The 56,879-nt window shown below is 56.8% G+C and carries 52 protein-coding genes, 1 tRNA gene and 1 pseudogene (1 of these 54 running past the window's edge); 32 read left to right on the top strand and 22 right to left on the bottom strand.

Going from position 1 to position 56,879, the window contains the following annotated elements; all coding sequences use genetic code 11:
* The first annotated feature begins 563 nt into the window (after positions 1–563).
* The 4 genes from phnC (at position 564) to phnE (AC6CWS_RS22160) (ending at position 4,187) form a co-directional block, all read left to right on the top strand.
* The gene (gene phnC, locus AC6CWS_RS22145; RefSeq protein WP_065884019.1) at positions 564–1,406 is read left to right on the top strand and encodes a phosphonate ABC transporter ATP-binding protein; all 843 of its coding nucleotides are present in this window, start codon (positions 564–566) and stop codon (positions 1,404–1,406) included.
* Between the two features lie 22 nt (positions 1,407–1,428).
* Positions 1,429–2,367 carry a phosphonate ABC transporter substrate-binding protein gene (gene phnD / locus AC6CWS_RS22150; RefSeq protein ID WP_065884021.1) on the top strand — a complete coding sequence of 313 codons (939 nt, stop codon included), beginning with the start codon at positions 1,429–1,431 and terminating at the stop codon, positions 2,365–2,367.
* A 66-nt stretch (positions 2,368–2,433) separates the two neighbouring features.
* Complete coding sequence (gene phnE, locus AC6CWS_RS22155) at positions 2,434–3,306, top strand: phosphonate ABC transporter, permease protein PhnE (protein ID WP_065884023.1); 873 nt, start codon at positions 2,434–2,436, stop codon at positions 3,304–3,306.
* Positions 3,303–4,187, top strand: a complete 885-nt coding sequence (gene phnE, locus AC6CWS_RS22160; RefSeq protein WP_032453207.1) for a phosphonate ABC transporter, permease protein PhnE — start codon at positions 3,303–3,305, stop codon at positions 4,185–4,187. The genes phnE (AC6CWS_RS22155) and phnE (AC6CWS_RS22160) overlap by 4 nt, the downstream gene beginning before the upstream one ends.
* Positions 4,188–5,092: 905 nt before the next feature.
* Here the strand turns inward: phnE (AC6CWS_RS22160) and AC6CWS_RS22165 are convergent.
* Positions 5,093–5,758, bottom strand: a complete 666-nt coding sequence (locus tag AC6CWS_RS22165; protein ID WP_065884025.1) for an HAD family hydrolase — start codon at positions 5,756–5,758, stop codon at positions 5,093–5,095.
* A 95-nt stretch (positions 5,759–5,853) separates the two neighbouring features.
* Positions 5,854–6,723 (bottom strand): DMT family transporter, encoded by an 870-nt coding sequence (locus AC6CWS_RS22170; RefSeq protein ID WP_065884027.1) that lies wholly within the window; start codon positions 6,721–6,723, stop codon positions 5,854–5,856.
* Between the two features lie 411 nt (positions 6,724–7,134).
* On the opposite strand from AC6CWS_RS22170, the gene AC6CWS_RS22175 reads away from it, so the two are divergent.
* Entirely contained in the window at positions 7,135–7,701 is a 567-nt protein-coding gene (locus tag AC6CWS_RS22175; RefSeq protein WP_032428599.1) for a C40 family peptidase, read from the top strand.
* A 44-nt stretch (positions 7,702–7,745) separates the two neighbouring features.
* Here AC6CWS_RS22175 and phoE read toward each other — a convergent pair whose 3' ends face one another.
* Positions 7,746–8,798, bottom strand: a complete 1,053-nt coding sequence (phoE, locus tag AC6CWS_RS22180; RefSeq protein WP_023288537.1) for a phosphoporin PhoE — start codon at positions 8,796–8,798, stop codon at positions 7,746–7,748.
* A gap of 289 nt (positions 8,799–9,087) precedes the next feature.
* Between phoE and proB the strand changes: the two genes are divergently transcribed.
* From proB to AC6CWS_RS22195, 3 genes are all read left to right on the top strand, one after another.
* Positions 9,088–10,191, top strand: coding sequence for a glutamate 5-kinase (proB, locus tag AC6CWS_RS22185; protein WP_008805306.1), 1,104 nt, complete (start codon positions 9,088–9,090; stop codon positions 10,189–10,191).
* Between the two features lie 10 nt (positions 10,192–10,201).
* Positions 10,202–11,455 carry a glutamate-5-semialdehyde dehydrogenase gene (proA, locus tag AC6CWS_RS22190; RefSeq protein ID WP_004147253.1) on the top strand — a complete coding sequence of 418 codons (1,254 nt, stop codon included), beginning with the start codon at positions 10,202–10,204 and terminating at the stop codon, positions 11,453–11,455.
* A gap of 113 nt (positions 11,456–11,568) precedes the next feature.
* Positions 11,569–11,644: transfer RNA gene (locus tag AC6CWS_RS22195), tRNA-Thr, on the top strand.
* Positions 11,645–12,311: 667 nt separating this feature from the next.
* On the opposite strand, the gene AC6CWS_RS22200 is transcribed toward AC6CWS_RS22195, so the two are convergent.
* Positions 12,312–12,434 (bottom strand): hypothetical protein, encoded by a 123-nt coding sequence (locus AC6CWS_RS22200; protein WP_254915160.1) that lies wholly within the window; start codon positions 12,432–12,434, stop codon positions 12,312–12,314.
* A gap of 81 nt (positions 12,435–12,515) precedes the next feature.
* On the bottom strand, positions 12,516–12,704 hold the full coding sequence (locus AC6CWS_RS22205; protein WP_065884220.1) for a hypothetical protein: 189 nt from the start codon (positions 12,702–12,704) through the stop codon (positions 12,516–12,518).
* Positions 12,705–13,096: 392 nt separating this feature from the next.
* Here AC6CWS_RS22205 and AC6CWS_RS22210 point away from each other — a divergent pair, with 392 nt between their 5' ends.
* On the top strand, positions 13,097–13,999 hold the full coding sequence (locus AC6CWS_RS22210) for an abortive infection family protein (protein ID WP_074442719.1): 903 nt from the start codon (positions 13,097–13,099) through the stop codon (positions 13,997–13,999).
* Positions 14,000–14,122: 123 nt separating this feature from the next.
* Complete coding sequence (locus AC6CWS_RS22215; protein ID WP_080901343.1) at positions 14,123–14,674, top strand: hypothetical protein; 552 nt, start codon at positions 14,123–14,125, stop codon at positions 14,672–14,674.
* 354 nt (positions 14,675–15,028) lie between these two features.
* On the opposite strand, the gene AC6CWS_RS22220 is transcribed toward AC6CWS_RS22215, so the two are convergent.
* Positions 15,029–17,794 (bottom strand): winged helix-turn-helix domain-containing protein, encoded by a 2,766-nt coding sequence (locus AC6CWS_RS22220; RefSeq protein WP_065883930.1) that lies wholly within the window; start codon positions 17,792–17,794, stop codon positions 15,029–15,031.
* Positions 17,795–18,048: 254 nt separating this feature from the next.
* On the opposite strand from AC6CWS_RS22220, the gene AC6CWS_RS22225 reads away from it, so the two are divergent.
* The 12 genes and pseudogenes from AC6CWS_RS22225 to AC6CWS_RS22280 all read left to right on the top strand — a co-directional run bounded on the left by AC6CWS_RS22225 (position 18,049) and on the right by AC6CWS_RS22280 (position 30,817).
* Positions 18,049–19,008: a thiamine pyrophosphate-dependent dehydrogenase E1 component subunit alpha gene (locus tag AC6CWS_RS22225; RefSeq protein WP_002889884.1), complete on the top strand. Its 960-nt coding sequence runs from the start codon at positions 18,049–18,051 to the stop codon at positions 19,006–19,008.
* Positions 19,009–19,019: 11 nt separating this feature from the next.
* Positions 19,020–20,039: an alpha-ketoacid dehydrogenase subunit beta gene (locus AC6CWS_RS22230; protein ID WP_044521157.1), complete on the top strand. Its 1,020-nt coding sequence runs from the start codon at positions 19,020–19,022 to the stop codon at positions 20,037–20,039.
* A gap of 3 nt (positions 20,040–20,042) precedes the next feature.
* Positions 20,043–21,578, top strand: a complete 1,536-nt coding sequence (locus AC6CWS_RS22235; RefSeq protein WP_065883928.1) for a dihydrolipoamide acetyltransferase family protein — start codon at positions 20,043–20,045, stop codon at positions 21,576–21,578.
* Positions 21,568–22,965, top strand: a complete 1,398-nt coding sequence (lpdA, locus tag AC6CWS_RS22240) for a dihydrolipoyl dehydrogenase (RefSeq protein ID WP_065883926.1) — start codon at positions 21,568–21,570, stop codon at positions 22,963–22,965. Before AC6CWS_RS22235 ends, lpdA begins: the two co-directional genes overlap by 11 nt.
* 177 nt (positions 22,966–23,142) lie before the next feature.
* Positions 23,143–23,394 (top strand): zinc ribbon domain-containing protein, encoded by a 252-nt coding sequence (locus tag AC6CWS_RS22245; RefSeq protein ID WP_023288528.1) that lies wholly within the window; start codon positions 23,143–23,145, stop codon positions 23,392–23,394.
* A 515-nt stretch (positions 23,395–23,909) separates the two neighbouring features.
* On the top strand, positions 23,910–24,701 hold the full coding sequence (locus AC6CWS_RS22250) for a class I fructose-bisphosphate aldolase (RefSeq protein ID WP_002889868.1): 792 nt from the start codon (positions 23,910–23,912) through the stop codon (positions 24,699–24,701).
* Between the two features lie 14 nt (positions 24,702–24,715).
* Positions 24,716–25,267: a glycerol-3-phosphate responsive antiterminator gene (locus AC6CWS_RS22255; protein ID WP_002889866.1), complete on the top strand. Its 552-nt coding sequence runs from the start codon at positions 24,716–24,718 to the stop codon at positions 25,265–25,267.
* A gap of 20 nt (positions 25,268–25,287) precedes the next feature.
* On the top strand, positions 25,288–26,826 hold the full coding sequence (locus AC6CWS_RS22260) for an FGGY-family carbohydrate kinase (protein WP_498256439.1): 1,539 nt from the start codon (positions 25,288–25,290) through the stop codon (positions 26,824–26,826).
* Between the two features lie 11 nt (positions 26,827–26,837).
* Positions 26,838–27,599 carry an SDR family NAD(P)-dependent oxidoreductase gene (locus AC6CWS_RS22265; protein ID WP_023288524.1) on the top strand — a complete coding sequence of 254 codons (762 nt, stop codon included), beginning with the start codon at positions 26,838–26,840 and terminating at the stop codon, positions 27,597–27,599.
* 16 nt (positions 27,600–27,615) lie between these two features.
* Positions 27,616–28,611 (top strand): 2-hydroxyacid dehydrogenase, encoded by a 996-nt coding sequence (locus AC6CWS_RS22270; protein WP_065883923.1) that lies wholly within the window; start codon positions 27,616–27,618, stop codon positions 28,609–28,611.
* A gap of 88 nt (positions 28,612–28,699) precedes the next feature.
* Complete coding sequence (locus AC6CWS_RS22275; protein ID WP_023288522.1) at positions 28,700–29,962, top strand: PTS galactitol transporter subunit IIC; 1,263 nt, start codon at positions 28,700–28,702, stop codon at positions 29,960–29,962.
* Between the two features lie 217 nt (positions 29,963–30,179).
* Positions 30,180–30,817: pseudogene (locus AC6CWS_RS22280) on the top strand (glutathione S-transferase family protein).
* 40 nt (positions 30,818–30,857) lie between these two features.
* Here the strand turns inward: AC6CWS_RS22280 and AC6CWS_RS22285 are convergent.
* Both AC6CWS_RS22285 and AC6CWS_RS22290 read right to left on the bottom strand, forming a co-directional pair.
* Positions 30,858–31,607: an SAM-dependent methyltransferase gene (locus tag AC6CWS_RS22285; protein ID WP_050533125.1), complete on the bottom strand. Its 750-nt coding sequence runs from the start codon at positions 31,605–31,607 to the stop codon at positions 30,858–30,860.
* 57 nt (positions 31,608–31,664) lie between these two features.
* Positions 31,665–31,922, bottom strand: coding sequence for a YjhX family toxin (locus AC6CWS_RS22290; RefSeq protein WP_044521137.1), 258 nt, complete (start codon positions 31,920–31,922; stop codon positions 31,665–31,667).
* 465 nt (positions 31,923–32,387) lie between these two features.
* On the opposite strand from AC6CWS_RS22290, the gene glaH reads away from it, so the two are divergent.
* The 6 genes from glaH to csiR all read left to right on the top strand — a co-directional run bounded on the left by glaH (position 32,388) and on the right by csiR (position 39,703).
* Positions 32,388–33,365: a glutarate dioxygenase GlaH gene (gene glaH / locus AC6CWS_RS22295; protein WP_065883920.1), complete on the top strand. Its 978-nt coding sequence runs from the start codon at positions 32,388–32,390 to the stop codon at positions 33,363–33,365.
* A 27-nt stretch (positions 33,366–33,392) separates the two neighbouring features.
* Complete coding sequence (lhgD, locus tag AC6CWS_RS22300) at positions 33,393–34,661, top strand: L-2-hydroxyglutarate dehydrogenase (protein WP_048334105.1); 1,269 nt, start codon at positions 33,393–33,395, stop codon at positions 34,659–34,661.
* A gap of 23 nt (positions 34,662–34,684) precedes the next feature.
* A complete protein-coding gene (gabD, locus tag AC6CWS_RS22305; protein ID WP_065883918.1) occupies positions 34,685–36,133 on the top strand; it encodes an NADP-dependent succinate-semialdehyde dehydrogenase in 1,449 nt (482 codons plus the stop codon).
* Positions 36,134–36,145: 12 nt separating this feature from the next.
* Positions 36,146–37,429, top strand: a complete 1,284-nt coding sequence (gabT, locus tag AC6CWS_RS22310) for a 4-aminobutyrate--2-oxoglutarate transaminase (RefSeq protein ID WP_065883917.1) — start codon at positions 36,146–36,148, stop codon at positions 37,427–37,429.
* 135 nt (positions 37,430–37,564) lie between these two features.
* The gene (gabP, locus tag AC6CWS_RS22315) at positions 37,565–38,965 is read left to right on the top strand and encodes a GABA permease (RefSeq protein ID WP_065883935.1); all 1,401 of its coding nucleotides are present in this window, start codon (positions 37,565–37,567) and stop codon (positions 38,963–38,965) included.
* A gap of 45 nt (positions 38,966–39,010) precedes the next feature.
* The gene (csiR, locus tag AC6CWS_RS22320) at positions 39,011–39,703 is read left to right on the top strand and encodes a DNA-binding transcriptional regulator CsiR (protein ID WP_023288513.1); all 693 of its coding nucleotides are present in this window, start codon (positions 39,011–39,013) and stop codon (positions 39,701–39,703) included.
* A gap of 97 nt (positions 39,704–39,800) precedes the next feature.
* On the opposite strand, the gene crl is transcribed toward csiR, so the two are convergent.
* From crl to gpt, 3 genes are all read right to left on the bottom strand, one after another.
* Positions 39,801–40,199 carry a sigma factor-binding protein Crl gene (crl, locus tag AC6CWS_RS22325; protein ID WP_002889793.1) on the bottom strand — a complete coding sequence of 133 codons (399 nt, stop codon included), beginning with the start codon at positions 40,197–40,199 and terminating at the stop codon, positions 39,801–39,803.
* 57 nt (positions 40,200–40,256) lie between these two features.
* Positions 40,257–41,501: an esterase FrsA gene (frsA, locus tag AC6CWS_RS22330; protein ID WP_023288512.1), complete on the bottom strand. Its 1,245-nt coding sequence runs from the start codon at positions 41,499–41,501 to the stop codon at positions 40,257–40,259.
* Between the two features lie 105 nt (positions 41,502–41,606).
* The gene (gene gpt, locus AC6CWS_RS22335; RefSeq protein WP_002889733.1) at positions 41,607–42,065 is read right to left on the bottom strand and encodes a xanthine phosphoribosyltransferase; all 459 of its coding nucleotides are present in this window, start codon (positions 42,063–42,065) and stop codon (positions 41,607–41,609) included.
* Between the two features lie 257 nt (positions 42,066–42,322).
* On the opposite strand from gpt, the gene pepD reads away from it, so the two are divergent.
* Positions 42,323–43,780 carry a cytosol nonspecific dipeptidase gene (gene pepD, locus AC6CWS_RS22340; RefSeq protein WP_065883916.1) on the top strand — a complete coding sequence of 486 codons (1,458 nt, stop codon included), beginning with the start codon at positions 42,323–42,325 and terminating at the stop codon, positions 43,778–43,780.
* A gap of 45 nt (positions 43,781–43,825) precedes the next feature.
* On the opposite strand, the gene AC6CWS_RS22345 is transcribed toward pepD, so the two are convergent.
* Both AC6CWS_RS22345 and dinB read right to left on the bottom strand, forming a co-directional pair.
* Positions 43,826–44,272 carry a GNAT family N-acetyltransferase gene (locus AC6CWS_RS22345; protein WP_048296768.1) on the bottom strand — a complete coding sequence of 149 codons (447 nt, stop codon included), beginning with the start codon at positions 44,270–44,272 and terminating at the stop codon, positions 43,826–43,828.
* A gap of 2 nt (positions 44,273–44,274) precedes the next feature.
* Positions 44,275–45,330 (bottom strand): DNA polymerase IV, encoded by a 1,056-nt coding sequence (dinB, locus tag AC6CWS_RS22350; protein WP_048296767.1) that lies wholly within the window; start codon positions 45,328–45,330, stop codon positions 44,275–44,277.
* Positions 45,331–45,489: 159 nt separating this feature from the next.
* Between dinB and AC6CWS_RS22355 the strand changes: the two genes are divergently transcribed.
* Positions 45,490–46,350, top strand: coding sequence for a glycerophosphodiester phosphodiesterase family protein (locus AC6CWS_RS22355; protein WP_032453039.1), 861 nt, complete (start codon positions 45,490–45,492; stop codon positions 46,348–46,350).
* Positions 46,351–46,612: 262 nt separating this feature from the next.
* Here the strand turns inward: AC6CWS_RS22355 and nqrM are convergent, their stop codons facing one another.
* From nqrM to AC6CWS_RS22390, 7 genes are read right to left on the bottom strand one after another with little or no spacing between them, the layout of a single operon-like run.
* Complete coding sequence (gene nqrM, locus AC6CWS_RS22360; protein ID WP_004204638.1) at positions 46,613–46,828, bottom strand: (Na+)-NQR maturation NqrM; 216 nt, start codon at positions 46,826–46,828, stop codon at positions 46,613–46,615.
* Between the two features lie 2 nt (positions 46,829–46,830).
* Positions 46,831–48,054 carry an NADH:ubiquinone reductase (Na(+)-transporting) subunit F gene (gene nqrF, locus AC6CWS_RS22365; RefSeq protein WP_004204637.1) on the bottom strand — a complete coding sequence of 408 codons (1,224 nt, stop codon included), beginning with the start codon at positions 48,052–48,054 and terminating at the stop codon, positions 46,831–46,833.
* Positions 48,055–48,066: 12 nt separating this feature from the next.
* Positions 48,067–48,663 (bottom strand): NADH:ubiquinone reductase (Na(+)-transporting) subunit E, encoded by a 597-nt coding sequence (gene nqrE / locus AC6CWS_RS22370; protein WP_004177335.1) that lies wholly within the window; start codon positions 48,661–48,663, stop codon positions 48,067–48,069.
* Positions 48,664–48,669: 6 nt separating this feature from the next.
* Positions 48,670–49,308 carry an NADH:ubiquinone reductase (Na(+)-transporting) subunit D gene (locus tag AC6CWS_RS22375; protein ID WP_023288507.1) on the bottom strand — a complete coding sequence of 213 codons (639 nt, stop codon included), beginning with the start codon at positions 49,306–49,308 and terminating at the stop codon, positions 48,670–48,672.
* Positions 49,301–50,095: a Na(+)-translocating NADH-quinone reductase subunit C gene (locus tag AC6CWS_RS22380; protein ID WP_032453038.1), complete on the bottom strand. Its 795-nt coding sequence runs from the start codon at positions 50,093–50,095 to the stop codon at positions 49,301–49,303. Before AC6CWS_RS22380 ends, AC6CWS_RS22375 begins: the two co-directional genes overlap by 8 nt.
* Entirely contained in the window at positions 50,088–51,326 is a 1,239-nt protein-coding gene (locus AC6CWS_RS22385; RefSeq protein ID WP_023288505.1) for an NADH:ubiquinone reductase (Na(+)-transporting) subunit B, read from the bottom strand. Before AC6CWS_RS22385 ends, AC6CWS_RS22380 begins: the two co-directional genes overlap by 8 nt.
* Positions 51,327–51,329: 3 nt before the next feature.
* Positions 51,330–52,673, bottom strand: a complete 1,344-nt coding sequence (locus AC6CWS_RS22390; RefSeq protein ID WP_032453036.1) for a Na(+)-translocating NADH-quinone reductase subunit A — start codon at positions 52,671–52,673, stop codon at positions 51,330–51,332.
* Positions 52,674–53,084: 411 nt separating this feature from the next.
* Between AC6CWS_RS22390 and dpaA the strand changes: the two genes are divergently transcribed.
* Complete coding sequence (dpaA, locus tag AC6CWS_RS22395; RefSeq protein ID WP_023288503.1) at positions 53,085–53,825, top strand: peptidoglycan meso-diaminopimelic acid protein amidase; 741 nt, start codon at positions 53,085–53,087, stop codon at positions 53,823–53,825.
* On the opposite strand, the gene AC6CWS_RS22400 is transcribed toward dpaA, so the two are convergent.
* The gene (locus AC6CWS_RS22400; RefSeq protein ID WP_065883914.1) at positions 53,796–54,563 is read right to left on the bottom strand and encodes a class II glutamine amidotransferase; all 768 of its coding nucleotides are present in this window, start codon (positions 54,561–54,563) and stop codon (positions 53,796–53,798) included. The two genes, dpaA and AC6CWS_RS22400, sit on opposite strands and share 30 nt — an antisense overlap.
* Positions 54,564–54,637: 74 nt before the next feature.
* Positions 54,638–55,219, bottom strand: a complete 582-nt coding sequence (lpcA, locus tag AC6CWS_RS22405; RefSeq protein WP_004145825.1) for a D-sedoheptulose 7-phosphate isomerase — start codon at positions 55,217–55,219, stop codon at positions 54,638–54,640.
* 239 nt (positions 55,220–55,458) lie between these two features.
* Between lpcA and fadE the strand changes: the two genes are divergently transcribed.
* Positions 55,459–56,879 carry the 5' portion of an acyl-CoA dehydrogenase FadE gene (gene fadE, locus AC6CWS_RS22410; protein WP_065883912.1) on the top strand. It continues 1,024 nt past the right edge of the window, so 1,421 of the gene's 2,445 nt are visible here — the first part of the coding sequence; its start codon is at positions 55,459–55,461; the stop codon falls past the right edge of the window.

The following is a 56,879-nucleotide window of genomic DNA, read 5'->3' on the forward strand; positions in this document are numbered from 1 at the left end:
GCGCTGAACAAAATGACGAAAGCAGGTATGCCTGAAAGCGTGCGTATTGCCTGAAAACACAACCCGCTACGGGGGAGACTTACCCGAAATCTGATTTATTCAACAAAGCCAATGGAGGGTAGAGTGAAGCTGTCGAATAGACCAAGTTTATTAAAAAATAAAGAATATAAATCCAAAAACTAGCAATAACCAGGATGATTCACCAACACATAAGACTCATGAATAGATTAACCTGCCGCACAAAATAGTTATGTATATGTTAATACCTGCGGAATGTTGAATGCTAAACAAAGGCAGACGCATTATCTATTCGATATAACAGTTCTTATCAGCAAGATTAAACGAAGATTGACGAGGATTCTGGCCGTCAAGGGGCGCCTGTCTCCGCGTCCCCGAAAGCATAGCCGCTTTTCGGCGCTTCGCCAGCGCGCCACGCGCGCGCGGGTGGACCGCTCACCGCCGCCCTTTCCCGCCTGTTCACGGTTTGTTCGCAATACCGTCATCGAAATTTCACATAAAGACCTATTAATAGTGGCCAGTTAATGACGAACCTGGACACTCTTATGAACAGCTCTCTTGCCGCGGTGGCCGAAACTGATTTCCAGCCGTTCACCGATCTCAATGCCGGCCGGCAGCGGAAGGTCTTAAGCGTGCGCAACCTGAGTAAAGCCTACGAGGCTCAGCACAAGGTGCTGGACGGCATCAGCTTTGACCTGCACGCCGGTGAAATGGTCGGGGTTATTGGCCGTTCCGGCGCCGGTAAATCGACGCTCCTGCATGTTCTCAATGGCACCCACAGCGCCAGCGGCGGCGAAATTCTTAGCTACCCGGAAGTCGGTACCCCGCACGATGTCTCCCGGCTGAAAGGCCGCGCGCTCAACGCCTGGCGCAGCCACTGCGGGATGATCTTTCAGGACTTCTGCCTGGTGCCGCGCCTCGACGTACTCACCAACGTTCTGCTGGGCCGCCTCAGCCAGACTTCAACCCTGAAATCGCTGTTTAAAATCTTTCCCGCTGCCGACCGGGCACGCGCCATTGCGCTGCTTGAATGGATGAACATGCTGCCGCACGCGCTGCAGCGGGCGGAGAACCTCTCCGGCGGGCAGATGCAGCGGGTGGCGATCTGCCGGGCGCTGATGCAAAACCCCGGGATCTTGCTGGCCGACGAGCCTGTCGCCTCGCTGGATCCGAAAAACACTCAGCGCATCATGGATGTGCTGCGCGAGATTAGCGAGCAGGGCATCAGCGTGATGGTCAACCTGCATTCGGTGGAGCTGGTCAGGTCCTACTGCACCCGGGTTATCGGCGTCGCCAACGGACAGCTTATTTTTGACGATCACCCCGCCCGGCTGACGCAGGATGTACTGCAGCAGCTGTACGGCGATGACGTTAGCCAATTGCATTAATTTCACTCACACGGGCAAGATAATGAAAAAATATATGACTGGCGCAGTTCGTTTATCCGCAATGGTCGCGGGCATGATGATGGCATGGCAGGCAGCGGCGGCGCAGCCGAAAGAGCTGAATCTGGGCATTCTCGGCGGCCAGAACGCCACCCAGCAAATCGGCGATAACCAGTGCGTGAAGACCTTCCTCGATAAAGAGCTGAACGTGGATACCAAACTGCGTAACTCTTCCGACTATTCCGGGGTGATTCAGGGTCTGCTGGGGGGTAAAGTCGACGTGGTGCTGAGCATGTCCCCCTCCTCTTACGCCTCGGTTTATCTCAATAACCCAAAAGCGGTGGATATCGTCGGCATCGCCGTGGACGACAAAGATCAGTCTCGCGGCTATCACTCGGTGGTGATTGTCAAAGCCGACTCCCCGTATAAAACGCTGGACGATTTAAAAGGCAAAGCCTTTGGCTTCGCCGACCCGGATTCCACTTCCGGGTATCTGATCCCTAACCATGCGTTTAAAGAAAAATTTGGCGGCAACGCCGACAACAAATACAACAACACCTTCTCCAGCGTCACCTTCTCCGGTGGCCACGAGCAGGACATCCTCGGCGTGCTGAATGGCCAGTTCGCGGGAGCGGTGACCTGGGCCTCGATGGTTGGCGATTACAACACCGGCTACACCACGGGCGCGTTCAACCGCCTGATTCGCATGGATCATCCGGATCTGATGAAGCAGATCCGCATTATCTGGCAATCGCCGCTGATCCCGAACGGCCCGATCCTGGTGAGCAATGCGCTGCCGTCGGACTTTAAGGCGAAGGTCGTGGCGGCGGTGAAAAAACTGGATACTGAGGATCACGCCTGCTTTATCAAAGCGATGGGCGGTACGCAGCACATCGGCCCGGGCAGCGTGGCTGATTTCCAGCAGATTATCGATATGAAACGCGAGCTGGTGAGCGCGCGTTAATCCTGCCTCAACGCCGCCGGCTTGCCCTGAGGTGAGCGGCGGCGCTACGTTGAAGATCCCCGACGCATGAAGACGACCCACATCGAATTTGAACGCTATTACCAGCAGATACGCTCGCGGCAAAAACGCGATGCCGTCTGCTGGTCGCTGCTGTTGCTGGCGCTCTATTTTGCCGCCGGCAGCGCCGCGGAATTTAATCTGCTGACTATCTGGCACTCGCTGCCCCACTTCCTGGACTATATGGCAGAGACCATTCCGCCCCTGAGCGCCGGCAACCTGTTCGCCGACGTGCAGACCAAAGGGTCGCTGGCCTGGTGGGGCTATCGCCTGCCGATCCAGCTGCCGCTGATCTGGGAAACCCTGCAGCTGGCGCTGGCCTCAACCCTGGTGGCGGTCGCCATTGCCACGGTTTTCGCGTTTCTCGCCGCCAATAACGCCTGGTCCCCGGCGCCGGTGCGTTTTGCCATTCGCGTGCTGGTAACGTTTTTGCGCACCATGCCCGAGCTGGCGTGGGCGGTGATCTTTGTGATGGCGTTCGGCATCGGCGCGATCCCGGGCTTTCTGGCGCTCATGCTGCATACCGTCGGCAGTCTGACCAAACTGTTCTACGAGGCGGTGGAAAGCGCGCAAAACAAACCGGTACGCGGCCTGGCGGCCTGCGGCGCATCGCCGCTGCAAAAAATTCGCTTCGCCCTGTGGCCGCAGGTGAAACCGCTGTTTCTCTCCTACGGCTTTATGCGGCTTGAAATCAACTTCCGCTCGTCGACCATTCTCGGGCTGGTGGGCGCGGGCGGCATCGGCCAGGAGCTGATGACCAACATCAAGCTCGACCGCTACGATCAGGTGAGCATCACCCTGCTGCTGATCATTCTGGTGGTGTCGGCGCTGGACATACTGTCCGGTCGTCTGCGCCTGTGGGTACTGGAGGGTAAGAAATGAGCGTCTGGCACATGCAACCGGATATCGCCGCCAGCCGTCGGCAGCATAAACAGCTCTATCAGGTCCAGGGGCGCTACCTGCGCTACGTCGGGCTGGTGGCGCTGGCCTGCGTGCTCTATTACGTCTGGTTTTTTCTGCAGTTCGGCATCAGCGGCGAACAGCTGACCACCGGCCTGCAGCAGATTGGCCGCTATCTGGCGCGGATGTTCGTCTGGCACGACTTCTGGAACTGGCCGTTTGGCTATTACTTCACGCAAATCGGCATTACCCTGGCTATCGTCTTCGCCGGGACGCTCACCGCCACGGTGCTGGCGCTGCTGCTCTCCTTCTTCGCCGCCCGCAACATCATGCGCGGCGTGGTGCTGGGGACCCTCGCCCTGCTGATGCGCCGCCTGTTTGATGTGCTGCGCGGGATCGACATGGCTATCTGGGGGCTGATTTTCGTGCGCGCGGTAGGCCTCGGGCCGCTGGCCGGGGTGCTGGCGATCATCATGCAGGACACCGGTCTGCTGGGACGGCTGTACGCGGAAGGACACGAAGCCGTGGACCGCTCCCCCGGGCGCGGGCTGACCGCCGTGGGCGCGAACGGCCTGCAAAAGCATCGTTTTGGCATTTTTACCCAGTCGTTCCCGACCTTCCTCGCGCTGAGCCTGTACCAGATTGAATCCAACACCCGCTCCGCGGCGGTGCTGGGCTTCGTCGGCGCCGGCGGTATCGGGCTTATCTATGCCGAGAATATGCGCCTGTGGAACTGGGATGTGGTGATGTTTATCACGCTGCTGCTGGTGGCGGTGGTGATGATCATGGACACCCTCTCCGCCTGGCTGCGCCGTCGCTATATCGGCGGCGCCGTAGTGCCGCTGTATCAGGAGGAACGCTAGCGCGCCTTTGTGCCGGGTGGCGGCTGCGCCTTACCCGGCCTACTCGTCCGGCACTGACTGACTGTAGGCCCGGCAAGCAACTGCGCCGCCGGGCAATGACCGCCAGTACGAAGCCCCCTTTATGCCGGATGGCGGCTGCGCCTTACCCGGCCTGGAGGGTTCGTGCGACCTGTCGTTGATTCACCCACTTGTGCGACTGAAACTGCCGGTACTGGCGGCCTCAAAATCGCTGAGACGTTCCCGGAAGGCCGGGGCAGCCCGCATGGATGCGGGCTGAGGGCCGTGTTTTGCACGGACGCTGCCTCGGCCCGACCCGAAGCCTGCAGGGATAAGTCGAAGGCACCACGCAGTGGCGATTTTGCTGGCCGGAGCCCGGGGGTACAGGGGGCGGCGGCGACTGGCCGCCCCCTGTGCGCTCCCTGCGCCATAAGGGATATAACGCAGAAGACTAGCCGGGAGCGCAAACTACGCTGAAGCCACAGATAACATAAACAACCACACGGCAGTGCTTCCCCTCTCCAGGAAAGAGTCCAGCTGGCGTTCAGGCCTGCGCAAGCGCAGCGCCGCCGGGCGAGACGTCAGGCGCGGTACCCGTGATGTTGCCGGGTGGCGGCTGCGCCTTACCCGGCCTGGAGGATCCACTCACAGGCTCACACCCCGTAGGCCCGCGCAAGCGCAGCGCCGCCGGGCGAGACGTCAGGCGCGGTACCCGTGATGTTGCCGGGTGGCGGCTGCGCCTTACCCGGCCTACAAGTTCCTCTCACAGGCTCACCCCCCGTAGGCCCGCGCAAGCGCAGCGCCGCCGGGCAACGACCGCCGGCACGAAGCCGCCTTTATGCCGGATGGCGGCTCACGCCTTATCCGGCCGACAACGACTGAACCCGCAGAAACATTTATCCGCTCCGCTATTCCAGCCGCCAGCTCAGCACCGGCCAGCCATATCCGGCACCGGCCGCCTGCAGCTGCGGACAGGGATTGACCAGCCGCACACGATCCGCATGCAGGCACAGCGGCAGATCGTTAATGGAATCGGTGTAAAAAGTCACCTCGTCGTCATACTGCGGATGCGCCTTACGCCACTGCGCCAGACGCGCCACCTTTCCCTGCTGATAGCTGGGGATCCCGGCAATCGCCCCGCTGTAGCCGCCGTCGACCATCGCCACGTCAATGCCCAGCGCCTGCTCAATCTCCAGCGCGGCGGCCACCGCCTGCACCAGCAGGCTAACCGAGGCGGAGATAATCAGCATCTGCTCCCCCTCGGCCCGCAGACGACGAATGAGTTCCCACGCCTGCGGATAGACCCGGGGCAGGATCGCCTCACGCACGCAGCGGGCCACCAGCGCGTCTACGTCCGATTTCGGTATTCCGGCCAGCGGGGCCTGGATCAGGGCCACATAATCGGCGATATTCATCTCTCCCCGGTCATAATCCGCCATCAGCCGCGCCTCGCGGGCAAGATACCCCTTCTGCGTCGCCAGCCCTTCGCGAACCATAAACTGGCTCCAGATCGTACTGCTATCGCCCTGTATCAGGGTGTTATCGAGATCGAAAATCGTCAGCGTGTTGCCCATGGTACCTTCCCTTACTGGTCAAAATAAGCTGCCGGGAGCATGCGTAAAAAAGATGACAGGAAAATGAACCGGACGCCACCGCGCCCGGCTCGCCGTCAGCCGGCGCGGACCTTGCCGGTGCGGAACACCAGCACGATCCCGCCGACGATCGCCACCATACCGACCATCGCCGCCGCCGGCAGCCGATTGCCCAGCAGCAGATAATCCAGCAGCGCCGTGATCGCTGGCACCAGATAAAAGAGGCTGGTGACATTGACGATATTCCCCGCGCTCAGCAGACGGTACAGCAGCAGCTGAGCGACCACCGAAATCAGCAGCCCGAGAAACAGCACCGGAATAATCAACCCGGCGTTAACGGTAAACCGGAAGCCGCTGACCGGGGCGATCAACAGGCACAGCCCCAGACTAACGGCATACTGCAGCGGCAGGACATCCGCCGGCGACTGGCGGCTGCGCTTTTGCCACAGCGCGCCAAAGGTCATCAGCAGCAGAGCCGCCAGCGCAAACAGGATCCCTGTCATCGCCATCGGCGACATCGCCAGGCTGCGCCACACCAGCAGCACCAGCCCCGCCAGGGCAATCAGCAGCCCCAACAGCCGCCGCCCCTGCAGGCGGCGCTCCACCACGCAAAGCGTAAGGATGGGCTGGATCCCCATGATGGTGGCGATAAGCCCCGGCGTCACGCCGTTGGCCATCGCCTCGAAGTAACAGACCGAATAGCCGCCAATCAGCATCAGGCCGGTGGCCGCTGTCTGCAGGCGAGTGCCCGGCGCGGGCAGCCAGCGTCGACGGGCGATGGCCAGCGGCGCCAGCGCTGCCAGGGCAACCAGAAAACGAAAGACCAGCAGCGCCATCGGCGAGGCGTTGTCCAGTCCCCAGCGGGTGAAAATGGCCGCGCTGCCCCACAGCAGCACAAAGGTGGCCGTTGTCGCCTGCGAGGCGAGCAGAGAATAGCGAACGTGCATAGCATGCTCCCGAACGTCAAACACAAGGTATCAAGCGTCATACCGGCAGGTAAGCGCCTGGAAAGACGGCGTTAAGCGCCGAAAACAACCCGGTCTGGAGGGGGAGGCGGTGGGCAGAGCGTGGCGAAGCAATAATGAGGCGCAGACGTCATCCACCCCGCGTCGAAAGCGGCGCCGGGTAAAGTCTCGGTGGCGATGGCGTTATGCGTCATGGAATGCCTCGTGAGATGTTGATGACAGAATCCTGGCACAGACTGTTGCGAAGTGACAACTGCCCTTTATGGCTGATCCATCCCATCGTTGTTTATTTTTAATCGTAAATAAACGTAAAGGCGGCATCAGGTTATTTAGCCGTTCTTTTTAATCGGCTATAAAACAAAGCAGTCTGCTTGCTACTTCGAAAATAACGATATGAAGCCAAAACTGAAGCATGCTCTCTTGTTAATTCCTTTTTTGTTGTTGGCAGGATGCTCCTCCTCACCGAAACAGGCAAAACACACAAAATCTCATGCGGATATGACCATTGATAGCGGATCGGACGATCTGATCCCGGTGGTGGCGGCCCTGCATGACCAGATGCACACCTGGCAGGGAACCCCCTATGAATGGGGCGGGACTGAACAAAGCGGCGTCGACTGCTCGGGTTTCGTCTGGCGCACGCTGAAGGATCGCTTTAACCTGCCGATGGAGCGGATCACCACCCGCGAGCTGTTGCACATGGGCGTGCGGGTCAATAAGCGCGATTTACGTCCCGGCGATCTGGTTTTCTTCCGCACCCGGGCCGGCATGCACGTTGGCTTTTACGATACCGATCATAATTTCCTTCACGCTTCGAGCAGCCAGGGCGTGATGCGCTCTTCGCTGGACAACCCTTACTGGGAGTCGGCGTTCTATCAGGCGCGCCGTCTGCCGAAGGAGTATAACGCGCAGATCACCATGAACAGCGACACCCTGCATCTGGCGAAGAACCGCCGCTAAAAAAAAGCCGCAGCCAGGGCTGCGGCGGATAGTTCTGAAGTAGATCAGAACTGGTAGGTCATGCCCAGCGCGACGATGTCGTCATCGTTGATGCCGAGTTTGTTATCGCTTTTCAGCTGGTTGATTTTGTAATCCACGAAGGCGTTCATGTTTTTGTTGAAGTAGTAGGTCAGGCCCACGTCAATGTAGTTAACCAGATCTTCACTCCCCACCCCTTCAATATCCTTCCCTTTCGACAGCACATAGCCGAGGGACGGACGCAGACCGAAGTCGAACTGATACTGCGCCACCGCTTCAAAGTTCTGCGCTTTGTTGGCAAAGCCGCCACTGATCGGGGTCATCTTGCGGGTTTCAGAGTACATGGTCGCCAGATAGATGTTGTTGGCGTCATATTTCAGGCCGGTCGCCCAGGCTTCCGCTTTCGAACCCTGACCGCGAGCCAGCAGGTTCTGATCGTTGGTACGGTCGGAGCTGGTGTAGGCCGCGCTGACGGCGAAGTCGCTGCCGCCGAAGTCATAGCTTAACGAGGTGCCGACGCCGTCGCCGTTCTGTTTCTTCGCTTCACGACCTTCGTTTTTACCCTGGTACTGCAGGGTCATATCCAGGCCATCCACCAGACCGAAGAAGTCGGTGTTGCGGTAGGTCGCCAGGCCGCTGGCGCGCTTGGTCATAAAGTTATCGGTCTGAGCAGAGGAATCGCCGCCGAATTCCGGGAACATATCGGTCCAGGCTTCCACGTCGTACAGGGCGCCAAGGTTACGGCCGTAGTCGAAGGAGCCGTAGTTCTTCAGCTTCAGCCCGGCGAACGCCAGACGAGTCTTCTGGCTGGAGTCGCTCTCGGTTTTGTTACCGGAGAATTCAGATTCCCAACGGCCATAGCCGGTCAGGTCTTCGTTAATCTGCGTTTCGCCTTTAATACCGAAACGCACGTAGGTCTGATCGCCATCCTTGCTGTCATAGTCGCTGAAGTAATGCATGGCTTTGATCTTGCCGTACACATCCAGCTTGTTCGCGTTCTTATTATAAACTTCCGCTGCCTGCGTCGCCGTTGAAGCCACAAAGCCCATCATCATTAATGCCAGAGTACTCTTTTTCATTATTCAGTCCTGGTGATTTATTTATACGCGCTATTCAATTGCGGGCGCTCGCCCATCAAAAACAGGAGGTTTTTTAACGCCGGGAGATTAAATATTTATGACAAGGTGGAACTTTTTATAAAAAAGCGTATTTAAATGTATCTGACATATTTTTGTCATACTCCCTCTCCAGAATGCCCGATCCCGCGCAATAAAATGGCGCGCCCGCCGCCCCGGGTGTTGGCAAGCGGGCCGACTCCTGCTACAACATCAGCTCGATATCGATATTCCTTTTGAACGGCAGAGAATCATGAGTGAAAGCCAGACGCTGGTGGTAAAACTGGGCACCAGTGTTTTAACAGGCGGGTCCCGTCGCCTGAACCGCGCCCATATCGTCGAGCTCGTGCGCCAGTGCGCACAGCTGCACGCCATGGGACACCGTATTGTCATCGTGACCTCCGGGGCCATTGCCGCCGGGCGCGAGCACCTTGGTTACCCGGAACTGCCCGCCACCATCGCCTCCAAGCAGCTGCTGGCGGCGGTGGGACAAAGCCGTCTGATCCAGCTGTGGGAACAGCTGTTTTCTATCTATGGCATTCACGTTGGCCAGATGCTGCTGACTCGCGCCGACATGGAAGACAGAGAACGGTTCCTCAACGCCCGCGACACCCTGCGCGCCCTGCTGGATAACAGCATCGTCCCGGTCATTAACGAAAATGACGCCGTCGCCACCGCGGAAATCAAAGTGGGCGATAACGACAATCTCTCCGCGCTGGCCGCGATCCTCGCCGGGGCGGATAAGCTGCTGCTGTTAACCGACCAGCCTGGCCTGTTCACCGCCGACCCGCGCAGCAACCCACAGGCGGAGCTGATTAAAGACGTCTACGGCATCGACGACGCGCTGCGCGCCATCGCCGGCGACAGCGTCTCCGGACTCGGCACCGGCGGCATGGGCACCAAGCTGCAGGCCGCGGACGTCGCCTGCCGCGCGGGGATTGATACTATTATCGCCGCCGGCAACCGCCCGGACGTCATCGGCCACGCGATGGAAGGTCTGCCGGTAGGCACCTGCTTCCACGCGCAGGAGTCTCCGCTGGAGAACCGTAAGCGCTGGATCTTCGGCGCCCCGCCGGCCGGTGAACTGACCGTCGATGCGGGCGCGACCCAGGCGATCCTCGAACGAGGCAGCTCGCTGCTGCCAAAAGGCATCAAAATCGTCAGCGGCAACTTCTCCCGCGGCGAAGTGATCCGCATCCGCAATAGCGAAGGACGCGATATCGCGCACGGCGTCAGCCGCTACAACAGCGACGCGCTGCGCCTTATCGCCGGCCAGCACTCGCAGCAAATCGATGCCATTCTGGGCTATGAATACGGCCCGGTGGCCGTCCACCGCGATGATATGATCATCCGTTAAGGAGCTGAAAATGCTGGAACAAATGGGCATTGCCGCCAAAGCGGCCTCCTGGCAGCTGGCGTTACTCTCCAGCCGGGAAAAGAACCAGGTACTGGAAAAGATCGCCGATTATCTGGAAGCGCAGACCGACGATATTCTGCGCGCCAACGCGGAAGATTTAGCGGAAGCTCGCGCCAATGGCCTGAGTGAAGCGATGCTCGATCGCCTTGCGCTGACCCCGGCGCGTCTGAGCGGCATCGCCAGCGATGTGCGCCAGGTGTGCAATCTGGCCGACCCGGTCGGCCAGGTGATCGACGGCGGGCTGCTGGACAGCGGTCTGCGTATTGAACGTCGCCGCGTCCCGCTGGGGGTGATTGGCGTGATATATGAAGCGCGTCCCAACGTGACGGTCGACGTCGCCTCCCTGTGTCTGAAAACCGGTAACGCGGCGATCCTGCGCGGCGGGAAAGAGACCTGGCGCACCAACGCCGCCACGGTGAAGGTGATCCAGCAGGCGCTGCAGGAGTGCGGTCTGCCGGCCGCCGCGGTACAGGCTATCGAGAGCCCGGATCGCGCGCTGGTGGGGGAAATGCTGAAGATGGATAAATACATCGATATGCTGATCCCCCGCGGCGGCGCGGGCCTGCACAAGCTGTGCCGCGAGCAGTCAACGATCCCGGTGATCACCGGCGGGATTGGCGTGTGCCATATCTTCGTTGATGAAACCGCCGAGATCGCCCCTGCGCTGAAGATCATCGTCAACGCCAAGACCCAGCGGCCGAGCACCTGCAATACCGTGGAAACGCTGCTGGTACACCGCAACATCGCCGACACCTTCCTGCCGGCGTTAAGCAAGCAGATGGCCGAGAGCGGCGTCACCCTGCACGCCGCCCCCTCCGCCCTGCCCGCGCTGCAAAACGGCCCAGCGAAGGTCGAGCCGGTGAAAGCGGAGCAGTATGACGACGAGTATCTGTCGCTGGATCTGAACGTCAAAGTGGTGGCCGATATGGATGAGGCTATCGCCCATATCCGCGAGCATGGCACCCAGCACTCCGACGCCATCCTGACCCGCACCCTGCGTAACGCCAACCGCTTTATCAATGAAGTGGACTCTTCCGCGGTCTATGTGAACGCCTCCACCCGCTTCACCGACGGCGGCCAGTTCGGCCTCGGCGCGGAAGTGGCGGTCAGCACCCAGAAGCTGCACGCCCGCGGCCCGATGGGGCTGGAAGCGTTAACCACCTATAAGTGGATCGGTTTCGGCGACGATACCATTCGTGCGTAAATGAGAACGGGCGATGCAAAAATAGGCAGTTGATTCCACTGACTATTGACGCATCGCCCGCTAAGTTCTAACCTTTTGCCTCGTGATTCACGCTCGTGAACACCTCTTGCAGGGCCGATATAGCTCAGTTGGTAGAGCAGCGCATTCGTAATGCGAAGGTCGTAGGTTCGACTCCTATTATCGGCACCATCTTTTCTAATAAAATCATCTGGTTACCGTTGCATTGTTTTGCTTTTTTAACACGAATGTGCATTTTTGCGCGTTGTGCGTGTGGCAAAATTGTGGCATATACAGTGAAATTGTTTGTGGCTCAATGCAAAGGTATGCTAATAGCATGTGTTACCTTGTAGCCCCGCCTGTCTTGTCTTTTGGGCAATATTGCTACTTTGATGGCTTATGGTTACGGATGTTGTCAGGCCAGCTCACGGCCTGCACGGATGGGACGAAAGGATGTTCATACAAGAACATACATTAAAAATCATGAGAACCCTCATTATTCAATGCTATAGAAATAAAAAGGGTATCTAATATCTAGATTAGATGCCCTCTTTCATAACAGCCTTATCTTAGATTTAAGATCATATAATTTTATGGCGCAACAATCTTATTTTTTAAAATATCAAAAACAGCTGAATTAAATGTTCGCGTTGATTTTGCTACTGAATTGAATGTGCTTACTGCTTGTTCGATGTCACTTTGATTTTTTAATCCATTATTGATAGCTGAATTCAGATGTTCTACAAATGGAATCAATGTATCAATTACTGGCTTCCAATTTTAAATTGCTTTAGTTGGAGTGCATTTAACTCCAAAAGATATTCTAAATAAATTTGGAACTGAACGATCTAGAATAGTTTCAAGACAATAAGATTAAGTCATCTAAACCAAAACGCAATCCGAGAGCAAATAAGCCTAATGCATTATCATTATAATCAGATAAATCATCTAGTGCATCATAAGCGGCTTTCCATGTATTCATGATTATTCCTAGTTGAAGTTTATAAAAACACTGGTACAGCAAGACTACTTTTGAAAAAGGTCTTTATCAACAAATTCATGGTTAAGCAATAAAATCAATGGCTTGAAATTTAGCCTCTCCTGCTCCGTTCCTGCCACTGCTCCTGACCTTGTGTAGTAGCAGGAGCATCAGACCAGTCATGATTCTTGGGTAGCTGGCTTGGATCACGATCATTACTTTACACATTTTGTTTTTCCCTGCGTGAACCTTAACATTTCGATACATCGCCATCTTACACTTCTGCCTTCAGGCCTGTATTCATACGGCTTTCAGCGTGCTTTACACTTCCTTCATTCATCATAAAAACCCTCGTATTTCTTAGCATTAGCCGATAACTGGACACTTTTCCAGCTCGGGGCATTTTCTCATTTATATTTCAGAAACATATTGAATAATCATCTATCCATATGAATTTTAATGAAATTTATTTTTTATGGTAGCATTTGCAATCCTTGCAATGTGCCACAAATCAATGCTTGAGAGCTTGAAAAATGGTATCTAAATAACAGATTATTGGAGCTGTTCCTGAGTGCACTTTTCATACAGGGATGACGATGCGATTTCCTTCGCGCCAACGGCAACTATAGTACTTATCAATAGCTTCAAATGCCCTGGAGGCTGCCATGTTTGAGAAGTTATTCGAAGTATTTTCTAGACGAGAAAAAGCCAGCAGTATTGTTGAAGTTAAACCATTAACAGAAGAATTCAGAAATCGGGTGTTATTGCTTCTGCGTGATAAACTCCAATATGATTTCACTCCATTTCTTAGGGAACTTCATCAGCAAGCCGCTTATCTTTATGGCAAGTTCGGTCTATCAGGATCAACTGCTCATTCCTCACCAACAGATGATTTGGTTAATTTCTTCCTTACTTGTCCAGATGAGAATTGTTTGGATTTGATAGAGCTCATTTTCCGTTCAAATCTCCGTGGAGTCTCTTGGCCTGATAATCCACTTATACCCACTATTAATCAGTTTTTCAGTATTGATGCACTTCCTTATCACCTGACTAATTATTCTACAGAAGAATATGAAACCATGTTATATGGTTCACCGGCCACAGGTGTGCGCATTGTTGAGTATCCACAAATCATTCGTAAAGATAGTGAATTAGTGCATCAAAATGCGATGGAACCCGCGCTCCGTTTGCTTACAGCACCAATATTCAAAAATGCTAATGAAGAATACCTAAAGGCTTTGGAAGATCATAGGAAGGGAGATTATAGAGACTGCCTAACAAAATGTGGCAGCGCCTTCGAAAGTGTAATGAAAGTTCTTTGTGAGAAGAATTCTTTACCGTTCAAGCCGACAGATACAGCTTCAACCTTGCTAAGAACCTTGCTAGCTAATGGGCAATTGGATCAGTTTTGGGAACAACCATTGATGTTGATTGCAACTTTAAGAAATCGTTTAAGTTCATCACATGGTGCTGGAACTCAAGAAAAGAGAATACCGGAACATGTAGCTACGTACGCAGTCAACTCCACCGCCTCCGCCATGCTACTCTTATGTTCCGCTTTTAAATGACAGTAGAAACCAATAGTATGGTGAAAAGGTTAATTGATTCGCGCGCTGGTAATACTATATGACAGTCTCAGTAACTCGTTTTACTATGAAATTTTCCATTTGGTTAAAATATAAGGAAATAATATGCGCCATCCAATTGCTGCACCGTTAGCTGCGCCTGAAACAAAGGAATTTTGCCAAAAGATTGTTCCTGGCATCCAACCCGTATTACTGAACAACGATCCTTTTCCGGGAGCGGAAGAGATGGACTGTTTTTTTAATGTCGAACGGGCTATTGAACAGCATGGCGGCAAGGCCGTCTACGGTTGGGCTATCTGGCAGATAACAGGAGTTTATATTGAGGCAGAGTTCCACTGCATCTGGGAGAATGATGCAGGAGATATGCTAGATATCACCCCATACCCTTATAGGGTGGACAGCATTCTGTTTCTCCCTGATTACACAAGAATTTACACAGGTAAGCAGGTAGATAATATCCGTCAAGCTCTGGTTGATGACCCCGACGTGATCAGGTGGTTGTACCTTGCCAGGAAACGATTTGAAATCTTAAATACTGGCGACTTAGCGAACCAGCATGGACGTATTGAATTGCCATCAAAATTAGCCAAAGAGTACAGCAAAGTTATGGATGAGATAGACAGGCTAAACTCTCGACTAACACGCAGGTATTCATGACGAGAGTGTTGGCCACAATAGAGAGCTTACGAAGTTGATGAATTGAGGTAACTGTAACTTAGAGTGCGTACACTCAAGAATCTCTGATGTCGAGGGTAGCGAGTGACAACTTTTGTCAACTCAATCCCATCACTAGCTAACTGACTGGCTTACGTCGCGTTGATTGGTATTGTAAGTATCCCGCATAATCGAGCCATTCATATTTAGAAATCATCCGGCATAATCAATCTGCCAACGAAGGAGATCGCTATGCGTAAAGCCCGTCTATCCATGGCTCATAGCCCCGTTAAGAAAGTGGCTATAAGCAACGCCGTCTGTATAATATTTTGCGTCCAGCCCCCCCTGTTCAAACCATTAATCCAGTAATTTCATCTCCAGCGCCCGGCTCATCGCTTGAGTGCGGCTATTCACTTTAAGCTTCGCGTAGATGTTTTTGATGTGCCATTTGACCGTCTCGGCAGAAATAGCGAGGGAGCGAGCGATTTCTTTGTTCATCTGACCTTCAGCGATCAGTTGTAATATCTGCAACTCTCGCTCACTGAGCTCCCCAGGAATATCGGGGCTTCCACTATTAAACGGTGTTCCATCTGCAAGCGCGCGCTTGTCTACCCAAGGACCTTGCACTCCCCCTTCCTCTGTACAAGCCGAAGAGGATTCATTCATACCGATAAGCAAAGGTTGCAAGGTATCGCCAGCGTCAAGAAAGAGGCCCTTGAGGTGCTGTTGTTCGGCCAGCTGCAGCACTGGCTGAAATGTCGTGCGCGCAGCGGCAGTTTTGCCGCTGTTCCACAAGGCTAATGACCAGAGCGTACGCAGACGCGCTGCGGTTAACCTGTCCCCCCGGCTTTCCTGATCGGAGACCATCTCAGCCAGTAAAATGCAGGCTTGCGGCGCCTGGCCTCTGGCGAGAAGAAGCCGGCTGCGGCTAAGGGATGCAGACATAACGATGGCGCGTTGGCAGGGATGTTCGGCATCCATTCTGAAGCTGGCGGCCATTTGTTCAAGCTGCCGTTGCAGTTGCTCTGCGCCGGTGAAATTGCCGCGCTGCAGTCGCACCCTCACCTGCTCGGCTAACATCATGGCCTGGAGCCGTTGCCAGCCGCGAGACACCGCAAGGCGCTGCGCATGCTCCAGCAATCGCTCGGCCTCATAGGGCATATCGCTATCTAAGGCCTGACGCGCGAGATAGGTATAGCAACGACTCAGCGCGTCGGGTGGACTGAACCGGTCGATGAATTCGAGCCGGTCGGCTAACAGATGCTCGGGCGAGTCAGCCCTCTGACATTCATATGCTATCTCCGCCAGCAGCGGCGCCAGCGTCGCGCCACTGGTCGACTGGGTGCCGGTATAACATTCAGCCTGGCGCAACGTTTTCTCTGCGTACCACCCGGCTTTTCCCAGATCCCCCTGACAAAGATGGCACTGGGCAATGATAAACGCGCGATAAACCGAGACAAACAGATTATCTAAAGGACTTTCCGGAGAGGGCATATGCTGTTGAACCTCAAGCGCGTCGTGATAGCGCTGGTTAACAACATGGCAATAGCTGAGAATATTGCATATCAGACCATCAACCCAGGTGTCGCCGCAGGGCACTTCGGCCAGCAATGGCTGAACAATAGCCAGACTCTCCGGGATGTTTTCAGCAAAGGCTTCGCAAATTGCCCGCACAACGCGCAATTTACACCAGGTGCTGCGGGTTAAATCATCACGGTGATGAAGCACCATCTGATCGAGGTTATCAAGCAGCTGCCTCGACTCATCAAAGTGGAAATAATGCGCCAGTGCCCAGGCCAGGTTAATTTGCAGGTCAATGCGCGCAGGATCGGTGCTGGGCGGTAAATGATGCATCCATGAGATCAGGGTATCGATATCCCCTTCTTCCGCCAGTGACTGAGCGCTTGCGCCGTCCTGCCCGGGGCTATGCACCGGCTTGCCTGCGCTGAGCGCATGGCGTACCGCCTCAGACCACAGCTTCTGTTCGACGAACCAATGACTGGCTAATTCATGTAGCTGTTTGCGATCAATATCGTTGTTCTGCTGCAGCATGGTCCGAAGATTTTCCTGCAACAGAGGATGGTAGCGGAACCAGTAGCCTTGTTCGTCAAGGGCTGACAAAAAAAGGTTGCGTCGCTCAATCCATGCCAGCATCGCTTGACTGTCATCACGTCCAGTCACTGCATTGCATAGTTCGGCATTTAACCGACTGAGGAAGGACGTTTTCACCAGGAAATCAAGCACCTCTTCCGGCAGCGGGTCCAGGACCACCTCTTTAAGATAGCGGGCAATGGACCGTGTTCCTCCATGCATATTGCGCAACAGATGCTCGGGATCATGCTGTAATTCTGCGGACAATGAAGCGATCTTCATCCCTGCGATCCAGCCCTCAGTCACGGACTGCAGCCGCTGTGCATGGTGGTTGCTGAGGGGTAGCGCAACCGTGCGGCTAAAATAGTGTTTCGTTTCTTCGAGCGTGAATTGCAGGTCTCGATCATAGATCTCCACCAGTTGGTCCTGGGCCTGCAGCTGGCTCAGCGCAAGATTGGGGTGGAAACGGCTGCCAATGATCAGATGCAAGGCGGCAGGCGCATGCTTGAGTAAATACCCCAGCGCTTCATAGACCCCACGATCGTTAATCACGTGGAAGTCGTCGATAATCAGGTATATGTCATGCGGGCAGTAGTGTAGCTGGTTAATGAGCCCGGCCAGCAGCTGCTCGGAGCTGGAGAGCTTCTGTTCTTCCATATCACGCCAGAAATCGGCGTCCCAGTCAGCATAAAGTGGACGCAATGCTTGCAGCAGGTAAGGAATAAACTGCCATACGTCATCATCATCCTCATCGAGGCTCAGCCAGGCGATACGTTCCCCCTGGGCGACCATCTGCTGATGCCATTGCGCCAACAGCGTGGTTTTGCCAAATCCAGCGCCGGCGCAAACGACGCCCAGCCGGCACTGCTGAACGGGATTGAGAAGCTGAAGAAGCCGGGGGCGCTCCAGCAATTGTATCGAGGAGCGAGGCGGGACGAATTTGGTCAGGATTAGCGGCAAGCCTCGCGTCAGCCGCAATGGCCCGGAGACCAGTGATGGTGATTGGCGACTTTCAAAATCCGATGGCTTCATCCGTGGTTATCTACTCGCTTTGTTTTTTTTCAATTGTACGCCAGCCCCCGGGATGACATGGGGCCGCCAAACTTTATAGCTACACAAAATTTAGAAAGTTTGACCTCAAGCATGAAAACCCCCACCTACCCCCCCATGAAGGTGGCTTCGCACTCCCTTTAACCGCTCGTAGATTCATTGCATGGGTGTGGCCAGGGTTATCCGCCCTGTCTGTTGGCCCCGCCTGGGTGACCTTTATTGAGGAGAATTAAATCATGCTCAGCAAACAGGCGTTATTGCAGGCTTACCGCAAGATGCGGGAGATCAGGACCTTTGAAGAGCGGTTGCATCAGGAAAATACCAGCGGTGATATTCCCGGCTTCATTCACCTTTACACCGGTGAGGAGGCCATCGCGGTGGGGGTCTGCGAAAATTTAACGAGCGCAGATTTTATTGGTTCAACACACCGTGGACATGGCCACTGTATTGCTAAAGGGTGCGACATTCACGGCATGATGGCCGAAATATTCGGCAAGGACAGCGGGTTATGTCGCGGTAAGGGTGGGTCGATGCATATTGCCGATCTGTCGAAAGGAATGCTGGGAGCGAACGCTATCGTTGGGGGAGCCCCTCCCCTGGCCATCGGCGCCGCGCTAACGGCAAAGACGCTAAAAACCGGCAACGTCGGTGTCTCTTTTACGGGCGATGGGGGTTCTAATCAGGGCCTGGTCTTTGAAGCCATCAATATGGCCGTCGTGCTCCAGCTCCCAGCGGTCTTTATTTTCGAAAACAACGGTTACGGCGAAGGGACCGGTCATGACTACGCCGTGGGTGGGCGTGATATCGCCCGACGCGCCGCTGGCTTCGGCCTGCCGGCAGTGACCGTTGATGGCACCGATTTCTTTGCCGTTTATGAGGCCACTTCAGAGGCGGTCAAACGTGCGCGAGAAGGCGGTGGCCCAAGCGTCATTGAGGCCAAAGCCTTCCGCTGGCACGGTCATTTTGAGGGGGATCCCGCGCTATACCGCGCGGAAGGTGAAGTGCAACGCCTGCGTGAACAACATGATCCGCTGAAGATTTTCACCGCTAAGGTCAAACAGCATATCACCCAGGAAGAACTGGCGGCGATTGACGAGGAAGTAGAAGCCCTTGTCAACGATGCGGTATTGAAGGCCCGCGCCGCTGCCTATCCGGCTCCGGAAGACCTGCTGACAGACGTTTATGTCTCATACTGAGGGTGATAACTATGGCGATTAAAACCTATCGTGAAGCGGTCAAGGAAGCCCTGGCTCAGGAAATGGAACGCGATGAACGCGTGGTGCTCATCGGTGAAGATTTGCGTGGCGGTCATGGCGGAAATGCGCCCGAAGAGGCGAAGATAGAAGCCTTTGGCGGTGTGCTCGGCGTCACTAAAGGGCTGTGGACGCAGTTCGGCTCCGATCGGGTGATCGACACGCCCATTACCGAGTCGGCCATCATCGGAATGGCGGCCGGCGCCGCAGCGACGGGTCTGCGGCCGGTCGCGGAATTGATGTTCATGGATTTTTTTGGCGTGAGTCACGATGCGCTGTACAACCAGGCGGCTAAGTTCCGCTACATGTTTGGTGGCAAAGCCAGAGCCCCGCTGGTGATGCGAGGGATGATCGGCGCGGGGTTTTCCGCCGCGGCCCAGCATTCACAGTCACCCTATAATATCTTTGCCACCACGCCAGGGCTGAAGGTGGTGGTGCCCTCGACGCCTTATGACGTCAAAGGTCTGTTAATCCAGTCAATTCGCGACGACGACCCGGTGGTTTTCTGCGAGCATAAAATGCTGTACGACCTCAAGGGCGAGGTACCGGACGAGAGCTATACCATCCCGCTAGGTGTAGCCAACTATACCCGCGAAGGAGAAGACGTCACCATCATTGCGTTGTCGGCAATGGTGCATAAAGCCAATCAGGTGGCGGACAAACTGGCCAGAGAGGGGATCTCGGTCGAGGTGGTCGACCCGCGGACCATTTCGCCGCTGGATGAGGAAGGGATTCTGGAATCGGTGGCGTCCACGGGGCGGGTAGTGATTGTCGACGAATCCGCGGCACGCTTCGGTTTTGCGCATGATGTCGCGGCGCTGATCGCGTCCCAGGCATTCCATTTCCTCAAAGCGCCCGTTCTGCTGGTGACGCCGCCACACACGCCGGTCCCGTTCTCCCCTGCTCTCGAAAAACTCTGGATCCCTGGCGTAGAACGTATCGAAGCCGCCGTCCGTCAAGTGCTGGAGGATTAACCTATGAGCGAAATCAAGACGCTTGAAATGCCAAAGTGGGGGCTTTCCATGGAGGAAGGCTTGCTCGCTCGGTGGGCAATCCAGGAGGGTGACAGCTTCACCCCAGGGCAGGAAATCTGTGAGATTGAAACCAGTAAAATCGTCAATGTGCTGGAGGCCCCCTTTGCCGGTACGTTACGTCGGATACTCGCCCGAGAGGGTGAGACGCTTCAGGTAGGCGCCGTGCTGGCCCTGGCGGCTGACGCTTCGGTCAGCGATGCTGACCTGGACGAATTCGCTGCCACTCTGGCTACGGTGAAACCCGCAGCCCCTGGCACGGAGGCTGCCGCGCCGGACGTAGCGGCACAGGCAGGCGCTAAGCCACCTTCCGTTGTTTCGCCGCCATCCAACAGCCCCGAGCCCCCCGTTGGGCAGACCGACATCCCCGTCAGTCTGCAAGGCGTGACCGATGTGACTCAGGTTAATGCCACGCCCCATGCGTTACGACTCTCTGCCCGCTGGGGTGTCGACCTGAAAAAAGTCCGCGGCAGCGGGCGCGGGGATCGTATCTCTGTTTCTGATCTGGAAAGCGCGATCGTTGCCGCCGGCGGTCGCCTGGCCTCCCCGACGCCCCCCGTTCGTCGCAGCAAAGCGCCCCGCTCGCATGCCGATGACAGCCAGGTATCGGCCACCCCGCTGGCGCGCCGTCTGGCCGGCAAACTGGGTATCAACTTGCATGACTGCCGAAGCAGCGGTTCACGCGGCCGGGTGAGTCGCGATGATGTGCTGGCCGCGGCGTTGTTACTCGACGAGCACCCGCAGACCAGCCCGGTACAGGAGAGTACCCCGGTACCCTATGAAAGCATCCCCATGTCCGGTATGCGGCGGGCTATCGCCTCTCGCCTGCAAACGTCCAAGCAACAGTCTCCCCATTTCCGTTTGAGCGTCGATCTCGATCTGGAAAGACTGTTAGCGCTACGTCAGGAAATTAACCGCGAAGTACCCGGCGTCAAGATTTCGGTTAATGACCTGCTGGTGAAGGCCTGCGCCCTGGCGCTGGTGGCCGTGCCTGACGTCAACATCCAGTTTGATGAAGCGACACAAAGTATCCGCCGCTTTGCGGATGCCGACATTTCGGTGGCCGTTGCGCTGCCTGCCGGGCTAATTACCCCTATTGTCCGCTCGGCGAACCGGAAATCGATTAGCGACATATCGAACGAAATTCACTCGCTGGTGACCAGGGCCAAAGCGGGCACGCTGAAGCCGGAAGAGTTCCAGGGGGGGACCTTTAGCGTGTCAAATCTGGGGATGCTCGGCGTCCGGCAGTTTGACGCCATCATCAATCCACCGCAAAGCGCAATCCTCGCCATTGGCGCCGGCGAAATGCGGGCGGTAGTACGCGACGGGCAAATCGTCGCGCGCCAGCAAATGACGGTATCGCTATCCTGCGATCACCGGGTTATCGATGGCGCGGCAGGTGCGGCTTTTCTCCGGGAACTCAGGCGACTGACGGAAACCCCAACCTTGATGTTTATCCAGGAGACGAGCTATGCACGATAAATACGATGTGCTGATCATCGGCGGTGGTCCTGGGGGATATGTGGCCGCCATCCGTGCCGGCCAGCTAGGGCTTCGTACCGCATTAGTGGAAAAACAACATCTGGGCGGCATCTGCCTGAACTGGGGATGCATTCCAACCAAGGCGCTGTTGCATGGCGCTGAGGTCGCGCACAGTATCACCCATGCCAGTCAGCTGGGCATCAGCGTGGGTGAGGTGAACATCGATCTGCAGAAACTGGTGCAGTTTAGCCGTACCGTATCGCAACAGCTCACCGGCGGGGTGGCGTACCTGTTGAAGAAAAATGGCGTGCAGGTCATTGATGGCACCGCGCGGCTGCGCGGCAAGGGGCAAATAACGGTCGAGGATGCCCGAGGGGAGACGCGCGATTACCAGGCCGATCACGTGATCCTGGCCACGGGCGCCCGACCACGCGCATTACCAGGCATCGCGCCAGATGGCGAATATATCTGGACCTATTTCGAAGCGCTGCGGCCTAAGCTATTGCCCAGGTCGCTATTAATCATCGGTTCAGGGGCGATTGGCGTCGAGTTCGCCAGCCTTTATAACGATCTGGGCTGTAAAGTGACGCTGGTCGAGCTGGCGTCGCAGATTTTGCCAGTGGAAGATGCCGAGGTGTCTGCAGCAGTGCGTAAGTCATTCGAAAAACGCGGTATTCAGGTCCATACCCAGACCCTGGTGACGCAAGTACAGCTCACCGGGACCGGGGTGCGCTGCACCATGAAAAACACCGGCGGCGAATATTCTCAGGACGTCGAACGCGTGCTGCTGGCGGTCGGCGTACAGCCGAATATTGAAGATCTGGGGCTGGAAACGCTGGGCGTCGAGTTAGACCGCGGTTTTATCAAGACGGACACCGCTTGTCGCACTAACGTATTCGGGCTTTATGCCATCGGCGATGTAGCCGGCCCGCCGTGCCTGGCGCACAAGGCCAGCCACGAAGGCGTGATCTGCGTTGAGACACTGGCTGGTGTCGAAGGCGCCCGCCCGCTTGATCGCGACTATGTGCCCGGTTGCACGTATGCCCGGCCCCAGGTTGCCAGTCTGGGCCTGACGGAATCGACGGCCCTGGCCAGGGGACGGCCCGTCAGGATCGGTAAGTTCTCCTGGCAGAATAATGGTAAGGCGCTGGCCAGCGGCGAGACAGAGGGTTTTGTGAAGACGATTTTCGATGCTGAAACCGGCGAGTTGCTGGGCGCGCATATGGTTGGCGCACAGGTCACGGAACTGATCCAGGGGTTTGGCATCGCCCGTCACCTGGAGGCCACAGATGAAAGTCTCCTGTCGATGATCTTCGCGCATCCAACACTTTCCGAAGCGATGCATGAATCCATCCTCGCGGCCTGCGATCAACCATTGCATCAATAAGAAATAAGGGAGGCGATAGCTGCGCGATACGGAGTACGTTGCCCGTTATCCCTCCCGCACGCCCCGGCAGAAGCTCCACCAGAACGGTTACGGCAGGATCTATTGATCTGAAACGCTAAACGCCAGGCGTAAATTCTGTATGTTTAGTAGACAACTCAACGACAGGAGGAGCGCTCTATGACACAGCACGAACGGTTTTGCCAGGCCTGCGGAATGCCGATGTCCGCACCCGATGCGCAAGGGGCCAGCGATAAATATTGCGCGTATTGCAGCGACAGCGACGGTAATCTGAAATCCTGGGAAGAGGCCGTATCCGGTCTGGCGGCTTTTCTCGACTCCTGGCAAAAGGTGGGCGTAGCGGAATCACGGAAACGGGCAAAACGTTACCTGACGGCGATGCCTGCCTGGGCGCACAAAGCGGACGAGTAATTTGCCCGGGCGGCGGGAAAAAATCATTCCGGGGGACAGACCGCCATGCCGACAACGATGCTATAACGTTTTTGTACGCCATCCGGACGGGAATAAATGCGCGTTTGTGGATGACGACCTGCAGGCAGGAGCATGCATGGATGGGTTCTTCATGCGATGAAATAAACGCCTGGCGTTCTCCCCCTTGTCAGGATGCGTTATTGCCTGGTTTTTTAAGGGTTCGGTTTCTGTATTTAACCCGGCACTTTTCACAGAATACAACATATTGATGTGATGAATCTCTCATTTCAACGACACCAACTGGACAGTAAGTTATCGCGTGTGTTAGTTATTTAATCACGCAAGAGAACAGATTTAATTTAAACAAAAGTTAAACCTTTCTCACTTTGCTAAAAAATTGCATTGATAATGCTTTGGATTCCCGAACCATTATCAAAAGGGTATGTGAACAGAAAGCCCTCAGAGACGCGAGTCTCTGAGGGCTTTTTTTTGTTTTTTATCTCAGGAGTAAATAAATGTCTAAAGAACGTCGTCTCTCAAGAATATTCGCAAAAGATGGTAAATCCGTGACCTTAGCGCTGGATGGCTACTATTTTTCCACGAAAACAAATGGTATTGATAATACGATAAATCAGCTCCCTGCTCTGGTGGAACACGGCCTGGATTGCGCGCTCGTCACGTACGGCATGTTGAAGAATTATCGTGAAGCGCTGAACAGCGTTCCCGTTGTGTTACGCGTCGACAGCACGGTCAGTATCTTTGACAATACCGTTCCCGATACTACCCCCGTTTTTTCCGTCGAAGATGCGCTTAAAGTCGCTGCCGAGGGAGTGGTCTGCATGACCTTCCCCGGCGCCTTCAATGAAGAAAAAACCCACATTATGGCGATGCAACTCGCGCAGGCAGCGGATCGCTGGAACGTACCGCTGATTGTCGAATCGCTCCCGTATGGTTATCCCGTCACCAGCGATGACTCTAACAATCCGGCCATCATCGCTGCATCGGCCCGCGCAGCGGTGGAGCTGGGCGCGGACGTCATCAAAACGCGTTTTACCGGTTCACCAGAGGACCGACTGATCGTTGAAGCTGCTGGCGTGCCGGTGCTTGCCTTAGGGGGGCCAAAAACCGGCATCGATGGTTACTTCAAATTTGTTCAGCACTGTATGCAGATGGGTGCGAAAGGCGTGGCTGTGGGACGAAACATTACCCAGGATCCGCAGCCGGCGAAAGTGGTAGCAGGTCTGAATGCCATCATCCATGAAAACGCAACAGCGGAAGATGCATACAGCCTCTACATGGCTAAATAACATCGGAAATTAATATGATTTCAAATAACACCATCATCCCTTCCATCAGGAAGTATAAATACTTTGAGAAAGCATTATCCTGCCAGTCAGAATATGTGCTGCTATCCGAAGCGAATATCGGCAATCTGCAGTCGCTGATTGGCAAATGCCATCAAAGCGGTAAGAAGGTCCTCGTTCACCTTGAATTACTGGGTGGTTTCAAACCGGATCAGGCGGGGATCAATCTACTGAAAAATTATTACAAGGTTGATGGTGTTATTTCTTCCAATCTCTCCGCGCTACGCTACGCCAAAAAAGAGGGATTGCTGACCGTATATCGGGTTTTACTTATCGATTCGCGATCGCTTGATCAGTCGCTCGATATTGTTAAACACAGTCCACCGGACGCAATTGAAATCTTACCTGCTGAATATGCCTGCCAGTGTCTGGAGTTGATTAGCCGAAATTTGAAAGGCTTTGATGTGGTATTCATCGCCGGAGGCTTTGTTAAGCGCAAATACCTTGTAGATAAAATATTCCATGCCGGATTTAAAGGGATAACCACCAGCGAGCCCGGCTTATGGTAACCAATAAGGAGTCCACGCGAATGAAAGATGAATACGTCATGGGCATCGACAATGGTGGAACCGTCACCAAGGCAGCCATCTATGACCGTAAAGGACAGGTTCTCGCGATCGCCTCAAAATCCACGCAGATGCTGACACCCCGGGAATTCCACACAGAGCGCAGTATCGATGAGCTGTGGGCCGCGAATGTCGAAGTGATTAAAAAAGCGATTGAGCAATCAGGTATTGATGCCAGCCAGATAAAAGGAGTGGCCGTCACCGGTCATGGTAACGGTCTGTATCTGGTTGACGAAGAAGGTCACCCGGTGCGTAACGGCATTATATCCACCGACAGCCGGGCAAAAGAGTACGTTGAGAGATGGCAACGCTCGCCAGAATTCCTTACCGACATTTTGCCAAAAACAATGCAGTCCATCTGGGCCGGACAACCTGTCGCCTTGCTGGCATGGCTGAAGGACTTCGAGCCCGAGACGCTGCAAAAAGCGCGTTATATTTTTATGGTCAAGGACCTGAGCCGTTTTTACCTGACCGGAGAGGCTTTTCTTGAGCTGACCGATATCTCAGGCACCAACCTGATCAACGTACGTGACTGCAAGTATGACGATGAACTACTGGCATGGTGGGGACTTGATGAACTGCGGGACAAATTGCCCCCCATCAAACGCTCAACGGAATGCTGCGGAAAAATCACTGACGACGTGGCCCGTCTGACCGGTTTATGCGCAGGTACGCCGGTTTCTGGCGGGGTGTTTGATATCTCGGCCTCTTCCATTGCCTCGGGGATCAACAGTCTCGATAAGATGGCGATCGTCACCGGCACCTGGAGCATAAACGAATACGTTACCGACCACCCGGTTATTGATAAAGATCTGTTTATGACCTCCATTTATCCCATTGAGGGTAAATGGCTCATCACCGAGGCCAGCCCCACCTCCGCGAGCAACCTGGAGTGGTTTATTAACAACTTTATGGAGAGCGATCGGAAAACCTCCGCCGAGCAAGGATCGTCGGTCTATGACCTGTGCAATAAGCTGGTTTCGTCAACGACGCCGGATGAAAGCCACCTGCTGTTCTTTCCGTTCGTGTTTGGCTCTAACACCATTCCCGACGCCTCGGCCGGCTTTATCGGTGTAAACAGCTTTCATAAAAAAGCCCATTTTCTGCGGGCGATTTATGAGGGCGTGGCCTTTAGCCATCTCTACCACACCGAGCGCTTGCGCAATATTAACCCGAAGTTAAGCCGCACAATTCGTATTGCCGGCGGTGTCACGAACTCCCCGGTCTGGCTACAGATATTCGCCGATATCTTCCAGGCCACGCTGGAAATCGTTGACGTCAAAGAGCACGGGACCCTGGGTACCGCGATGACCGCAGCCGTCATGGTGGGCTGGTTTGCAGAGGTATTTGCTGCCTCAAACGAAATGGTCCATGTCTCACGCACCGTCTCCCCTAATCCGGAAAATCACCGGGTCTACCAGACCAAATACCAGCTTTATAAAAACCTGTTATCAGAAATGCAGTCGCCGTGGAAAAGCTGCAGCAACTACATTGCGCACTAAGTGAGGAAAAAATGGATCTGAATTTAACGAATCGTACGGCCATCGTGACAGGCGGCGCAACCGGCCTGGGGAAAGAGTTTGTCCTTTCTCTCGCCAAAGAAGGCGTCAATATCTGCTTTACCTATATGCGGGAAGAAGAGCATCCCGAACGGCTGATCGAAACGGTGAAGGCCAGCGCGAACGTAGAGATCATCGCGGTTAAAACCGATCTCTCTGACGAACAGAGCCGGGAAAATCTGTTTGCCACCTGTATCGACAGACTGGGCAAAGCCGACATTCTGGTGAATAACGCCGGGATCTGGCTGAGCGGCTACGTCACCGAGATCAGCCCGCAGGACTGGGATCTGGTGATGAATGTCAATCTGAAAGCCATCTTCCATCTCAGCCAGCTATTTGTAAATCACTGCCTACAGCATGACCGGATGGGCAGCATTCTGAATATTACCTCGCAGGCCGCGTTCCACGGCTCCACGACGGGACATGCGCACTACGCGGCAAGTAAGGCCGGTCTGGTCGCCTTTGCTATTTCTCTGGCGCGGGAAGTCGCCAAACAAAAAATCAATGTGAACAATATCGCCGTCGGGATCATGGATACTGCGATGATCCGTAAGAACATTGAGCAAAACCCTGACTATTACGTCAGTCGTATTCCGGTGGGCCGCGTGGCTCAGCCTCAGGAAATTGCCGACATCGGTGTCTTCATGGTTTCTCCTAAGACCAGCTATATGACGGGAGCAACTCTGGACGTTACCGGCGGTATGTTGATGCGTTAATCGAGGGAGAATCATTATGAAATGTCTGGCAATTGCCGATCTGTTTATCAATGCAGCAATGATGGAATCAGGACTGAAAGCGCTCAGGGATAACGGGATTGAAGTCGAAGTACGCGAGTGGTCACATGACTCCATTGAGAAACTTCAGGAAGATAATCTGCGGGTTGAACAGGAAGGCGCGGAAGCCGTGGCCTTACCGGAAGATCTGCTTCAGGGAGCGGGTGATATTGACATCCTGATCACTCAGTTTGCCCCCGTCAATACTGCGGTGTTCGATAAACTACCCACGCTGAAATATGTAGGCGTACTCCGCGGTGGCGTGGAAAACGTGAATCTTGAGGTGGCGAACGCCCGGGGCGTTGAGGTGATGAACACCCCGGGGCGTAACGCTCGCAGCGTCGCTGAATTCACGGTCGGCATGATCCTGGCGGAAATGCGCAATATCGCCCGGTCACACGATGCCCTGCGTGACAAATACTGGCGTAAAGACAGCCCGAACCATCAGGCGATCCCGGAGCTTGGCGGAAAAGTCGTGGGGCTGGTTGGCCTCGGCCATATTGCCCAACTGGTCGCGGGATTTCTCAGCGGCTTTGGCACGGAGATTATCTTTTACGATAAGTACGTTGCAGGCCATGAACGTTATGAGAAAGTCGATTCACTGGACGAACTGGTACAACGCGCCGACGTTATCTCGTTACATGCTCGCCTGACGCCGGAAACCGAAAATCTGATTAACGCACACCATTTCGCGCTGATGAAGCGCAGTACCATCATTGTTAACACGGCACGCTCCGGGTTAATCAATGAAAAAGAGATGATTGATGCGCTCAGATCCGGGCAAATTATGGGCGCCGCGCTTGATACCTTTGATGACGAACCGCTTCCTGACGACAGTGCATTCTATACCCTGAATAACGTGACCATTACGCCGCATATTGCCGGGAGTACCATTGACGCATTCAGTAATTCGCCCAAACGCTTCGCTGAGATCCTTTTAAAGAAACTCAGTTAAATACTAAAAGAACCATTAAAGGTATTAACAGGGCCCAATGGGCACGGGTTAACTCGTGCCCAATTCGCCCGCCTTTTAAGGAATCATTATGGATATTATCAACAGCATTATTAGTCTGGGGGCATCAGTAATGATGCCAGTAATATTCTTTATTATCGCGCTTTGCTTTGGCGTTAAAATCGGTACGGCATTTAAAGCAGGGATGCTGGTCGGCATTGGTTTTGAAGGGGTGGGGCTGGTGATTGGCCTGCTGCTGACAAACCTGGGCCCGGCATCGCAGGCGATGGTTGAGCGTATCGGCCTGCAGTTAACGGTCGTTGATACCGGTTGGCCTACCGCATCGACTATTGGCTGGGGTTCGCCGCTGATGCTGCCCGTCGTGGTGGGCTTTATCGTCATCAACCTGGCCATGCTTCTGTTGAAATTAACCAAAACGGTGAATATCGATATTTTTAACTACTGGATTTTCCTGATCATGGGGTCTGTGGTCTATGCCGGAACGGGAAATTACTGGCTTTCTGTCGGTATTACTTTCGCTATTTTTGTGTTAACGCTATTGGCCGCAGATTTAACGGCGCCGTATTTACAAAAAAACTATAATCTTAAAGGGATATCATTCCCACATCTTACCTGTATAGCTTACGTGCCGTTTGGCATTGCCTGTAATTACATCATTGATAAGATCCCGCTCATCAATAAAATCAATTTCGATCCGGAAAGTATTAATAAAAAATTCGGCGTTTTTGGCGAGCCTCTTACCCTGGGGTTTGTGCTGGGACTGCTGTTGGCCTTCCTGGCTGGATATGACATTTCCGCTGCCGTTTCACTGGCCATTAAGGTTTCAGCCGCCATGCTGCTGCTGCCGAAAATGATTGAAATTCTGGTGCAGGGATTGTTGATTGTCCGTGATGCCGCTGAAGCAAAACTGAAGGCTAAATTTCCGGGGCGCGATTTTTACATCGGGATGGATACGGCGTTATTGATCGGTGAACCTTCGGTACTGGCGACCGGTCTGCTGTTAATCCCTATGGCTGTGGTGCTGTCTATCATTCTGCCCGGCAACCGCGTACTGCCCTTTGTCGATCTGGCTTCGTTAATGTTCCTGCTGGCAATGGTCACGCCGTTCTGTAAACGAAATATGTTCCGCATGTTCATAACCGGAACCCTGATCGTGACCTGCATCCTGTATGTCGGGACGGACATTTCGCAAGAATATACTCAGGCGGCGGTGAACTCACATATTCCGGTACCGGAAGGGATGGCCGAGATCACCAATATCGTCGGCGGCGCCACGACGCCTGTCGGCTGGCTGGCCGTCAAATTTGGCGAGTTTTTTAGCGCCACACCTTAGTACAAGACCACTTAAGTAAACAGAGGGCAAATTGTTGCCCTCTGTTTCTTCCACTCATTCTGTGCGCTGAATAGCTGGCTCAGCGACGCTCCTGGTTTGAACATCTGACCAGCGCGTCCGCCCCCTGCGCGGCGAGGTGGCTCATTTCTTTTGTGACCCCTCCCGTTTTCAACCCTACCTGCTATGCTCCTTCTTTCCCTGTTCACAGGAGATCCCGATGCTGACTATCTGGGGCCGAAAAACTTCCTCTAACGTGCAGGCGCTGATGTGGTGTGTTGGCGAGCTTGGGCTGGACTATCTCCGCTTCGACGTGGGCCATCGCTATGGCGGTACCGACAGCGAGGCGTTTTATCAGCTCAATCCCAATCGTACGGTGCCAGTGCTGCAGGATGGCGATAATCCGCCGCTGTGGGAAACCGGCGCGATCCTTCGCTATTTAGCCAGCCGCTACGCCGACGACGCCTTCTGGCCGGGCGACCTGCTGGCTCGTACTGAGATTGATCGCTGGGCCGAGTGGTCAAAGCAGAATATTGCCCTCGGCTTTACGGCGCCGGTGTTCTGGCGCGTGGTGCGCACGCCCGCCGCCGAGCGGGATCCGCAGGCCATCGCCGCGGCGGTGACGGCCCTTGAGCAAAAGCTGGCGATTGCCGAGGAACGTCTCGCCGGCAGTCGCTATCTGGTGGGCGATACGCTCACCCTGGCCGACATCCAGTTTGGTCATGTGCTGTACCGCTACTTTGCAATCGATATCCCCCGTCGTCCCCTCCCCATCTTGCGGCCTATTATGCACGGCTAACTGCACGGCCCGCCTTTCGCCAACACGTCATCGTCAGCTACGACGAGCTGAAGGTCTGAAGATGGTCGGTAGCGCCTCCCGACGCTACCGACACGCTGGTTAACGCGCCATCAGGACAAACACGCCCCAGCCGAGATATTCCCGGGTCCAGGTGACATGGTGCAGCGGCGCGGTGGTCAACTGCTGGCGAACCTCCGGCGCGAAGTCATCGTGCGGATTGGCCTCCAGCCAGCGGCGCATCGTCAGCCATTTCGCCGCTTCATAACGATCCCAGCCCTCCTGGTCCGCCAGCACCATCTCCACTACGTCATAGCCCAGTTCGCCGAAGTGGGCGACCAGCGCCGGCAGCGTCAGGAAGTCGTCGGGAGAGTGCGCGCCGCAGGCAACCGCCTCTTCCGCCGTGGCGGGGCGTTTGCGCCACCATGGCTCGCCGATCAGCAGCATACCGCCTGGGTTAAGGCTCTGCTTCAGCAGCGCAATCGTGCCTGCCACGCCGCCGCCGATCCACGTTGCCCCCACGCAGGCGGCAATATCGCACGGCTGACTGGCGACATACCCGCTGGCATCCTGGTGCACAAAGGTCACCCGGTCGCTCACCCCGAGCGCCTCTGCCCGGGCGGCCGCCTGCTGGCTGAACAGCAGGCTCATGTCCACCCCGGTGCCGACGATCTGATGATCGCGCGCCCAGCTACAGAGCATCTCTCCGGAGCCGCTGCCGAGGTCAAGAATGGAGGCGCCCGGCGCCATTCGCAGCGCCCGCCCCAGCGTGGCGTACTTTTCCGGGGTAAAAGGGTTATGAATACGGTGTTCGCTTTCACTGATAGTAAAAATGCGAGGGATATCGATCATGGTTTTTTCTCCTTGAGAGCCATACGCCCGGGCAGCGACCCTGCCCGGGTCGCTGTATCAGCGGTTGTCCGCCTGCGCGCGAACGTTGGTCAAACCGGTGATGTTGATCCGGTACGGCTGGCCATTCACCGACTTAATCAGCTTTTTGGTTTTGAGCTTTTTGAAGACCGCGAGGGTGCAGTCGCTCAGCAACAGCCCTTCCCGGGTGTAGCATTCGACGGCGGTAATGCGGCCGGAGGTATCGCGGACGTGCGCAATACGGCCACCTTTGGCGAGTACGTGTAAGGTCCGTTGTTCCTGACGGGATAAATTCATACTGAAACCTGTTCATTATCATGTGCGAAAACATGCCTACACCCGCAGGTGTGTGCGTAAGGTTTAAGCGCAGCGATAATCAGTCCGGCCTGGGCAGGTCGGGAAGCTGATTATCTGATAATGACATTCTCCAGCATCGAAGCCTCGGTGAGCATTGAAAGGTATTTACCGGCTGAATATTAACACCTTCATCTGGTAAGGGTATTGCACAGATTAAAAACTGTGATCGGCGTTATGATTTACCCTCAGCCTTTCGGCATTTTGCCTTTTCCGCCCCCCGCTTTGTTCCTCAACGTTAACCACCGCCTTATCTCTCTCGCATTGTTAAATAATTGTTGTCAGATCACAAAATAGAAACAAAAAGGCCATTTCGTACGCATTTTATAAAAATGTAGATATTTTTAATTTATGGCTACGAAATGAACATCACCCTGACCTTCCATTCCATTGCGAGGAACGATCCTGATGAACGCCCTGACCGCAGTAAAACCGACATCCGCGCCGTTAGCTCAACAATTCCCTGGCTTTACCGTCGCTCCTTCCGCCCAGTCGCCGCGCCTGCTGGAGCTCACCTTTTCCGCCGACACCACCGCCCAGTTTCTGCAGCAGGTCGCGCAGTGGCCGGTGCAGGCGCTGGAGTACAAATCTTTCTTACGCTTCCAGGTGGGCAAGATCCTCGACGATCTGTGCGGCAACCAGCTGCAGCCGCTGCTGATCAAAACGCTGCTCGACCGCGCGGAAGGCGCGCTGCTGATCAACGGCGAAGGGATCGATAACGTCAGCCAGGCCGAAGAGATGGTCAAGTTGGCCACCGCCGTCGCCCACCTGATTGGCCGTTCCAACTTCGACGCCATGAGCGGCCAGTATTACGCCCGCTTCGTGGTGAAAAACGTCGATAATTCCGACAGCTACCTGCGCCAGCCGCACCGGGTGATGGAGCTGCACAACGACGGTACCTACGTCGAAGAGCAAACCGACTACGTGCTGATGATGAAGATCGACGAGCAGAACATGCAGGGCGGCAATTCCCTGCTGCTGCATCTCGACGACTGGGAGCACCTCGACGAATTCTTCCGCGACCCGCTCGCCCGCCGCCCGATGCGCTGGGCCGCGCCGCCGAGCAAAAACGTCAGCAAAGATGTTTTCCACCCGGTGTTCGACGTCGACCAGCTGGGTCGCCCGGTGATGCGCTATATCGACCAGTTCGTCCAGCCGAAAGATTTCGAAGAGGGCACCTGGCTGAGCCGCCTCTCCGACGCGCTGGAGACCAGCAAAAACATTCTTTCTATACCGGTGCCGGTAGGCAAATTTCTGTTGATTAACAACCTGTTCTGGCTGCACGGCCGCGACCGCTTTACGCCGCACCCGGACCTGCGCCGCGAGCTGATGCGCCAGCGCGGCTACTTTGCGTATTCCACAAATCATTACCAGACTCATCAATGAGGGTTTTCAGGCGAAGGAATTGAGCGGATGTATGATTTCGTGATTATCGGCGGCGGCATCATCGGCATGTCGACCGCCATGCAGTTAATTGAGATTTACCCGGACGCCCGCATTGCGCTGCTGGAAAAAGAGGCCGGCCCGGCCTGCCATCAGACCGGCCATAACAGCGGCGTGATCCACGCCGGGGTGTACTACACGCCCGGCAGCCTCAAGGCGCAGTTTTGCCTCGCCGGCAACCGCGCCACCAAAGCCTTTTGCGAGCAGAACGGCATCCGCTACGACGTCTGCGGCAAGATGCTGGTCGCCACCTCGCCGCTGGAGATGGAGCGGATGCGCGCCCTGTGGGATCGCACCGCCGCCAACGGCCTGCAGCGGGAATGGCTGAGCGCCGGGGAGCTGCGCGAGCGCGAACCGAACATCAGCGGACTCGGCGGGATCTTCGTCCCTTCCAGCGGCATCGTCAGCTACCGCGACGTGGCGGCGGCGATGGCGAAGAACTTCGAATCGAAAGGCGGCGCCATCGTCTACAACGCCGAAGTCAGCGCCCTGAAAGAACATGCCAGCGGCGTGGTCGTCCACACCCGCCAGGGCGGCGAGTATGAGGCCTCGACGCTGATTACCTGTTCCGGGCTGATGGCCGATCGACTGGTGAAAATGCTCGGCGTCGATCCCGGGTTTATCATCTGCCCGTTCCGCGGGGAGTATTTCCAGCTCGCTGCGCAGCACAATCAGATCGTCAACCATCTGATCTATCCGATCCCCGATCCGGCGATGCCGTTCCTCGGCGTCCACCTGACCCGCATGATCGACGGCAGCGTCACCGTCGGCCCCAACGCCGTGCTGGCCCTGAAGCGCGAAGGCTATCGCAAACGCGATATTTCGCTGGCCGATACCCTGGAGATCCTCACCTCGCCCGGCATTCGCCGGGTACTGCAAAACAACCTGCGCTCCGGGCTGGGCGAAATGAAAAATTCGCTGTGCCGAAGCGGCTATCTGCGGCTGGTGCAGAAATACTGCCCGAGCCTGACGCTCAGCGATTTACGCCCGTGGCCGGCCGGCGTGCGGGCGCAGGCGGTGTCGCCGCAGGGCAAACTGATCGACGATTTTCTCTTCGTCACCACCGCGCGTTCCATTCACACCTGTAACGCGCCGTCGCCGGCGGCGACGTCGGCTATCCCGATCGGCGCGCATATCGTCAGCAAGGTGCAGACCCTGCTGGCCAGCCAGAGCAATCCCGGACGCACGCTGCGTGCGGCACGTAGCGTGGAGACACTACACGCCGCTTTTACCCGTTAACCCCCTGAAGACAGGAAGCGATTATGCAACTCAACGATATGACTCTGTTTCGCCAGCAGGCGCTGATTGATGGTCAGTGGCGCGATGCGCCCAACGGCGACGTGATTGCGGTGACCAACCCGGCCAACGGCGAGCAGCTCGGCAGCGTGCCGAAAATGGGCGCCGACGAAACCCGACAAGCGATCGAGGCCGCTAACCGCGCCCTTCCCGCCTGGCGTGCCCTCACCGCCAAAGAGCGGGCGAACATTCTGCGCCGCTGGTTCGATCTTATGATGGAGAATCAGGACGATCTCGCTCGTCTGATGACCCTCGAGCAGGGGAAACCGCTGGCGGAAGCCAAAGGTGAAATCAGCTACGCCGCCTCCTTTATTGAATGGTTCGCTGAAGAAGGTAAACGCATTTACGGCGACACCATTCCTGGCCACCAGGCCGACAAGCGCCTGCTGGTGATTAAGCAGCCTATCGGCGTTACCGCCGCCATCACCCCGTGGAACTTCCCGGCGGCGATGATCACCCGCAAAGCGGGCCCGGCGCTGGCTGCGGGCTGCACCATGGTCCTGAAACCGGCCAGCCAGACGCCGTTTTCCGCGCTGGCGCTGGCCGAACTGGCGAATCGCGCCGGGATCCCCGCCGGGGTGTTCAACGTGGTCACCGGCTCAGCCGGCGCGGTCGGCGGCGAACTGACCAGTAACCCGCTGGTGCGCAAGCTCTCCTTTACCGGCTCGACCGAGATTGGCCGCCAGCTGATGGAGCAGTGCGCGAAAGACATCAAAAAAGTCTCCCTGGAGCTGGGCGGCAACGCGCCGTTTATCGTCTTCGACGATGCCGATCTCGATAAAGCCGTCGAGGGGGCGCTGGCCTCGAAGTTCCGCAACGCCGGGCAGACCTGCGTTTGCGCCAACCGCCTGTACGTCCAGGACGGGGTGTATGACCGTTTCGCCGAGAAGCTGCAGCAGGCGGTGGAAAAACTGCGCATCGGCGACGGCCTGCAGGAGGGCGTCACGACCGGCCCGCTGATCGACGAGAAAGCCGTCGCCAAAGTTGAAGAACACATTGCCGACGCCATCGCCAAAGGCGCGAAGGTGGTCACCGGCGGCAAACCGCACGCCCTGGGCGGCAACTTCTTCCAGCCGACCATCCTGGTCAACGTTCCCGACAGCGCCAAAGTGGCGAAAGAGGAGACCTTCGGCCCGCTGGCCCCGCTGTTCCGCTTTAAAGATGAAGCCGACGTCATTGCCCAGGCCAACGATACCGAGTTCGGCCTCGCCGCCTATTTCTACGCCCGCGATCTGAGCCGCGTGTTCCGCGTCGGCGAAGCGCTGGAGTACGGCATCATCGGCATCAATACCGGCATTATCTCCACCGAAGTCGCCCCGTTCGGCGGCGTTAAGGCCTCCGGCCTCGGCCGCGAAGGGTCGAAGTACGGTATCGAAGACTACTTAGAAATCAAATACATGTGTATTGGCCTTTAACAGGAGTGTCGGATGAACAGCAATAAAGCATTAATGGCGCGTCGCAGCGACGCGGTCCCGCGCGGCGTCGGCCAGATCCATCCTGTCTTCGCCGAGCGCGCGGAGAACTGCCGGGTGTGGGACGTCGAAGGGCGGGAATATCTCGATTTTGCCGGCGGTATCGCGGTGCTCAATACCGGCCACCTGCATCCGCAGATTGTCGCCGCCGTGGAGGACCAGCTGAAAAAGCTGTCCCATACCTGCTTCCAGGTGCTGGCCTACGAGCCCTACCTGGCGCTGTGCGAAAAGATGAACCAGAAGGTGCCAGGTGATTTCGCCAAGAAAACCCTGCTGGTGACCACCGGGTCGGAAGCGGTGGAGAACGCGGTGAAGATCGCCCGCGCGGCAACCGGGCGCAGCGGCGCTATCGCCTTCACCGGCGCCTATCACGGCCGCACCCACTACACCCTGTCGCTGACCGGCAAAGTGAACCCTTACTCCGCCGGTATGGGCTTAATGCCGGGCCACGTCTATCGCGCCCTCTACCCGTGCGCGCTGCACGGCGTCAGCGATGACGAGGCGATCGCCAGCATCCATCGCATCTTCAAAAACGATGCCGCGCCGGAAGATATCGCCGCCATCATTATCGAGCCGGTGCAGGGTGAAGGCGGATTCTATGCCGCCTCCCCGGCCTTTATGCAGCGCCTGCGCGCCCTGTGCGACGAGCACGGCATTATGCTCATCGCCGATGAAGTACAGAGCGGCGCGGGCCGCACCGGTACCCTGTTCGCCATGGAGCAGATGGGCGTCGCGGCGGATATCACCACCTTCGCCAAATCCATCGCCGGCGGTTTCCCGCTGGCGGGCGTCACCGGCCGTGCGGAGGTGATGGACGCCATCGCCCCCGGCGGACTGGGCGGCACCTACGCCGGCAACCCCATCGCCTGCGCCGCCGCCCTCGCGGTATTGCAGATTTTCGAGCAGGAAAACCTGCTGGAAAAAGCCAACCAGCTCGGCGATACCCTGCGCCAGGGCCTGCTGGCGATCGCTGAAGATCATCCGGAGATCGGCGATGTCCGCGGTCTGGGAGCGATGATCGCCATCGAGCTGTTTGAAGAGGGCGACCACAGCAGACCGAACGCAAGACTCACGGCGGATATCGTCGCCCGCGCGCGCGACAAAGGCCTGATCCTGCTCTCCTGCGGGCCGTACTACAACGTACTGCGCATCCTGGTGCCACTGACCATCGAAGAGGCGCAGATCGAGCAGGGTCTGAAGATCATCGCCGACTGCTTTACCGAGGCGAAACAGGCATAAAACAACAGATATGCGGACACGAAGTACGTTAGTAAGGGAATGAAGACGAGACCTGCAAAACAACAATAATACGCGTGCCCCGGCGCGGGAATGTCGGGGCGCTCTCCCAGGTGACACACTTCGAGAGGGTAAATGATGGGGCAACTGTCGCAATCACAGGATTTAGGGGCGGGGCTGAAGTCGCGCCACGTCACGATGTTATCTATCGCCGGGGTGATCGGCGCGAGTTTATTTGTCGGATCCAGCGTCGCCATTGCCGAGGCAGGCCCGGCGGTGCTGCTGGCCTATCTGTTTGCCGGGCTACTGGTGGTGATGATTATGCGTATGCTGGCCGAAATGGCGGTCGCCACGCCGGATACCGGCTCCTTTTCCACCTACGCCGATAAAGCCATCGGCCGCTGGGCGGGGTATACCATCGGCTGGCTGTACTGGTGGTTTTGGGTATTGGTTATTCCGCTGGAAGCCAATATCGCGGCGATTATTTTGCATTCATGGGTGCCGGGCGTCCCGGTGTGGCTGTTCTCTCTGGTCATCACCCTCGCCCTCACCGGCAGTAACCTGCTGAGCGTCAAAAACTACGGTGAATTCGAGTTCTGGCTGGCGCTGTGCAAAGTGGTCGCTATTCTGGCGTTTATCATACTGGGCGCGGTCGCCATTACCGGCTTTTATCCGTATGCCGAAGTGAGCGGCATTTCGCGTCTGTGGGATCACGGCGGCTTTATGCCCAACGGCTTCGGCGCGGTGCTGAGCGCGATGCTGATCACCATGTTCTCGTTTATGGGCGCGGAGATTGTCACTATTGCCGCCGCCGAATCGGATACCCCGGATAAACATATCGTGCGCGCCACCAACTCGGTGATCTGGCGTATCTCTATTTTTTATCTGTGCTCGATCTTTATCGTCGTCGCTCTCATCCCATGGAATATGCCGGGGCTGAAGAGCATCGGCTCCTACCGCTCGGTGCTCGAGCTGCTGCATATTCCCTATGCCAAGCTGATTATGGACGGCGTGATCCTCCTGTCGGTCACCAGCTGTCTGAACTCGGCGCTGTATACCGCCTCGCGGATGCTCTACTCCCTGAGCCGTCGCGGCGATGCGCCGGCCATCATGGGGCGGACCAACCGCAGCAAAACGCCGTACGTGGCGGTGCTCCTCTCCACCGGCGCGGCATTCCTCACCGTGGTGGTAAACTACTACGCGCCTGCCAAGGTGTTTAAATTCCTCATCGACAGCTCCGGCGCCATCGCCCTGCTGGTCTATCTGGTGATTGCCGTTTCGCAACTGCGGATGCGTAAAATCCTTCAGGCGCAAGGCGGCGAGATCCGTCTCAGAATGTGGCTCTATCCGTACCTGACCTGGCTGGTGATCGCCTTTATCACCTTCGTGCTGGTGGTGATGCTGTTCCGTCCGGCGCAGCAGCTGGAGGTGATCTCTACCGGCCTGTTAGCATTGGGAATTATTTGTACGGTACCGATTATGTCGCGCTGGAAAAAGCTGGTATTGTGGCAAAAACTGCCGCTGCAAAATACGCGTTAACCCTGTTCCCGGCCCCCGCCGGGAAGAGTATTCAGGAGTAAGATCATGACCGCCATTTCCCAGGCGACGGCCATTGACGGGTACCGTTGGTTAAAAAACGACATCATCCGCGGGGTCTACCAACCCGATGAGAAGCTACGGATGAGCCTGTTGACCTCGCGCTATGCCCTGGGGGTCGGTCCGCTGCGCGAGGCGCTTTCGCAGCTGGTGGCCGAGCGGCTGGTGACGGTGGTCAATCAGAAAGGCTATCGGGTGGCGCCCATGTCGGAACAGGAGCTTCTCGATATCTTCGACGCGCGCGCCAACATGGAAGCCATGCTGGTGCGCCTCGCCATCGAGCGCGGCGGCGATGAGTGGGAGGCGGAGCTGCTGGCCCGCGCCCATCTGCTCAACAAGCTGGAGTCGTGCGAGGCAAGTGAGCGCTTACTCGATGAGTGGGACCAGCGCCACCAGGCGTTTCACACCGCCATCGTCGCCGGCTGCGGTTCGCAGTATCTGCTGCAAATGCGCGAGCGGCTCTTCGATCTGGCAGCCCGCTACCGTTTTATCTGGCTGCGCACCACCGTCCTGTCGGTAGAGATGCTGGAAGATAAGCATGTCCAGCATCAGACCCTGGTGGACGCTATTCTGGCGCGCGACGCCGAGCAGGCCAGCGCGCTGATGCGCGAGCACTTACTGACGCCGATCCCGATTATTCAGCAGGCGATGGCCGGCAAGCTGCAGCCGCAGGCAGTGTGAGTCAGGTGGCGGGGTGGAGAGTGCGGGTGGGGCGGCAAAGCCTTCGTCACGCTCCTCCACGCCGCACGGGCGTGGAGAAATCGTATCTGTAGATCAATCAGGCGCGCAGGCGAACCGGCTCGCTGAAATCGTCGGCCGGTTCCAGCTTCAGATTAAAGGTGGTCAGCAGCGCTGCGGCGCGCTCGTGAAACTCGCGCAGCGTTTTTTCCAGTCTGTCGCTCACTTCCGGGTCGTCAATGTCGACCGCCTGCCATGACCCTTCTTTATTGAACAGGCCAAACTGGTAGCTATAGGTGAAACGTGACTCTTGTGCTTCCATTTCCATCCACCAGCCCCAGAATTCACGCTTCTCCGGTGCGGGCTTAACGTTGACGCAAACTGCCAGGCAATCGAAAAAGAAACGGTTGTCATGGCACTGCTCTTCGCGAATGTAAGGCCCTAGCGCCGTGAATTTCTTGATCAACTTACTTTTCAGGTGTCCACTCGGTAACGTCATTGCGATCTCCTTTAGTGATGCAACTGTTTTACCAAACCAATAGAATTTAGCAATAAATTAACCAAATCTATGGTTGATCCAGCGGGCGATCTGTCGCAATGCGTGATCAAAATTGCGATACACCGGGTTAAACGGGATCTCCAGCAGTTTGCCATCGGCAGAGGACGAGGTGATTAACCGCGACTCCTCTTCGGGGCTGAACGGATCGTCCTTCCAGAAGCCGGAAAGCATCGGCGTCGGGCAACGGCGTCCCAGCAGTCCCTGGGTTTTTAACGAGTAGCGGTTGAGCTCCACGCGCAGCGCTTCATCGGACGCGTCATGCATGCCCAGCCGCGAGGCCAGCACGTCGAGGTACATCTCCGGCACGCGCCCCTGATGCAGAGGATCCACCAGCAGACCGTGGACCACCGGCCCCAGACAGGCTACGGCCTTCAGCCGCTGCGGCTCCAGGTAACCGAGACGCACCGCGATATTGGCGCCAAAACGGAAGCCGAAGGCGGCGACCCGGGTATGGTCGATCCATGGCACATTTTCCAGATGGCGCAGCGCGTGCTGATGCAGCAGGCTGGTGTCCTGATTCAGCGTCCATTTTGACGAGAAGCCGATGGAGGGCATATCAATGGTCAGCATGGCAATGCCGAGCGGTGAGAAGTAGTTCTCATACAGGTTGTAATAATCCGTCTGCAGCGAGTCCAGCCCCCCACACATCAGCACCGTCGGAAACGGCCCCTCGCCTTTCGGCATATGCAAAAAGCCGGTTATCGGCGAACCGCCAGGGATGGTGAACTCCAGCTCGCGCAGGGCGCCAGGCAGCCGCTGGGCGGCCTCTTCATACGCCCGGTTGGCTAGAGCCTGCGCCTGTTCCGCCAGCTCATCGCCTTTAATATGCGGATAAGCGGCAATGCTGTACAGGTTCGAAGCATGCAGCCAGTGGCGGCCGCTCAGCAAAGGATCGGCTTCCTGCCCGGCCTTTTGCTGCCACTGCATCGCCTCTTTCGCCCACTCAAAGATCCAGTTGCCGCCGCGATAGCCGATGACGGTATCGAACAGCTCGGGATCCGTTCGTTCGGCCTCGCTCATCACAATGCGCGCTTGCACATCAAGGATCTCCTGCGGGGTTACGCCGCGCCAGATCCACATTAAGCGATTGATCAGACGGTACCAGTGTTCGACGTGATTGCCGCTCAGCGCTGACTGCATCGCCTGGGGTTTTCCAGCAGAAAACCGGCGCACCAGCGTAGAGGTTTCGGGATGTTTGAAGCGAGGTTTAAACAGCGTTTCGCTGAGGTTAGCCTGTGACATGTGCAGTCTCCGTCGTAGTGCCACTGCGGATATTGTAACCTGCTATAGGATAAAAAAAACCACGCCCGGCAAGCCGGGCGCGGTAAATAGCACTGTCCTGAAGAATTAACGACCTGCGATAGGCGGTACAAACACCACGCCCATATCCCACGGCTGTTCAATCCAGGTATCCTGCGGAATATCAACCACGTAATCATCCACCAGCGGACGGCCTGCCGGTTTGGCGAAAATGGTGACGAAGTGCGCTTTGGGATACATTTCGCGGATCGCTACGGCGGTCCCGCCGGTATCCACCAGATCGTCGATAACGATAAAGCCTTCGCCATCGCCTTCCGCACGTTTCAGCACTTTCAGCTCGCGCTGGTTATCATGGTCGTAGCTGGAGATGCATACGGTATCAACATGACGAATGCCCAGTTCACGCGCCAGTAAGGCCCCCGGTACCAGTCCACCGCGGCTAACGGCAATAATGCCTTTCCATTGCTCAACCGGCAGCAGACGGCTGGCCAGTTTGCGGGCGTGAATCTGCAACATGTCCCAGGTGACGACGTATTTTTCGCTCATGTGAAGTGTCCCAGCCTGTGTAATACGGCTTAAATAATGTTCGAGGGGGAAAATGGTTGCGCGAGATTATAGAGATCTGACGCACTAAAAACCAGTGTTAAGCGGTTTGCGCAACGCTTTTTGCGTTGTTTACACTACCTGCGGCGGTGGAAAGTGGTATTCTCACCCCCATCGCGCAAGCCCGGGCTTGTTGTGTATTTTAACGCTAACCCTCGTCCTGCAACCGCTGTATGCAGGAGTCTGTAAGGAGACTTACCGTGTCTGAACTGTCTCAACTATCCCCGCAGCCGCTTTGGGATATTTTCGCCAAGATTTGCTCCATCCCGCACCCGTCCTATCACGAAGAACAGCTCGCCGAGCACATTATGGGTTGGGCAAAAGAAAAAGGCTTACACGCGGAACGCGACCAGGTTGGCAACATTCTGATTCGTAAAGGCGCGACTGCCGGTATGGAAAACCTTAAGCCGGTAGCGCTGCAGGCGCACCTCGATATGGTGCCGCAGAAAAATAACGACACCGTCCACGACTTCGCCAAAGATCCGATCCAGCCGTACATTGACGGCGAATGGGTGAAAGCGCGCGGCACCACGCTGGGCGCGGACAACGGTATCGGGATGGCGTCCGCACTGGCGGTACTGGCCGACGACAGCGTCGCTCACGGCCCGCTGGAAGTGCTGCTGACCATGACCGAAGAAGCCGGTATGGACGGCGCCTTCGGTCTGCAGGCCAACTGGCTGCAGGCCGATATCCTGATCAACACCGACTCCGAAGAAGAAGGCGAAATCTATATGGGTTGCGCCGGCGGGATCGATTTCACTTCTAACCTGGCGCTGACCCGCGAAGCGATTCCGGCCGGTTTCCAGAGCTTTAAAGTGACCTTAAAAGGGCTGAAGGGCGGCCACTCCGGCGGTGACATCCATCTCGGTCTGGGTAACGCCAACAAGCTGCTGTCGCGCTTCCTTGCCGGTCATGCCGATGAGCTGGATCTGCGTCTGGTCGATTTCAACGGCGGTACGTTGCGCAACGCCATCCCGCGCGAAGCATACGCTACTGTCGCCGTCGCCGCGGATAAAGCCGATGCGCTGAAAGCGCTGGTGAATACTTACCAGGCGCTGCTGCAAAACGAGCTGGCGGCCAAAGAGAAGAACCTGGTGGTACTCCTGGAAGCGGTAGAGAACGACAAAGCGGCGCTGACTCAGGCCTCCCGCGACGGTTTCATCCGCCTGCTGAACGCCACGCCGAACGGGGTTATCCGCAACTCTGACGTGGCGAAAGGCGTAGTAGAAACCTCGCTGAACGTCGGCGTCGTCACCATGACCGATGACAATGTGCAGATCCACTGCCTGATCCGCTCGCTGATCGACAGCGGCAAAGACTATGTGGTCAGCATGCTGGAATCTCTGGGTAAACTGGCGGGGGCGAAAACCGAAGCCAAAGGTGCTTACCCTGGCTGGCAGCCGGACGCCAACTCGCCGGTGATGCACCTGGTGCGCGAGACTTACCAGCGTCTGTTCAACAAGACGCCGAACATCCAGATCATCCACGCCGGTCTGGAATGCGGCCTGTTCAAAAAACCGTATCCGGAGATGGACATGGTCTCCATCGGGCCAACCATTACCGGTCCGCACTCCCCGGATGAGCAGGTCCATATCGAGAGCGTCGGCCAGTACTGGACGCTGCTGACCGAGCTGCTGAAAGCCATTCCGGCTAAATAAGCATCACCACCGGCGGCAGCCCGCCGCCGGTTTCTCCCCCTCACCTTAGCGTCCCGCGCTTTCCATCCGGTAGTTAATAAACCACTCCCCGCGCGCCGCCACCCGCTGCTCAGCCACCACCTTAAAGCCATGGGCCGTAAAACAGGGTCTCGCGGTAATGCTGGCGTCCACCGTCAGGATTTGCGCAGGATACTGAGCGCAGAGCGCCTCGATAAGCGCGCCGCCGATACCCTGCCGGCCGTGATCCGGCGAGACAAAGAGCAAATCGATATGCGTCCCGATGGCGGTGATAAAGCCAACCGGTTGATTCTCTATCTCCGCCACCAGCCCGTTTGCATCAGCCAGCTTTTGCCGCCAGCGCGTCTCATCCACCTGCGCCCAGGCCGCGATCTGCGCCGGAGTATAGTCCCGGCAGGCCGTTTCCCGCACCGCGCGCAGGAATATCCGACAGAGCAGTGGTAAATCGTTGTCGCGGTAAGGACGAATGTGCATGGTTAAATCCCTAATAAAAGCTGCCTTTCCAGCTGCGGATCGAGCAGCGTCACGTGGAGCCCAACCAGGCGCACGCCACGTCCGCCGCGGCGCTCATCCCAGGCCTTGTGCGCGGTGGCAATCAGATCCGCTTTGTTCAGCTGCGGCCAGACGTGCTCCTGGGTGGTCAGCTGGAAGTCATTGAATTTCAGTTTAATACCCTGACGGGCGATCAGCAGGTCCGGTTTGACCTTCGCCAGCCGGCGCTCCAGTTCGGGATAGAGATTTTCGATAATCGCTTCGCACTCTGACCATTCATGGATATCTTCCGCTAACGTCCGCTCCACCCCCACCGACTTGCGCTGCCGGTCGTTATGGATTTCCCGCTCATCAATCCCGTGGCTGCGCTCCCACAAAATACGGCCGAATTTACCGAAGCGCTTAAGCAGCATGGCCAGATCGCTGTTCTGTACATCGCCACAGGTACGCAGGCCCATATTTTCCAGCTTCGCCGCCGATACCTTCCCGACGCCGGGTATTTTCGCCAGCGGCAGCGCCCGTACAAACTCAGCCACCTGATGGGGAGCGATAACGAACTGGCCATTGGGTTTATTCATGTCGGAGGCGATTTTGGCAAGAAACTTTACCGGCGCTACCCCCGCCGAGGCGGTGAGGCGCAGCTCCCGTTCGATGGTTTCGCGGATCTCCTGGGCGATCAGGGTGGCCGACCCGTGACAATGCACGCTGTCGCTGACATCAAGATAGGCTTCATCCAGCGACAGCGGCTCAATGCGCGAGGTATAGCGGGAGAAAATTTCGCGGATATGGTTCGAGGCTTCTTTGTAGGCATCAAAGCGGCCGGGAAGCAGCGTGAGATGCGGGCACAGCTTGAGCGCCGTCGCCGTCGGCATGGCGCTACGCACGCCAAACTTACGCGCAGGATAGTTCGCGGTACTAATCACGCCACGCTGTACCCGACTGCCGCCTATCGCGAGAGGTATATCGCGCAACGCCGGGTTGTCGCGCATCTCCACCGCCGCAAAGAAACAGTCCATATCGACATGGATAATTTTACGCATCGTCAGACTCAACACTGTATACCCATACAGCATAGCAAAACTCGCTGCGAATTTTATGCTTTTTTTATTTCATCGCCCAGAAAAGCGGTTAAAACATAAAACTGCAATAAATTATGTTTATTTTCATAAAGTTAACCGATAAATCTGGAAGATATAATCATGAAGAAAATACTTACCGCACTTTGCCTGCTGGCCTCCGCCGGCGCCTGGGCCGCCCCGCAGCTGATTGCCCATCGCGGCGGCACCGGCGATGCGCCAGAGAATACCCTGCCGGCCATTAAGCTGGCGCTGGAGAATAACGCCGAGGCCATCTGGGTCACGGTGCAGTTAAGCCACGACGGCGTGCCGGTGCTCTACCGGTCAAGCGATCTTTCCGCATTGACCAATAGCGAGGGCAACGTTTCCAGTTTGACCGCCGCCGAGCTGGCGAAAGTCGATGCCGGCTGGAAATGGGGTGATGACAGCCACCCCTGGCGCGGCAGGCAGGCCACCATTCCCACGCTGCAAGCCGTTTTACAGCAATGGCCGCACACGTTCTTCTACATCGACATTAAATCTCCGGATGCCGACCCGACCGTGATGGGCGAGCGCCTGCTTGCGGTGTTAAAAGCTACGCACAGCCTCGATCGCGTGCGGGTCTATTCCACCGAAGACCGCTATATCGCCGCGCTGCCGCCGGCTATTCCCCGCTTCGTCACCCGCAGCGAAACCCGCACCAGACTTGCCAGCATTTCGCTCAGCCATCAGTGCCAGCCTGCCAGCCAGCGCGAAGGCGAGCAGTGGTATGGGCTGGAGCTGAAGCGCAAGGTAGAGGTGGTGGAGAAATTCACCCTTGGGGAAGGGGTCTCCCCGGCGACGCTCACCTGGGATAAAGAGGCGATGGATTGCTTCCGCTCGCAGGGTAAAGCGCACATTATCTTCTTCGGCATCAACAGTGCGGAAGATTACCGCACGGCGAAAGAGCTGGGCGCTGACGGCGTGATGGTCGATTCCCCAGCGCAGGCGAAAAGCTGGCAGTAAGGGAGTCAATGGCTAAAAAAGGCCGCGAAAGCGGCCTCACGTTGCTGGCATGTTGTTGCCGGGTGGCGGCTACGCCTTACCCGGCCTACCCTTCCAGGACTGGCTGTTAACTCACCGCCGGGCCTGGGGCAGTTGAAACTGCCGGTGCTGGCCGGAGCCCGGGGGTGGCGGCGACTGGCCGCCCCCGGTGCGCTCCCTGCGCCATGAGTGGCATCACGCAAAAGAAATATCGGGAGCGCAATCTGCCCGGAAACCTCACAGATTACAAAATGCGCCGCTGCTGGCGCTGCGCCTCGCGGGCGAGACGTTTCTTACGCGCGTCGCAGGGCTCAGGACAGTCGCAGACTTTCTCCAGTCCCAGCGAGGAGATCCCGCCGCAGCTGCCCTGAATGCTCTTGCGCTTCACCAGGTAGCCCAGCGACATCCCGAGGATCACCAGCGCAAAAATCACAAAGGTTGCGACAAACACCGTCAGCATCGTCAGCCTCCAAAGTCGTCGAGCAGAATATTCTCGTCCTCGACGCCCAGATCCTTCAGCATCTTAATCACCGCGGCATTCATTACCGGCGGCCCGCACATGTAGAACTCGCAGTCTTCCGGCGCCGGATGATCGCGCAGATAGTTCTCGTACAGAACGTTATGGATAAAGCCGGTATGCCCCGTCCAGTTATCTTCCGGCAGCGGATCGGAGAGCGCAACGTGGAAGGTAAAGTTCGGGTTATCCCGCGCCAGCTGTTCAAACTCATCATCGTAGAACATCTCGCGCAGCGAGCGCGCTCCGTACCAGAAGCTGATTTTTCGTGTGCTGTGCAGGCGCTTGAGCTGGTCGAAAATATGCGAACGCATCGGCGCCATCCCGGCGCCGCCGCCGATAAACACCATCTCAGCGTCGGTCTCTTTGGCAAAGAACTCGCCGAACGGCCCCGAAATCGTCACCTTATCGCCCGGCTTCAGCGACCAGATATAGGACGACATGATCCCCGGCGGGGCATCCGGCACCTTCGGCGGCGGCGTCGCAATGCGCACGTTGAGCATAATGATGCCCTTCTCTTCCGGATAGTTAGCCATCGAGTAGGCGCGCAGGGTCGGCTCTTTCACCTCAGAGACGTAGCGGAACAGGTTGAACTTGTCCCAGTCCGAGCGGTATTCATCCGGGACATCGAAGTCAGCATAGGCCACTTTATGCGGTGGGCATTCGATCTGAATATAGCCCCCGGCGCGGAACGGCACCACCTCCCCCTCGGGGATCCGCAGCTTGAGCTCTTTAATGAAAGTGGCTTTGTTATCATTGGAGATAACTTCGCATTCCCATTTTTTGACGCCGAAGATTTCTTCCGGTAGCTCAATCTTCATGTTTTGCTTCACCGCGACCTGGCAGGCCAGACGGCAGCCGGCTTTGGCTTCGCGTTTGGTAATATGCGAAAGCTCGGTCGGCAGGATATCGCCGCCACCCTCTTTGATAGTCACCCGACACTGGCCGCAGGAGCCGCCGCCGCCGCAGGCGGAGGAGACAAAAATCCCGTTGCTGGACAGCGTGTTCAGCAGCTTATCCCCCGCCGGGGTACGGATCTGCTTATCCGCTTCGTTATTGATCTCAATAACCACGTCGCCCGCGTTCACCAGCTTTGAGCGCGCTGCCAGGATAAGCCCCGACAGCACCAGCACAATCAGCGTGAACATCACGACGCCAAGAATAATTTCCATACTTATTCGCCCTTATAGCTGCACGCCGGAGAAGGACATAAAGCCCAGCGCCATCAACCCGGTAGTGATAAAGGTGATCCCTAACCCGCGCAAACCGGCAGGCACGTTGGCGTACTTCATCTTTTCGCGGATCCCCGCCATCGCCACGATCGCCAGCATCCAGCCGATGCCGGAGCCGAAGCCGTAAACGATGGATTCCGGGAAGTTGTAATCACGCTGCACCATGAACGACACACCGCCGAAAATCGCGCAGTTAACCGCAATCAGCGGCAGGAAGATCCCCAGCGCGTTGTATAGCGCCGGGAAGTACTTATCGAGGATCATCTCGAGGATCTGCACCAGCGCGGCGATCACCCCGATAAAGGTGATGAAGTTCAGGAAGCTGAGGTCTACCCCCTCCACCAGCGCGCCATCGCGCAGCACCAGGTTATACACCAGGTTGTTGATCGGTACGGCAAGACCCAGCACCACCGTCACCGCAACGCCGAGGCCGAAGGCGGTGGAGACCTTTTTCGACACCGCGAGGAAGGTACACATCCCGAGGAAAAAGGCCAGCGCCATGTTCTCAACAAACACCGCGCGGACAAACAGGCTAATGTAATGAGCCATCATCGATTACTCCTTTTCCTGCTGTTCAGGCTTCCAGCTACGCAGGGCCCAAATCAGTAAACCGATAATGAAGAACGCGCTCGGCGCCAGCAGGAACAGGCCGTTCGGCTGATACCAGCCGCCGTTCTGCACCGTCTCCAGCACCGTGATACCGAACAGCTTGCCGCTGCCGATAAGCTCGCGCAGGAAGCCGACGATAATCAGGATCGCGCCGTAGCCGAGACCGTTGCCGATACCGTCCATAAAGCTGGCCAGCGGCGGCGACTTCATGGCGTAAGCTTCAGCGCGGCCCATCACGATGCAGTTGGTGATGATAAGCCCGACGAATACCGACAGCTGCTTGGAAGTCTCATAGGCGAAAGCCCGCAGTAGCTGATCCACCACGATAACCAGCGAGGCGATGATCGCCATCTGCACGATGATGCGCACGCTGTTGGGAATGTGGTGGCGGATCATCGAGATAAACATGCTGGAGAACGCCGTCACCAGGGTCACCGCAATGGTCATCACGAAGGCGGTTTCCAGCTTAGTGGTGACCGCCAACGCGGAGCAGACGCCCAGTACCTGCAGGGCGATGGGGTTATTGGCGATGAGCGGCCCCACCAGCACGCGCTTCACCTCTTTCATCTCGCTCTGTTCAGCCATTGTTCAGCCCTCCTTCACGCACCTTTTTCAGGAACGGACCAAAGCCCAGTTCACCCATCCAGAAATCAAAGCTGTGCTGTACGCCATTTGACGTCAGCGTGGCGCCCGATAAGCCATCAACCGCATGCAGGTCACCAGCGCGCGCGCCGCCTTTGACCACTCTCAGCGCCGGCATGCCGTTGTCATCCAGCACCTGCTTGCCGACAAACTGCTGGCGCCAGTTCGGGTTCTCCACTTCGCCGCCCAGCCCCGGGGTCTCCCCCTGGTCATAGTAGGTAATGCCTTTCACCGTGCGGCCATCGACGTCCAGCGCCACGAAGGCGTACATCATCGACCACAGGCCATTGCCATAAATGGGCAACACCACCTGCTCAATCTTCTGCTGCGCGTCGCGCACCAGGTAGATTTCCGCCAGATTGCTGCGGCGTTTAATCCCCGCCGGATCCTGGCTGGCATCCAGCGCCATACTCTGCTGCGGATCCTTCAGCGCCTGGGCCTGATTGAATTTTGCCGGGTCTTTCTCCAGCAGCTCGCCGGTCGCCAGATTCACCAGTCGCGGCGAAATGCGCGCCGCGAAGGTGTCGGCGACCGCATCAGCATCCATGCCGGGCTGCATCAGGCCGGACACCGCCAGGATATTACGCTGCTTATCCAGCGCCCGCTGCGCCTGCTGGCGGGATTTCAGCCCCACGGCCGAGCCCGCTACCACGATGGAGCAGACCAGACAAAGCACCAGCACCACCAGCAGCGTTTTGCCGATGCTATCGTTACTTTTCTTCTCAGCCACGCGACTTCCTCCGCTTAATATTGGCCTGCACCACCAGGTAATCGAACAGCGGTGCGAAGAGGTTGGCGAAGAGGATCGCCAGCATCATCCCTTCCGGATAAGCCGGGTTCACCACGCGGATCAGCACGCACATCACGCCGATCAGCACGCCGTAACTCCATTTTCCTTTATCGGTAAACGAGGCGGATACCGGGTCCGTCGCCATAAACATCATGCCGAAGGCGAAGCCGCCGAGTACCAGATGCCAGTACCATGGCATAGCGAACATCGGGTTGGTGTCGGAGCCGATAACGTTAAACAGGGTAGCGGTGGCGACCATGCCGATCATCACCCCGGCGACGATGCGCCAGGACGCGACGCGGCCAAAGAGGATGATCGCGCCGCCGATCAGGATCATTAGCGTGGAGACTTCGCCAATCGAGCCCGGAATATTGCCGAGGAAGGCGTCCATCCAGCTCACCGGGATGCCGGTAGCGACGTTAACCAGCGCTTCACCGCCGCCGCTGGCCCACTGGGAGAGCGGCGTAGCGCCGGAAAAACCGTCCGCCGCCGTCCACACCAGGTCGCCGGAGATTTGCGCCGGATAGGCGAAGAACAGGAACGCGCGCCCTGCCAGCGCCGGGTTGAGGAAGTTGCGCCCGGTACCGCCGAAAATCTCTTTAGCGATCACCACCCCGAAGGAGATCCCCAGCGCCGCCTGCCACAGCGGCAGCGTGGGCGGGACGATCAGCGCGAACAGAATCGAGGTGACAAAGAAGCCTTCGTTGATTTCATGCTTGCGCACGATAGCGAACAGCACTTCCCAGAAGCCGCCGACGATAAAGACGGTGATATAGATCGGCAGGAAAAAGACCGCCCCCAGGGTCATCATGCTCAGCCAGCCGGCGTCGGCGCTGAAGCTCACCCCTAACCACTGGGCGACGCTATAGTGCCAGTTGTTGGCGATCGCCTGCTGCAGTTGTTCGGCGCCGTAAAGCTTATGCAGCGCCGGTATGGTCTGCAGCCCGACGTTATACATCCCCCAGAACATCGCCGGAAAGACGGCAAACCACACGAGGATCATCAACCGCTTGAGGTCGATGGCGTCGCGCACGTGCGCTGCGCCGCGGGTGACCTGGCCTGGTGTGTAGAAGATGGTCGCCGCCGCTTCATACAGCGGGTAATATTTTTCCAGCTTGCCGCCGTGCGTGAAATGCGGCTCAATTTTTTCAATCAGATGCTTTAAGCCCATCTCTTATCCTTCCTGCTCAATCCGGGTTAATACGCTGCGCAGCGCAGGGCCATATTCATACTTACCGGGGCAGACGTAGGTGCACAGCGCCAGATCTTCTTCATCCAGCTCCAGACAGCCCAGCGCCTGAGCGCTGTCGGTATCCCCGGCCAGCAGATCGCGCAGCAGTATGGTCGGCAGGATATCCAGCGGCATCACCCGCTCGTAGTTGCCGATCGGCACCATCGCCCGCTCGCCGCCGTGGGTATCGGTAGAAAAATGAAAGCGCTTGCGCCTGAAGAAATGGCCCAGCGTGGTGCGGGTTATCGAGAACTTCTCTTTGCCCGGCATCACCCAGCCGAAGAGCTCTTTTTCCCGCCCTTCTTTAACCACGCTCACCTGCAGATGGAAGCGCCCGAGGAAGGCGTGAGGGCCATGGGCGCGGGTGCCGCTGAGCACCGAGCCGGAAATGACCCGGTTCTCCCCCTCCTGCAACTCGCCTGCCAGCAGATCGTCCAGGCTGGCGCCCAGCGTCGTCTTGACCAGTCGCGGCGATATCACCTGCGGGCCGCCGAGCGCGATCACCCGTTCGCAGTAGAGCTCCCCGTCGAGAAAAAGCTTACCAATGGCGATCGCGTCCTGATAATTGAGGTGCCAGACCTGCTTATTCAGGCTCACCGGCTCGAGGAAATGAATATGCGTTCCCGGCAGCCCCGCCGGGTGCGGCCCGCTAAACTGGTTAAAACTGACCTGGCCGACAGGATGACCGCCGAGCTTGCCGCCGCTGGGCTGGCAGACGTGGACTTTCCCGTCGGTCAAACGCGTAAGCACGGTAAGGCCAGCGTCGAAAGCGGCCCGTTCGGCCAGAATAATCGGCTGCGGCTCCGCCGCCAGCGGATTGGTATCCATGGCGTTGACAAAGATGGCGGCCGGCACGCTGCCCGGGAGCGGCGTTTTACTGAATGGCCGTGTGCGCAGCGCGGTCCACTGGCCCGACGCCAGCAGCTGCTGCTGCACGGTGTCGCGCGGCAGTTCAGCCAGCGCGTCCGCGGCGTAACGCGTAAACGCCACCGCGTCATTGCCCTCGATATCAATCACCACCGACTGCAACACGCGCCGTTCACCGCGGTGGATCGCGCTGACGACCCCGCTCGCCGGGGCGGTAAAGCAGACGCCGGGGTTCTTTTTATCTTCGAACAGGATCTGACCTTTTTTGACCCGATCGCCTTCTTTGACCGCCATGGCGGGACGCATGCCGACGTACTCTTCGCCGAGTAGCGCGACGCGCTTCACCGCTGGCGCGGGAGAAATCTGCTGTAATGGCATGCCAGCTATGGGCAAATCCAGCCCTTTTGTGATTTTAATCATATCGTTAGCAGGTATCCGTAACCTCAACCCCGACGCAGGCCGGGGCCAGCTTATTGACAGGATGGCAGAGAAGAAAGGGCGAAACGGCGCCAGATGCGCTCAGGACGGAAGAGAAGCATCCTTTCTTACTCTGGTGATGAACCGGCGCAAGTGTAACATTTCGTGAGCGTCGGCTGTAGCGCGAGAGGCAATAAGTGCTTCTAAAATGCGAGCTATTGCGCAAAGTTCTCACTGTGTTTTCGTCGCTGGCAGGGTATAAAGTGAGGCGGAATTGTAAACGCCGCCACGTCGCCCTTGCGAAAAAATGCCGTGATGCTAATGTGAGCGCTCTAAATCCAGAAAACTCTGATTTCGGGTCTCTCTTGCCGTCCTGGCAATGTGGCTATTTTGTTTTATCAAGGAACAAGCAGTATGCGCAAAATCGCATTATTTATTGCGATGCTTCTGCTGCCGTGCATGTCATTTGCCGGGCTGCTCAGCAGCAACAGCCCGACGACGCCGGTTAGCAAAGAATATAAGCAGCAATTAATGGGTTCACCGGTTTACATTGAGATCTTTAAAGAAGAGCGCATGCTCGACCTTTACGTCAAAATGGGTGAGACCTACCAGCTCCTCGACAGCTATCGAATCTGCAACTACTCCGGTGGCCTGGGCCCGAAACAGCGCCAGGGCGATTTCAAGAGCCCGGAAGGGTTCTATAACGTCACCCGCAGCCAGCTCAAACCCGACAGCCGCTTCTATAAAGCGATCAATATCGGCTTCCCGAACGCCTACGATCGCGCCCATGGTTATGAAGGGAAATACCTGATGATCCACGGCGACTGCGTCTCTGTCGGCTGCTACGCTATGACCGACAGCGGGATCGATGAGATCTTCCAGTTCGTGACCGGCGCCTTAGTCTTCGGTCAGCCAAGCGTGCAGGTGAGTATCTATCCGTTCCGCATGACCAACGCCAATATGGAACGCCACAAATACTCCTACTATGCGGATTTCTGGAAACAGCTGAAGCCTGGCTATGATTATTTCCAGCAAACCCACAAACCGCCGGTCGTATCAGTGACCGACGGCCGCTATGTGGTGAGCAAGCCGCTCAGCCACGAGGTTGTCCAGCCGCAGCTGGCCTCAAACTATACGCTCCCCGAGACAAAATAACGCCCACTCGCCTGGCATGATCTTATGCCAGGTCTCATTGGCCGTCAGCGGCTGCGTGGCGATAACCGTGACCACATCGTTGGGTGTGGTCTCGCGTTGAAAGTCGATCTCCACATCCTGGTCCAGCAGTTTTGCCACGCCGAACGGCGCCCGCCGGGTGATCCAGTGCAGGTTGGTCGAGCAGAACGCCATCACATAGCGTCCGTCCGACAGCAGCATGTTGAACACCCCTTTCTCACGCAGTTCCCCCGCCAGGGCGGCGATATACTTAAATACTCCCAGCATATTGCCCGGCGTACGCGGGTAGCGCTCGGTTAAGCGGTGCAGCAGCCAGCAGAAGGCCTTTTCACTGTCGGTTTCACCGACCGGGTGGAAATTGCCGGTTTTCAGCGACTTATAGCCTTTGAGCTGCCCGTTGTGCGCGTAGGTCCAGTTACGCCCCCACAGTTCGCGGGTGAACGGATGCGTATTCTCCAGGGCCACCATCCCGCGATTCGCCTGGCGGATATGCGCGACGACGGAACAGGACTTAATGGGGTAATCCTGGACCAGTTTCGCGATCGGCGACTGAAAGCTCGGCTGCGGATCTTTGAATGTGCGACAGCCTTTGCCTTCATAGAAGGTGATGCCCCAGCCGTCTTTATGCGGCCCCGTCCCGCCTCCGCGCTGTACCAGCCCGGTAAAGCTAAAACAGATATCTGTTGGCACATTGGCGCTCATCCCGAGCAGTTCGCACATAGATCACCTCACCATCACAAATCACGACGGCGCCGAAGCGAGGCCGCCGTCAACAGTACACACTCACCTGCCTGTTAGCCTTTCGCCATCTCTTTTTCGATCAGCATAATCAGGATATGGATCACTTTGATGTGGATCTCCTGAATGCGGTCGGCGTAGCCAAAGTGCGGCACGCGAATTTCCACATCGGCGCTACCGGCCATTTTACCGCCGTCCTTACCGGTCAGGGTGATCACTTTCATCCCCTGCGCCCGCGCGGCCTCAATGGCCTTGATTACGTTGCCGGAGTTGCCGGAGGTGGAGATGCCGAGCAGCACATCGCCCGCGCGGCCAACGGATTCAACGTAGCGGGAGAAGACATACTCATAGCCAAAATCATTGCTCACGCAGGAGAGATGGCTGACGTCGGAGATCGCAATGGCCGGATATCCCGGGCGGTTTTCGCGATAACGTCCGGTCAGTTCTTCCGCAAAATGCATCGCATCGCAATGGGAACCGCCGTTGCCGCAGGACAGCACTTTACCACCCGCCTTAAAGCTATCCGCCAGCAGGACAGCGGCACGCTGGATAGCATGGATATTGGCTTCGTCCTGCAGAAAGTTAGCCAGCGTTTCCGCGGCTTCGTTCAGTTCGTTACGAATAAGATCCTGGTACATGAGGATAATCCTTCAGTATGAGTGGAATAACCCTGGCAGTGTACCGGATAGCCGCCGAAGCGAGAAGCAGCAGGCTGCGTTATCCCCCGCCCTTTTGATTTTATGTGCCGCTTTTGCATACAACAATGTGAGCAAGGTTGTAATTATTTTGTAAACACATTGCTAAATAAAAAGGCATGCACTACAACCAATACATCACAAGTGGTCAGACCTCCTACAAGCACAGGGAGCATTTCTCTATGATGATTTTGAGTATTGTTGCAACCGTTGTTTTACTCGGTGCGCTCTTCTATCACCGGGTCAGCCTGCTGCTCAGCAGCGTGATCTTGCTCGCCTGGACCGCAGCGCTCGGCGCGGCCGGTCTGTGGAATATCTGGCTGCTGCTGCCGCTGGCGATCATTCTGTTGCCGTTTAACTTTGCGCCTATGCGTAAATCCATGATTTCCGCACCGGCGTTTCGCGCCTTCCGCAAAGTCATGCCGCCGATGTCGCGTACCGAAAAGGAAGCCATCGACGCCGGGACCACCTGGTGGGAGGGGGATCTGTTTCGCGGTAATCCTGACTGGCATAAGCTGCATAACTATCCGCAGCCGCGTCTGACCGCCGAAGAGCAAGCCTTCCTCGACGGCCCGGTGGAAGAAGCCTGCCGGATGGCTAACGACTTCGCCATCACCCACGAAATGGCCGATCTGCCGCCGGAGCTGTGGGCGTATCTGAAAGAACACCGCTTCTTCGCGATGATCATCAAGAAAGAGTATGGCGGGCTTGAATTCTCCGCTTATGCCCAGTCGCGGGTGCTGCAGAAGCTCTCTGGCGTCTCCGGCATTCTGGCGATCACCGTCGGCGTCCCGAACTCACTGGGCCCGGGCGAGCTGCTGCAGCATTACGGTACTGAAGAGCAGAAAAACCATTACCTGCCGCGTCTGGCGCGCGGGCTGGAGATCCCCTGCTTCGCACTCACCAGCCCGGAAGCGGGCTCCGACGCCGGCGCCATCCCGGATACCGGCGTGGTCTGCATGGGCGACTGGCAGGGCCAGCAGGTGCTGGGTATGCGCCTGACATGGAACAAACGCTACATTACGCTGGCGCCTATCGCCACCGTGCTGGGACTAGCCTTTAAACTTTCTGACCCGGATCGTCTGCTGGGCGGGGAAGAAGAGCTGGGCATCACCTGCGCGCTGATCCCGACCTCCACCCCGGGCGTGGAAATTGGCCGTCGCCACTTCCCGCTTAACGTCCCGTTCCAGAACGGCCCAACCCGCGGCAAAGATATCTTCGTGCCGATCGATTACATCATCGGCGGGCCGGGGATGGCCGGTCAGGGCTGGCGCATGCTGGTTGAATGTCTGTCGGTGGGCCGCGGTATTACGCTGCCGTCCAACTCCACCGGCGGCCTGAAATCGGTGGCTATGGCGACCGGGGCTTACGCCCATATTCGCCGCCAGTTCAAAATCTCGATCGGTAAAATGGAAGGCATTGAAGAGGCGCTGGCGCGCATTGCCGGTAATGCTTATGTGATGGATGCTGCGGCCTCGCTGATTACCTACGGCATTATGCTCGGCGAGAAACCGGCGGTGCTCTCCGCGATCGTGAAATATCACTGCACCCACCGCGGCCAGCGCGCCATTATCGACGCAATGGATATTACCGGCGGGAAAGG

It is taken from the genome of Klebsiella sp. M041, from assembly GCF_059759695.1.

What these genes read in the sequence shown, in the direction of transcription:
- phnC (WP_065884019.1), top strand. Translation starts at nt 564, where the DNA reads ATGAACAGCTCTCTTGCCGCGGTGGCCGAAACTGATTTCCAGCCGTTC.
- phnD (WP_065884021.1), top strand. Translation starts at nt 1,429, where the DNA reads ATGAAAAAATATATGACTGGCGCAGTTCGTTTATCCGCAATGGTCGCG.
- phnE (WP_065884023.1), top strand. Translation starts at nt 2,434, where the DNA reads ATGAAGACGACCCACATCGAATTTGAACGCTATTACCAGCAGATACGC.
- phnE (WP_032453207.1), top strand. Translation starts at nt 3,303, where the DNA reads ATGAGCGTCTGGCACATGCAACCGGATATCGCCGCCAGCCGTCGGCAG.
- AC6CWS_RS22165 (WP_065884025.1), bottom strand. Translation starts at nt 5,758, where the DNA reads ATGGGCAACACGCTGACGATTTTCGATCTCGATAACACCCTGATACAG.
- AC6CWS_RS22170 (WP_065884027.1), bottom strand. Translation starts at nt 6,723, where the DNA reads ATGCACGTTCGCTATTCTCTGCTCGCCTCGCAGGCGACAACGGCCACC.
- AC6CWS_RS22175 (WP_032428599.1), top strand. Translation starts at nt 7,135, where the DNA reads ATGAAGCCAAAACTGAAGCATGCTCTCTTGTTAATTCCTTTTTTGTTG.
- phoE (WP_023288537.1), bottom strand. Translation starts at nt 8,798, where the DNA reads ATGAAAAAGAGTACTCTGGCATTAATGATGATGGGCTTTGTGGCTTCA.
- proB (WP_008805306.1), top strand. Translation starts at nt 9,088, where the DNA reads ATGAGTGAAAGCCAGACGCTGGTGGTAAAACTGGGCACCAGTGTTTTA.
- proA (WP_004147253.1), top strand. Translation starts at nt 10,202, where the DNA reads ATGCTGGAACAAATGGGCATTGCCGCCAAAGCGGCCTCCTGGCAGCTG.
- AC6CWS_RS22200 (WP_254915160.1), bottom strand. Translation starts at nt 12,434, where the DNA reads ATGAATACATGGAAAGCCGCTTATGATGCACTAGATGATTTATCTGAT.
- AC6CWS_RS22205 (WP_065884220.1), bottom strand. Translation starts at nt 12,704, where the DNA reads ATGGCGATGTATCGAAATGTTAAGGTTCACGCAGGGAAAAACAAAATG.
- AC6CWS_RS22210 (WP_074442719.1), top strand. Translation starts at nt 13,097, where the DNA reads ATGTTTGAGAAGTTATTCGAAGTATTTTCTAGACGAGAAAAAGCCAGC.
- AC6CWS_RS22215 (WP_080901343.1), top strand. Translation starts at nt 14,123, where the DNA reads ATGCGCCATCCAATTGCTGCACCGTTAGCTGCGCCTGAAACAAAGGAA.
- AC6CWS_RS22220 (WP_065883930.1), bottom strand. Translation starts at nt 17,794, where the DNA reads ATGAAGCCATCGGATTTTGAAAGTCGCCAATCACCATCACTGGTCTCC.
- AC6CWS_RS22225 (WP_002889884.1), top strand. Translation starts at nt 18,049, where the DNA reads ATGCTCAGCAAACAGGCGTTATTGCAGGCTTACCGCAAGATGCGGGAG.
- AC6CWS_RS22230 (WP_044521157.1), top strand. Translation starts at nt 19,020, where the DNA reads ATGGCGATTAAAACCTATCGTGAAGCGGTCAAGGAAGCCCTGGCTCAG.
- AC6CWS_RS22235 (WP_065883928.1), top strand. Translation starts at nt 20,043, where the DNA reads ATGAGCGAAATCAAGACGCTTGAAATGCCAAAGTGGGGGCTTTCCATG.
- lpdA (WP_065883926.1), top strand. Translation starts at nt 21,568, where the DNA reads ATGCACGATAAATACGATGTGCTGATCATCGGCGGTGGTCCTGGGGGA.
- AC6CWS_RS22245 (WP_023288528.1), top strand. Translation starts at nt 23,143, where the DNA reads ATGACACAGCACGAACGGTTTTGCCAGGCCTGCGGAATGCCGATGTCC.
- AC6CWS_RS22250 (WP_002889868.1), top strand. Translation starts at nt 23,910, where the DNA reads ATGTCTAAAGAACGTCGTCTCTCAAGAATATTCGCAAAAGATGGTAAA.
- AC6CWS_RS22255 (WP_002889866.1), top strand. Translation starts at nt 24,716, where the DNA reads ATGATTTCAAATAACACCATCATCCCTTCCATCAGGAAGTATAAATAC.
- AC6CWS_RS22260 (WP_498256439.1), top strand. Translation starts at nt 25,288, where the DNA reads ATGAAAGATGAATACGTCATGGGCATCGACAATGGTGGAACCGTCACC.
- AC6CWS_RS22265 (WP_023288524.1), top strand. Translation starts at nt 26,838, where the DNA reads ATGGATCTGAATTTAACGAATCGTACGGCCATCGTGACAGGCGGCGCA.
- AC6CWS_RS22270 (WP_065883923.1), top strand. Translation starts at nt 27,616, where the DNA reads ATGAAATGTCTGGCAATTGCCGATCTGTTTATCAATGCAGCAATGATG.
- AC6CWS_RS22275 (WP_023288522.1), top strand. Translation starts at nt 28,700, where the DNA reads ATGGATATTATCAACAGCATTATTAGTCTGGGGGCATCAGTAATGATG.
- AC6CWS_RS22285 (WP_050533125.1), bottom strand. Translation starts at nt 31,607, where the DNA reads ATGATCGATATCCCTCGCATTTTTACTATCAGTGAAAGCGAACACCGT.
- AC6CWS_RS22290 (WP_044521137.1), bottom strand. Translation starts at nt 31,922, where the DNA reads ATGAATTTATCCCGTCAGGAACAACGGACCTTACACGTACTCGCCAAA.
- glaH (WP_065883920.1), top strand. Translation starts at nt 32,388, where the DNA reads ATGAACGCCCTGACCGCAGTAAAACCGACATCCGCGCCGTTAGCTCAA.
- lhgD (WP_048334105.1), top strand. Translation starts at nt 33,393, where the DNA reads ATGTATGATTTCGTGATTATCGGCGGCGGCATCATCGGCATGTCGACC.
- gabD (WP_065883918.1), top strand. Translation starts at nt 34,685, where the DNA reads ATGCAACTCAACGATATGACTCTGTTTCGCCAGCAGGCGCTGATTGAT.
- gabT (WP_065883917.1), top strand. Translation starts at nt 36,146, where the DNA reads ATGAACAGCAATAAAGCATTAATGGCGCGTCGCAGCGACGCGGTCCCG.
- gabP (WP_065883935.1), top strand. Translation starts at nt 37,565, where the DNA reads ATGGGGCAACTGTCGCAATCACAGGATTTAGGGGCGGGGCTGAAGTCG.
- csiR (WP_023288513.1), top strand. Translation starts at nt 39,011, where the DNA reads ATGACCGCCATTTCCCAGGCGACGGCCATTGACGGGTACCGTTGGTTA.
- crl (WP_002889793.1), bottom strand. Translation starts at nt 40,199, where the DNA reads ATGACGTTACCGAGTGGACACCTGAAAAGTAAGTTGATCAAGAAATTC.
- frsA (WP_023288512.1), bottom strand. Translation starts at nt 41,501, where the DNA reads ATGTCACAGGCTAACCTCAGCGAAACGCTGTTTAAACCTCGCTTCAAA.
- gpt (WP_002889733.1), bottom strand. Translation starts at nt 42,065, where the DNA reads ATGAGCGAAAAATACGTCGTCACCTGGGACATGTTGCAGATTCACGCC.
- AC6CWS_RS22345 (WP_048296768.1), bottom strand. Translation starts at nt 44,272, where the DNA reads ATGCACATTCGTCCTTACCGCGACAACGATTTACCACTGCTCTGTCGG.
- dinB (WP_048296767.1), bottom strand. Translation starts at nt 45,330, where the DNA reads ATGCGTAAAATTATCCATGTCGATATGGACTGTTTCTTTGCGGCGGTG.
- AC6CWS_RS22355 (WP_032453039.1), top strand. Translation starts at nt 45,490, where the DNA reads ATGAAGAAAATACTTACCGCACTTTGCCTGCTGGCCTCCGCCGGCGCC.
- nqrM (WP_004204638.1), bottom strand. Translation starts at nt 46,828, where the DNA reads ATGCTGACGGTGTTTGTCGCAACCTTTGTGATTTTTGCGCTGGTGATC.
- nqrF (WP_004204637.1), bottom strand. Translation starts at nt 48,054, where the DNA reads ATGGAAATTATTCTTGGCGTCGTGATGTTCACGCTGATTGTGCTGGTG.
- nqrE (WP_004177335.1), bottom strand. Translation starts at nt 48,663, where the DNA reads ATGGCTCATTACATTAGCCTGTTTGTCCGCGCGGTGTTTGTTGAGAAC.
- AC6CWS_RS22375 (WP_023288507.1), bottom strand. Translation starts at nt 49,308, where the DNA reads ATGGCTGAACAGAGCGAGATGAAAGAGGTGAAGCGCGTGCTGGTGGGG.
- AC6CWS_RS22385 (WP_023288505.1), bottom strand. Translation starts at nt 51,326, where the DNA reads ATGGGCTTAAAGCATCTGATTGAAAAAATTGAGCCGCATTTCACGCAC.
- AC6CWS_RS22390 (WP_032453036.1), bottom strand. Translation starts at nt 52,673, where the DNA reads ATGATTAAAATCACAAAAGGGCTGGATTTGCCCATAGCTGGCATGCCA.
- dpaA (WP_023288503.1), top strand. Translation starts at nt 53,085, where the DNA reads ATGCGCAAAATCGCATTATTTATTGCGATGCTTCTGCTGCCGTGCATG.
- AC6CWS_RS22400 (WP_065883914.1), bottom strand. Translation starts at nt 54,563, where the DNA reads ATGTGCGAACTGCTCGGGATGAGCGCCAATGTGCCAACAGATATCTGT.
- lpcA (WP_004145825.1), bottom strand. Translation starts at nt 55,219, where the DNA reads ATGTACCAGGATCTTATTCGTAACGAACTGAACGAAGCCGCGGAAACG.